Here is a 57671-nt window from a genome sequence, read left to right as displayed (position 1 = left end):
GTGATAGCTTCGAAGGCCCGGTGCAAGCTCATCGCGGTCGCGGTCGCGGTCGCGGTCGCGGCTGCCAATGCGATGAGGCGTGTCGGCAAGCGCTTGCAGCGCCGCGAGGATCAGCGCTTGGTAACGCTGGCGTGCTTGATCGCCGAACTGCGTCTGGGAGAGCCTGAGGATGTCGACAATGTCGGCGCGCGCCGCGTTGGAAATTCGATACTGCGGCATGCTCAGCGTTTCTCACGCGCGGGGAGGGTGGCCTCCAGGCTCAAGTCCTCGAGGTAGTGATCCAGTTCCCCTTCGTTCACCTGAGTGAAGCGACCGTGCTCAAGGTCCATGATGCCGATCGAAGTCGCCTGACGCAGGGCCTCGATTTTGGCGGTGTCTTCGGCGACGCGCTGTTCCAATAGACGCAAACCTTCTCGCATCACTTCGCTGGCATTCTGATAACGGCCGGACTGCACCAGGTCATGGATAACCTGTTCCTGGTGAGGGGTGAGCACAACGTTTCGCGTCGCCATGATGAGCTCCAGCTTTCGATAAGAAGTTTTTTCCGCTCATTGGCATATTATGCCATTCTTCTTGCGAACACATGGCTTGAGGTTTGGAACTGACGAGCTGCGACGTATGAAGTCACGCGTTGCTTCATGCGCACGACCTCAAAAAAGGGTGGCGTAGGGGGCAAGGGCGATACCTGTCATTGGCAGTAGGCTGATCCTACTCACTCCACAATTCTTCGTAGTTGTTCCTGGCCAGGCCGGTACTTTCGATCGCCTGTTCAACCAGGACAGCAGTACTCTTTGTACGTTGTTGTCGCTATCGCCAAGCAGGCCGACAATATGCTTCAACAGCCCCATGTTCTTCTTGCAGAAGCTGCTGAACACTCGGTGGCCGAATGATCAAATAAACAGCCTGCCCGACGACACCTAAAGACTGTCCGGATCCTCAAGAAGCATTTTGACAGGGTTCTAGAACGACAGCGCTTCCCTTATTTGGGCGCTGCACCAAGGGCGGCACTTGCTTCAAATGCCACCGGTCATGCATCGAACGTGAAAATCTCTTGAAAGGTATGGTTCCAGACGCCATTCCTCTAGAATGGAGGCTGGCAGAAGTAGCTTTCGCCCTGTCACAAACAGGTTCACGTAGCTAAGATTCTGATTAAGTGCAGATTCTGCACGCTCTGAGAACGTGGAGCGCGATATGAAAGCCAAACGAGTGTTGAGTGACGATCTGGTGAGTCGACTGGAGGATAAGATCCCGGTCATGGCTGAAGGCGCCATCAATACCGCCTATATCAACGCCCTGGCTGCCGGGCGCAGTGTGATGGAAGTCATGAACGGCATGCTTGTTGAAACGACTGCTGACGGTAAGCACAAAGTCATTCGGGTGGCCAAGCCCAAGCACAAAGTGACTCTGGGTGGCGTCATCAAGGTGCGCCGTTGCTCATGACTGTCCCTCGGTTGAGGGTCTTTGCTGGACCCAACGGCTCCGGCAAGAGCACGATGAAAAGTGCCATCCCTTCCCATCTGATCGGTATCTACATTAACCCGGATGAAATCGAGAAGGCTGCCAAAGACAGCGGTCGTCTGGAGTTCAGTGATTTTCAACTGGAAGTTGAGGGTGATGAGGTTCTCGGTTTCATTAGGGAGCATCGGCTGGTCAGGTCTGCCCGTCTCGATGAGGAGGCGACCAACATAGGCTTTAGCAGCAACGGCCTGAATTTCCAGACGGTCGCGATGAACTCCTATTTTGCCTCCGTGCTCTCTGACTTCATCCGGAACAAGCTCCTCGAAGACCAGTTGTCTTTCACCTTCGAAACGGTGATGTCTAGCGACGACAAAATCGCTTTTATGCTCAAGGCAAGAGAGTCTGGATACCGAACCTACCTGTACTTTGTGGCAACTGAAGACCCTGACATCAATATCAACAGGGTCAGGAACCGTGTCGCGGCAGGTGGGCACCCAGTTCCCACAGAAAAAATTGTACAGCGCTACGGCCGTTGCCTCAGCCTGCTGCCTGTGGCTATTGCTGCTTCGGACCGGGCCTACATCTTCGATAACTCCGGTGCCGATCTGGTGCTGCTGGCCGAAGTTACGGATGGGACGGACCTTGAGTTCAAGGTTGATGAGGTCCCTGACTGGTTCATGGATGCCTATGTTGAAAAGGTCTCCAACGGCTAGCTGCCGGATTGGCCAAAGCTGGGAGCGCCACACCTCCCTTATATGGGCTCTATTCCTCGTGCGCTATCGATCCGTTCAGCTACCCGGTAAGCCGTTTCCAACTCCGAACAGCCATTCTCCTGCATCAGTGTCCAGCGTTCGGCTTTTTCCTCGGGCTCTGTCATGGCCAAGGCGAGGTAAAGACTGGGTGGCACGGCTCGAAACAGCGTCTCGAGCTTTTTCGACAGCACCACCCCCTCGGTGTATTTCCCCGGCTCTTTGCTGGCGGAGAGCAACAGGGCTTTCTGCGCAGGTGAAAGCTTCTTGAACCGTGCGATTTCTTCGATTTCCGCGGGCGGCATATTCAAACAAATCCACCATTCGATCATGTTGAGCATGGTCTGCGCAGCCGTGGGAAAATCAGCAAGGTTCTGCGTCGCCAGCCAGAACCAAGCGCCGAGCTTGCGCCACATCTTCGTCCCCTTGACCACGAACAGCGCCAGCAACGGGTTCTTGGTGATGATATGACCCTCGTCGGTGACCATGATGATCGGTCAGCCCAGGTACTGGTCGCGCTCGGCGAGGTTGTTCACGGGTTCATCAAGCTGATGTGGCTGATGGACATCTGTTCTGCGCCGCATCGAGAATGCACTCGCGGATCAAGCTGCGATCGGCTCGACTCAGGCGCGCCTCTTCTTCGGCCTCGCCGCCGGTGATCATCAGGCGGGCAGTGATTTCCAGTTCGCCGAGAACATCGCGCTGGTCTTCGTGACTGGTTACCACCTCATCGTCCAGCTCATCGATCGACAGACTCGCCACCTGATCCGGCTGCTCGACCAGGCGCGAAGCATCGGTGAACGGGGCGAGACTGACCGAGGCGCCAGGTTTCAAAGCCTTCGCCCTTGACCAACCCAGCGTCCATGCAACGATGCAGCACCTCTGAACAGCCAGCGAAAGAGATCGCTGCCCCGAGAGCCAGAGATACGCCAGGTTCAAATGGGCCTCTTGCCGCAGGCCAGATAGGGGAGCTACCTTTTCAACAGAATCGGCCAGCAGCGGACGTTGAAGTGCTAGCTCTGATGAGGCTGCAACTCAGCACTCACCACCAGCACTCACTTGTCCACAGCGGGTGCCTTGCCCTTTTGCACAACCGGCATTGCGAGGCCTGCTTAGAAAATCATCCCGCCTGCCACATCCAGCGTGCTGCCCGTCACCCAGGCGGAATCGTTGGAAACCGCAAACGCCACGGCACCGGCAATGTCTGCAGGTTTGCCGACACGCCCCACCGGCGTTTTGGCGATGAAAAACTCATCCATTCCTTGTGCGGATTCTGCATTACCTTCGGTGTGAACGAAGCCCGGCGCGATGCCTATCACGCGAATGCCACGGGGGCCCAGTTCCATTGCCAGTGAGCGGGTCAGGGTGTTGACCGCGCCTTTGGTGGCGTAATACACATGGACTTGGGGGTAAGGGCTGTGGGCCATTCCTGAACTGATATTGACTATGGCTGAACCGGCTTCCATCACCCGGGCAGCTGCTTGCGTAGTTAACAAAGGCATCGCTGAGTTTTCGTCTGAAAACAACCCCATTATATGGGGGCATCGGTGGGGGCATCCTTTTTAAGGAACCGAAATTTGCCCCCAATTATGCCCTCATAAGTCGTAGAATCCATTGGATTTAGACAGGCGGCAGTGGGCTAAAAATCTCAATAAGGAGTTGTTATAAAAGGACTTTATGGAATTCAGTGGAATTCCATTACAGACTATCCGGATCCCCAAAAAACATCTGAATCCGCGACCTCAACCAACGCTCCCCAGGATCATTATCCTGTGACCCGCGCCAAGCCAGGTGCAGCTCGAACGACGGCGTGTCCAGCGGCAGCGGCTCGGCGCGCACGCCGCCGGCGGCAGTCAGCGAATCGGCGGTGTAGTCGGGCACGGTGGCGACGATGTCGGTGCCGGCGAGCAGGGTGCTGAGGCCGTTGAACTGGGGCACGGCGAGCACCACGTGCCGTGTGCGGCCGTGCTTCTTCAACTCTTCGTCAATGAAGCCGCTCAGGTCGCCGGCGAACGACACCAGCGCATGGGGGCGGGCGCAGAACTCGTCGAGGGTCAGGTTGCCCGGCTTGGTGTCGGCGCGCAGCAGCATAGGGCGGTTGCGTCGCAGCACCTTGCGCTTGGCGTTGGCTGGCAGGTCATCGGTGTAGCTGACGCCGATGGAGATTTCCCCGGAGGCGAGCAGGGCGGGCATGAGGATGTAGTTGGCGCGACGGATCACCAGCACGATGCCGGGTGCTTCGGCGCGGATGCGCTTGAGCAGCATGGGCAGCAGGGCGAATTCGACGTCGTCGGACAAGCCGATGCGAAATACCGCGTTGCTGGTGGCGGGGTCGAAGTCGGCGGCGCGGCTGACGGCGGTGGAGATGGAGTCCAGTGCCGGCGACAGCAGGGCGAAGATCTCCATGGCCCGCGCCGACGGTTCCATGCTGCGCCCGGTGCGCACGAACAGCGGGTCGTCGAACAGGCCGCGCAGGCGTGAAAGGGCGGCACTGATGGCCGGCTGGCCGAGAAAGAGCTTCTCGGCCGCGCGGGTGACGCTGCGTTCATGCATCAAGGTTTCGAACACGATCAACAGGTTCAGGTCGACGCGACGCAGGTCGTTACGGTTCATCTATGGGCCCGCTGGAACATGAAGAAGAGGTGCAGGCGTGAATCTTAAGGGCAAAGGCTGCTACCCTGCACCGGAAAATTTCGGTTTGCGTCATCCGCGTGCCTGCCCCGCAGAGCGGCCGCAGGGTCGAATCAATGGCAAGCATGTCGACTATTAACAGGCGCTGATAGCTTAAGCGCGAATGCCCAGATAAAGTTCATGGCATTAGAGGTTTACAAGGCGAGGTTTGCGATGTCCCGCACGATCCGTTTTCATAAATTTGGTCCGGCGCAGGTCTTGACGTGCGAAGAGCATGCAGTGGCATCGCCCGCTCCGGGCGAAGTTCAGGTACGTGTCGAGGCGATCGGTATCAGCTGGTACGACGTGCTCTGGCGGCAGAACCTGGCGCCCTCGCAAGCGCGCCTGCCGGCGGGCCTCGGTCAGGAAATGGCCGGCGTGGTCACGGCGCTGGGTGAAGGGGTCGAGGGTTTCGCGGTGGGCGACAAGGTCGCCAGCTTTCCCGCAGAAAGCCCCAACGAGTACCCGGTCTACGGCGAAATGGTTCTGCTGCCGGCCACGGCCCTTACCCGTTACCCCGACATTCTCTCGCCGCTGGAGGCAGCGGTGCACTACACGCCGTTGCTGATCGCCTACTTCGCCTACGCCGAACTGGCCCGTGCCAAGCCAGGGCAGACTGCATTGGTAACCGACGCCAGCCACTGCGCGGGACCTTCGTTCGTGCAGTTGGGCAAGGCCTTGGGCTTGAAGGTGGTCGCCGCCACGCGCAATCCGGCCGAGCGCGATTACCTGCTGTCGCTGGGCGCCGAGAAAGTCGTGGTGACCGAGGAGCAGGACCTGCTCATGCAGATCGACAAGTTCACCGGCAATCGCGGCGTGGACATGGTTCTGGATGGTTTGGGCGGGCCGCAGATGTCGGTACTCGGCGACGTCCTGGCACCGCGTGGCAGTTTGATCCTGTATGGCCTGCAGGGCGGCAACCAGACGCCGTTTCCCGCGTGTGCCGCGTTCCAGAAGAACATCCAGTTCCATGTGCATTGCCTGGGCAACTTTCTCGGCAAGCCGGAACTGGGGATCGTCCAGGATGCCGAGGCCTTGCAGCGCGCGCTGCGTGATATCAACCAGATGACGGCTGACCGCGTGCTGGTGCCACAGATCGCCAAGGTGTATCCATTCGACCAGTTCGTCGAGGCGCACAAGGCCATGGATGAATGCCCCTGCGGCGGTCGCATCGCGCTGCAGCTGTAACCGGCCGACACGGCAGACCAGGCGTTCCTGCGCGGGACGCCTGGTTTTCAAAGCATCTGCATCGCTGATTCGCGCAGATTTGTAAGACCTTTCCACTCTTTTCTCAGACCTGTCCGATTGCGCCCGGCGTCGGCATGGGCGCCTCATGGTGCTCGTGCGGATTCGCCGTACGCCCGCCAATCTGCATTGTCCGTTGCCTGCTTTCTGTATCTTTTAATCGGAAAACGGCCCTTCATAATGCGCGCTCCATGCCCGTCTCCGGGGCTTTGCAAGCACGTTTCGAAGTGTGGCAGTCGTCCGGCGGGTTCTCGGCCAGTACTCGGAAAGCAGCCATGAGCGCAATGCACCAGCAAGCCATGAATCGCGTCTACCAGCAGGTGCTGTCGCGTTTGCTCGGTTCCTTTTCGCCAGCGCGGCGGGTGGCGGTACAGCCACTGATCCAGCGCTTGATGACCGCCGCCGGCGGCGCCCAGCGGCTGGGCGGCTATCGAGTCGTCTACAGGCTCTGCGGCAGCACGGCCGGCCATGCCGGTCTGGCGTTGCTGCGGGCAGCGCAACTGACCTTGGCTGCCCGTCATCAACCGACGTTTTTCATCCGTGCGGCGGTGAGCAGCCAGGCCCTGCTCGACGATGTCCGCAACGGCAATGTGCAGCGGGCCTGCAATGCGCTGTTTCTGCACGACGATCCGCGCATCGAACTGTTGACGTTCGCCGACGATGCCTTGCGGCCGTACGAGTATCGCCTTGCAGGCGTCGACGCCCAGCGCTCGAGTTGTCGCAGCGAATTGTTGAATGCTGCCCACGAATTCGCCCCCTCTGGATCCGCCGAGCTGCAGCATCGGGGCTATCGAACGATCGCGCGGGTTTATCAGCGACTGCTGGGCTACTCGGCCCCGGCCGATGCCATCGTGCTCGACCAACCGGTGTTGCAGCGGCGACGTTTCGTTGCCTGGGCAATGCGTGAGCGACGCCGGGCGGGCGCATCGCCCGCGACTCGCGACCATTGGCAGGGCAGTGGCTGTCTGCAAGGGCTGGGTGCTGCTGTCGTGGGTATGCCACGCGGCCAGCGCGTCGATCCTCTCGACAGGGCGCGATTGCTGGGTATGCATGATCTGCTCGGCGATCCGTCGGCGTCCGATGACGCCATGTGGCAGTTTCTGGGCTGCCAACCCGTGCGCCCGCTATTCGATCCACACGAAATCCGCCATCCGCAACTGGCCTGGCTGGCTTACCTGCACGGCCTGCGCAGCCAGTGCTTGCACGGGGGTAGCTTCGAGCAGGGGTTGGAGGCCTTCCGCAACACCGTGGGCCGAACGGCGGCGAACCAGGTCCGGCCTGCTACGCACCTGCCCAGAGCACTTGTGCAAGACGCCGCCGAGCAGATGCAGGCCCGCTTGACCACGTGGTACGGGATGACTCCAGCGGAGCTGAACTGTGCGGTGTACGCCCCGTTCAGCGATCGTGGGGCACGCCTGGAGGCATTCCTGACAGCGTGCCATCCGGGCATGCAGGTGGCTCTGCCCCACCTGCACCGCGCGCTGCGTGGTTCCAGGGTTGCAGCGCAGGTCTCGCAGTGGCTGGAATCGGTCAGCGGGCTGTCTTTGCCAATTCTGCAAGGGCTCTACCAGCGACCCAGGTTGCCATGAACGGCGCTGCCAGTGACAAGGCCGGCGCATTCGCTTACCAAGGTGTGTACCGCTACCTATTGCGTCTGATCGACGGGATCGAGCCAGGGCTGCGCGTCAAGCTCCCATCCCTCCGTGCGCTGGGGCGAACCCTGGATGTTTCGGTTTCGACCGTGCAGGCCGCCTACGGGCTGCTCGAAGCCGAAGGGCGAATCGAGCCGATCGCCAAGTCCGGTTACTACGCACGGGGCTCCACAGCCTTCGGGCCGGCGCTGGTCAGCCCCGATCTGCTCCAGCAGGTACTCGCCAGCGCCTGCCAGTCCAGTGTGGACGTATTCAGTGGCGCCGCACCACCGCCGCGTACCGATGCCCTGAAGACCCTGCTCAGGTTGGAAGTCGAACTGGCCAGGCGCTACCCGGCAGGGCTGGGGAGCATCGCCCAGCCGTGCGGTGAACTGGAGCTGCGCCATGCGCTGGCGGCGCGCTACACCCGCTGCCTGGACCACCACTGGTGCGCCGACGATGTCTACATCGGCGGTGACCTGCTCAGTGTGCTGCACATGACCTGGACCGCCATGCAGCTGCAAGGCGCGGTGGTGGTGGTATTGGTGCCGTGCGGCTGGCGCATTCTGCGCACCTTGCAGCAGGCCGGGGCGCGGGTGGTCGAGCTGGCGCTCGATGAGCGCGGCCGGGTGCCGATGCAGCGCCTGCGCGAAGTGCTTGCCAGGCGCCAGGTGCGTCTGATGGTGCTGGGCGCGTCTTTCCATGGCCCACACGGCACCTGCATCGGTGACGCCGACAAGCGCACGATTGCCAGCCTGCTGGAGCGGCACGGGGTGTGGGTGGCCGAGGACGACACCGAGGGCGACCTGTGCTTCGAAGCGGTGCTGCGTTTTCGCGAACTGGTAGCGCCGCAACGCTTGCTGATCTTCGGCTCGCTGCAACCCCTCTTTGGTGCCGAGGCGGCTTTCGCCTACCTGCTGTCGCGGCATTGGCCCAGCAGCCTGCAGCAGTACTGCCTGCAACGCGTGACTGCGGCGCCACCCTTGCGCCACAAGGCGCTCGCTCGGTTCATCGGCAGTGGCGCCTACGACGCTCACTTGAACCTGCAACGTGAAGCCCTGCAGCAACAGGTGACAGCCTTCACCACGCTCCTGCACACGCGGCTGAACGAACGATTGCAACTGACACGCAGCGCCGGTGGCGCCTGCGTGTGGGCGCGGGCGCGCTACCCGGTGGACATGCGCGGCGTCCACGAGGACCTGCGCAGGCAGCGTCTGCTGATCGCCCCGGGTGACATCTTCAGCCTGCAGGGCCATTGCCATCAACACCTGCGCCTCAATGGTTGCGGGCACTCGGCGATGCAGTGGGAGCGCTGCGCCGCAGCGCTGGCAGTGGCCCTGAAAGTGCACGAGGTGTAGTCCACCATCGGTCCATTTCCGATTGCCTTGGCTTTTTTCTGTATGTATAAACAGTGGCTTTCATGACACTGGTTTGGCGAAAACGTGGCATTTGCAGCGCTCGAAGACCCTTTCTATTACTTGGCCAATTTCCGTCGCGTACTGGCGTGGCTGGAGCAACGCTACCTGGACGTGCTGGATACCGAGGAGCTGAGCTTCATCCAGCGTTTCGACGCGCTGCCGCAGCCGTCCCAGGCGCTGTTGGTGCGCATGATCATGCGCAAGGGCGAGATGTTCCGCGCCAGTCGCCTCGAGTACGCCGAGATCGGTTGTCCAGACGAAGCAGCGCGACCGCTGCTGGCCAGCGGTTATCTCACCGATCAAGCCCCGCTGACGCTGCAGCAGGTGGGCGAGGTGCTGCTCAAGCCGGAAATCGTCAGCTGTTTCGCGACCCACCTCGCCAAGCCATCGTTGCCCAAGCCGCAACTGCTGCTGGCCCTTGCCGAACACGACTGGCCCGTGCAGCCGTTTCGGGGCTGGTGTCCAACGTTGGCCGACACGCTCTACTGCCTGACGGTGCAAGCGCTCTGTGACCGTCTGCGGTTGCTGTTCTTCGGCAATCTGCATCAAGGCTGGACCGAGTTCGTGCTGGCCGACCTGGGGGTGTATCGCTACGAGGCAGTACAGCTGGCGCCCGAGTCACGGGGGCTGACCCATCGCGACGACGTGGCGGCCGGGCTGGCGCTGCATGCATGCAGCGAAGCGATCGAAGCCGGGCTGCCGTGCGAAGACATTCACCGTCAACTGCTGGCGGTGACCACGGACAAATCCTGGTTGCAGAGCCGTCGGCAGAAGCTGCTGTTCCGCCTGGGCTATGCCTGCGAGCGTCAGCAGGATCTGCAGCAGGCCCTGGTGGTGTACCGCAGCTGCGCGTTTGCCCAGGCTCGTGCGCGGATCATTCGCGTGCTCGAATTGCGCGGTGAATACAGCCAGGCGCTGGAATTGGCCGAGCAGGCCAGCCTGGCCCCGCTCAATCCGGCCGAGGCGCAGCAACTGCCGCGCATGCTGCCGCGCCTGCGTCGGCATCTGGGTTTGCCTGCTCAACCCAAGCGCCAGGCCGCAAAAGTCGCGCGCCTGGACCTGACTCTGGTGCTCTGCGAACAGCGCCTGAGCGTCGAGCGGCGGGTGGCCGCGTCGCTGCATAGCGAAGATGCGCCGGTGCATTATGTCGAGAACACCTTGTTCAACGCCTTGTTCGGCCTGCTGTGCTGGAAGGCGATTTTCGCACCGTTGCCCGGCGCCTTTTTTCACCCGTTCCAGAACGGTCCGGCCGACTTGCATCAGCCCGACTTCCGCCAGCGTCGCAGTGCGCTGTTCGACGCATGCCTGGGCGAGCTCGACGATGGGCGCTACAAGCACACCATCCGCCAGACCTGGCGGGACAAGCAGGGCGTGCAATCGCCTTTCGTGCACTGGGGCATGCTCGACGAAACCCTGCTCGAACTCGCATTGGGCTGTATTCCCGCGCAGCACCTCAAACACTGTTTCGACCGGGTGCTGGAAGACGTCAAGGCCAACCGCACCGGTATGCCCGACCTCATCCAGTTCTGGCCCGCCGAAGGTCGCTACCTGATGATCGAGGTCAAGGGGCCCGGCGACCGCTTGCAGGATAACCAACTGCGCTGGCTGGAGTTCTGTGCCCGCCATGCACTGCCGGTGCAGGTCTGCTACGTGGAGTGGGCAGGACAGCCCGCGTGAGCTACACCGTGGCCGTACGGGCCTTGTGCGAGTTCACGGCCAAGGTGGGTGACCTCGACCTGCGCTTCACACCTTCGCCGTCGGCTCAGGAGGGCATGCTCGGCCATCGCCGGGTGACTCAGGGCCGCGAGGCCGGCTACCAGAGCGAAGTCACCCTCAGCGGCCAATACCATGAGTTGCAGGTACGCGGCCGCGCCGACGGCTATGACCCGGCGCTGAACCGCCTGGAAGAGATCAAGACCCACCGCGGCGACCTCGATCTGCAGCCCGACAATCATCGCCAATTGCACTGGGCCCAGGCCAAGGTTTATGCCTGGCTGATGTGTAAGCAACTGCAGCTGACGCGCATGGACGTTGCCTTGGTGTATTTCGATGTCGATTACGACAAGCAGACGGTGTTCAGCCAGCAGTGCCAGGCGCAGGATCTGGAAGCACATTTCGAACGGCTGTGTTCGCGCTTCCTGCAATGGGCGCGTCAGGAACTGGCCCGTAGCGCCGAGCGCGACGCGGCGCTGCGTGCACTGACCTTCCCCCATGCGGCATTTCGCGTCGGTCAGCGCGAATTGGCGGAAACCGTCTACAAGGCGGTCAGCACCGGGCGCTGCCTGATGGCCCAGGCCACCACCGGTATCGGCAAGACCCTGGCGACGCTGTTTCCGTTGCTCAAGGCGATGGTCCCGCAGCAACTGGACAAGATTTTCTTTCTCAGCGCCAAAAGCCCCGGTCGTGCCTTGGCGCTGGAGGCCGTGGCGCAATTGCATCGCCAGCCGGGGCTGCCCCTGCGTACATTGGAAATGGTCGCGCGGGACAAGGCCTGTGAGCACCCGGACAAGGCCTGTCACGGTGAATCCTGCCCATTGGCCAAGGGCTTCTACGACCGCCTGCCGGCAGCTCGCGAAGACGCCGTGCGCTTGCAGATCCTGGATCAGGCACAGGTGCGCCAGACCGCCCTGGCGCACCGGATCTGCCCCTACTACCTGAGCCAGGAACTGGCCCGTTGGGCAGACGTGGTCATCGGCGACTACAACTATTATTTCGACCTCAATGCCCTGCTGTTCGGTCTGGCTCAAGAGCGGCAGTGGCGTGTGGCAGTGCTGGTCGACGAGTCGCACAATCTGGTCGAGCGGGCGCGCGGCATGTACAGCGCCACCCTCGACCAGCGCACGCTGCAGGCGGTACGCGCGGCGCCGCCAAGCAAGCTCAAGAGTCCGCTGCAACGTGTGAATCGGGAGTGGAACGCGCTGCACGCCGAGCAATCGGGGCCATACCAGGCGCACGCGCGCCTGCCGGACAAGTTGATCCTCGCGCTGCTGCGCTGCATCAGTCTGATTGGCGACGAGATGAATGCGCAGCCCCAGGGCATCGACCCGCAACTGCTGGACTTCTATTTCCAGGCGTTGCAGTTCACCCGTGTCGCCGAGCTGTTCGATGAGCACTATGTATTCGACGTGACTCGCCGCGACGGTTCGGTCAAGCGCGTGCAGTCGCAGCTGTGCCTGCGCAATATCGTCCCCGCGCCCTTGCTGGGGCCGCGCATCGCCGCAGCGCGCAGTGCCATTCTGTTTTCCGCCACGCTCAGCCCGCGACGCTACTATGCCGACCTGCTCGGGCTACCCAAGGACCATGCGTGGATCGACGTGCAGTCGCCGTTCAGTGCCGAGCAGTTGGAGGTGCGCATCGTCGATGACATCTCCACGCGCTTCAACCATCGGCAGGCGTCGCTGGGGCCCATTGTGGAACTGATTGCCAAGCAGTACCTGGCGCAGCCGGGTAACTACCTTGCGTTCTTCAGCAGTTTCGATTACCTGCAGCAGGTCGAAGCACTGTTGGCCGAGCGCTACCCGAACATCGAGCAGTGGGCACAGGCACGCAAGATGGATGAAGGCGCACGGCGTGACTTTCTTGCCCGCTTCACCTCGGCCAGTCAGGGCGTCGGTTTTGCGGTGCTTGGCGGTGCGTTTGGCGAGGGCATCGATTTGCCCGGCAAGCGCTTGATCGGCGCCTTTATCGCTACCCTTGGATTGGCCCAGTTCAACCCGGTCAACGAGCAGATCAAGGGGCGCATGAATACCCTGTTCGGTTCGGGGTACGACTACACCTACCTGTATCCCGGTTTGTGCAAGGTAGTGCAGGCGGCAGGACGGGTGATCCGTGGTCAGGACGACAGGGGGGTGGTAGTGCTTATCGACGACCGCTTTGCCGAGGCGCGGGTCAAGAGCCTGTTTCCGCGATGGTGGGCGGTTTAGTTTTCGGCTATGTGGGAGCGGGCTCTGCCGCGAAGAGGCCGCCAAGGACACATAAAAAAACCCGCCGAAGCGGGTTTTTTCATGCAGCCGATCTTCAGCCTTTCACAACCACCGAACCCAACTGGAACCCGGCATGCTGCACCAGCTCCAGCAGCGGTTGTGGGTACACGCCCAGGAGGAAGGCGAGGGCGGCGATGGCCAGCAGCATCACGCCACCAGTGCGCTGTTCCCACTTGAGCGGGGCATCGGTGCGACGCAGGTTCTTTTCCATCAGGAACAAGGTCACCATCACGCGCAGGTAGTAGAAGACGCCGATGGCGCTACCGATCACCAGCGCACCGGTCAGCCACCACAGTTGCGATTCGACGCCCGTGGCGATGATGTAGAACTTGCCGATGAAACCGGCGGTCAGCGGAATGCCCGCCAGCGACAGCATCATCACGGTTAGCACCGCCGTCAGGTACGGACGGCGCCAGAACAGGCCACGGTACTCGTACAGTGCATCGGCGTCGCGGCCGTTGTACGGCGAGGACATCAGGGTGATCACGCCGAACGCACCCAGGCTGGTGATCACGTAGGTCACCAGGTAGACGCCGATGGCTTCCAGGGCCAGGCCCTTGCTCGCTACCAGCGCGATCAGCAGGTAACCGAAGTGGGCGATGGACGAATAACCCAGCAGGCGCTTGAGGTTGCTCTGGGTCACCGCCAGCAAGTTGCCGATCAGGATCGACGCCACCGCAATCACCGCCAGCACATCGCTGAGTACACCGCTGCTGGCTGCCGGCGACAGCTGGAACAAGCGCACCACCACGGCGAACACCGCGACCTTGCTGGCAGTGGCCAGGAACGCAGCGACAGGCGCCGGGGCGCCTTCGTACACGTCGGGTGTCCACAAGTGGAAGGGCACCAGCGACAGCTTGAACGCCAGGCCCACCAGCATCATCGCCAGGCCCAGTTGCGCCAGCGCACTCGGCACGCCGGTGGCGGCCAGGGCCAGGCCGATGCCCGAGAAGCTCAGGCTGCCGGCATCGGCGTACAACAGCGCCATGCCGAACAGCAGGAACGCGGAGCCTGCGGCGGACAGCACCATGTACTTGATGCCGCCTTCCAGCGAGCGCTTGTTGAAGAAGGCGTAGGCGATCAGTCCGTACGTGGGTACCGAGAGCAGTTCCAGGCCGATGAACAGGCCGGCCAGGTGCTGCGCGCAGACCAGTACCAGGCCACCCAGCGCGGCCATCAGGATCAGCAGGTAAAGCTCTTCACGGTTGCCGGGATAGCCGGTGGCGCCATCACCCAGGTAGGCGTGCGCCAGGGTCACGCAGGCCAGCGTGGCAACCAGGATCAGCGCCATGTACAGCGCGGCGAAGTTGTCCACCTGCAGCAACGGCGTCACGGTCATGGGCGTGAGCTTGAGCACCGGCAGGATCGACAGCAGCGCCAGGTTCAAGCCCGCACACGAGAGCAGGAAGGTTTGCGAATGGTTGCGCCGCCAGGCGATCGCCAGCATCACCGCAACGACGGTGACGGTGGTGATCAGCAGCGGCGCAAGCGCAATAAAGTGTTGAATCGTCAGGTCCATAGCGCTCTTACCGGGCCGAAGCGAGTTGAGTGAAGGCGGTGCCGAACCACTGCTGCACACCGGTCATGGTGGCGGCGGAGGTGTCGAGGAAAGGCTGCGGGTAGACGCCAAGCAGAATCAGCAGGCCCGCAAGGCCCAGCACCATGATCAGTTCGCGGTTGTCCATGCCGGCCAGTACCGCGTCCGACTTGGAGGGGCCGAAGTAGGCTCGGTGGATCATGATCAGCGAGTACACCGAACCGAACACCAGCCCGGAGGTGGCGATGGCGGTGATCCACGGGGCGACGGTGAAGCTGCCCAGCAGGATCAGGAACTCACCGACGAAGTTGCCCGTGCCCGGCAGGCCCAGCGAGGCAGCGGCAAAGAACAGGCTGATGGCCGGCAGGTAGGCAATGCGCGACCATAGCCCGCCCATTTCACGCATGTCGCGGGTGTGCAGGCGCTCGTACAACTGGCCGCTGAGGATGAACAGCGCCGCTGCCGACAAGCCGTGGGCGAGCATCTGGATCACCGCGCCCTGCAGGGCCTGCTGGGTGCCGGAGTAGATACCGATCAGCACGAAGCCCATGTGCGAGACGCTGGAGAAGGCGATCAGGCGCTTGATGTCGCTTTGGGCGAACGCCAGGAAGGCGCCGTAGAAAATACCCACCAGACCGAGGGTCATGGCGATCGGTGCGAACTCTGCCGAGGCATTGGGGAACAGCGGCAGGGCGAAACGCAGGATACCGTAGGCGGCGGTTTTCAGCAGGATACCGGCTAGGTCCACGGAACCTGCGGTAGGCGCCTGGGCGTGAGCATCGGGCAGCCAGGAGTGGAACGGCACCACCGGCAGCTTCACCGCGAAGGCGATGAAGAAGCCGAGCATCAGCAGGTATTCGACATGTTCCGGCAACTGCGCCTTGAGCAGGTCGCTGTAGTTGAACGTCATCACGCCGGTGTTGCTGTAGTTGAACAGCACCAGGCCCAGGATCGCCACCAGCATGATCAGGCCGCTGGCCTGAGTGAAGATGAAGAACTTGGTGGCGGCGTAGATCCGGGTCTTCTTGCCATCCGAGGAACTGTGACCCCAGAGCGCGATGAGGAAATACATCGGCACCAGCATCATTTCCCAGAAGAAGAAGAACAGGAACAGGTCCAGCGCCAGGAACACACCGACCACACCGCCCAGAATCCACATCAGGTTGAGGTGGAAGAAGCCGACGTGGCGCTGGATCTCTTTCCACGAGCACAGTACCGAGAGAATACCCAGCAGGCCGGTGAGCAGGATCATCAGCAGCGACAGGCCGTCCAGCGCCAGGTGCACGCTGATGCCGAAGCGCTGGATCCAGTTGAGCTTGAACTCGTAGGCCCAGACAGGTTCCGCGCCGGGTGCAGGCGCCAGGGTGTAGTCGCCATTGGCCCACAGCCAGAGGCCGAGCGCGAGTTCCAGGGACATGGTCAGCAATGCGATCCAGCGGGGCAGGGTAGCGCTGCTGCGCTCCGCTACCCAGCACAGAAGGCCGCCGATGAAGGGGATCAGGATCAGCCAGGGCAAAATCATGACGGGCTCGTTTCCTTTCGCAAAGTCACAGGATTCATATCAGACCGCCGCCAGCACGACGGCGCCTAGCACCAGCACGGCGCCAGCGGCCATCGAAGCGGCATACCAGCGCAACTGACCGGTCTCGGTACGGCTCATGGCGTTGTTGCCGCCCTTGGCCGTACGCGGGATCAAGCCAATCACCTGGTCAACCGGGTCCTTGCGCAACAGGTGGCTGATCAGCAGGTAGGGTTTGACGAACAGCTTGTCGTAGATCCAGTCGAAGCCCCAGGCGGCGAACCACCAGGCCGACAGCACCCGGCCGATGCCGCTGTTGGCCACGGCCGTGGCAACGCGGCGCTTGCCGAGGAACAGCATGGCTGCCAGCAGGATACCGGCCAGGGCAATGGCGCCCGAGGCGATCTCCAGGCTGTGCTTGGCCTCGCCGCCGGCATGACCGACGCTCTGCGGCAGCACGCCCGCCAATGGCGGATGGATCCAGGCACCGATGAAGGTCGACAGCACGATCAGCACGCCCAACGGCAGCCAGTGGGCAACGCCGTGGCCGGCGTGCGCTTCGGTCTTGGCTTCGCCATGGAAGGTGATGAAGATCAGGCGGAAGGTGTACAGCGAGGTCATGAACGCACCGACCAGGCCGGCGTACAGCAAGCCGTTGTTGCCGCTGGCGAAGGCTTCCCAAAGGATCTCGTCCTTGGAATAGAAGCCGGCCGTCAGCAATGGCAGGGCCGCGAGGGCAGAGCCGCCGACGATGAAGCTGGCGTAGGCTAACGGCAGCTTCTTCCACAGACCACCCATCTTGAAGATGTTCTGCTCGTGATGGCAGGCGACGATCACCGCACCCGAGGCAAGGAACAGCAGCGCCTTGAAGAAGGCATGGGTCATCAGGTGGAAGATCGCGCCGTCCCAGGCACCGACGCCCAGGGCCAGGAACATATAGCCGATCTGGCTCATGGTCGAGTAGGCCAGGATACGCTTGATGTCGGTCTGCACCAGCGCAGCGAAGCCGGCCAGGACCAGCGTGACCCCACCGACCACACCGACCAGATGCAGGATGTCCGGGGCCAGGGCGAACAGCCCATGGGTCCGGGCGATCAGGTAGACACCGGCGGTCACCATGGTGGCGGCGTGGATCAGTGCCGACACCGGGGTAGGGCCGGCCATGGCGTCTGCCAGCCAGGTCTGCAGGGGCAGCTGCGCGGACTTGCCCACGGCGCCGCCAAGCAGCATCAGCGTGGCCAGCACGATCCAGAAGTCACCGACCTTGAAATGTTCCGGCGCCCGCACCAGCAGTTCCTGGATGTTCAGGGTACCCAGTTGCTGGAACAGGATGAACAGGCCGATGGCCATGAACACGTCGCCGATGCGGGTGACGATGAACGCCTTGAGCGCTGCGTTGCCGTTGTTGCGGTTGCCATAGTAGAAACCGATCAACAGGTACGAGCACAGGCCCACGCCTTCCCAACCGAAGTAGATGAACAGCAGGTTGTCGCCCAGGATCAGGAACAGCATGCTGGCAATGAACAGGTTGGTGTAGGCGAAGAAGCGCGAGTAGCCTTCTTCACCGCGCATGTACCAGGAGGCGAACAGGTGGATCAGGAAACCCACGCCTACCACCACGCCGAGCATGGTGATCGACAGGCCGTCCAGGTACAGGGTGAAGTTGGGTTCGAACCCATCCACCGCCATCCAGCGCCACAGCAGTTGGGTGTACACGCCACCCTCGGGCGGCGCGACGTTGAACTGCCAGATAACGTAGGCGGCAACCACCGCCGACAGGCCGATGGAGCCGACGCCGATCAGCGCCGAGAGGTTTTCCGAGAAGCGCCCGCGCGAGAACGACAGCAGCAGGAAGCCGATCAGCGGGAATACGAAGGTCAGAAAGATCAGGTTCATCCGCGCATCTCACTGGCAGCGTCGATGTCGAGCGTGTGGAAGCGGCGATACAGCTGCATCAGGATCGCCAGGCCAATGGAGGCCTCGGCCGCGGCCAGGGTGATCACCAGGATGAACATGATCTGTCCATCGGGCTGGCCCCAGCGTGCGCCCGCCACGATGAACGCCAGGGCAGAGGCGTTCATCATGATTTCCAGACTCATCAACACGAAAAGAATGTTACGGCGGACCATCAGGCCGACCAGACCAAGGGTGAACAGGATGCCGGCGACAGCCAGGCCATGCTCGAGAGGGATAGCGGGCATCTGTTTACTCCTTTTCCGTACGGCCGAGGTGGAACGCCGTCACGGCTGCAGCCAGCAGCAGCATCGACGCCAGTTCAACCACCAGCAGGTAGGGACCGAACAGACTGATGCCGACCGCCTTGGCATCGACTGTGGTCTGGCCGATACCGGCAGCGCTGGGGTTGGCGAACAGCACGTACAGCAATTCGAGCAGCAACAAGGCGCCGAGGAATACCGGGCCAGCCCAGATACCCGGCTTGAGCCACACGCGTTCCTGCTGCACCGAGGCCGGGCCCAGGTTGAGCATCATCACCACGAAGACGAACAGCACCATGATGGCGCCGGCGTAGGCGATCACTTCGAGTACACCGGCGAACGGCGCACCCAGGGCGAAGAAGGTCATCGCCACGGCGATCAACGAGATGATCAGATAGAGCAGGGCGTGTACGGGGTTGGTATTGGTGATCACCCTGAGGGTGGACACCACCGCGATACCCGACGCGAAATAGAAAGCGAATTCCATCTTTCTTCCTTAAGGGAGCAAGCTCTTCACGTTGATCGGCTGGGCTTCGTTCTGCGCGGCGCCCTTGGGCTTGCCGGCTACGGCCATGCCGGCTACGCGGTAGAAGTTGTAGTCAGGGTTCTTGCCGGGGCCGGAGATCAGCAGATCTTCCTTTTCGTAGACCAGATCCTGACGCTTGAACTCGGCCATCTCGAAGTCCGGCGTGAGCTGGATCGCGGTCGTCGGGCAGGCTTCCTCGCACAGGCCACAGAAAATGCAGCGCGAGAAGTTGATCCGGAAGAAGTCGGGGTACCAGCGACCGTCCTCGGTTTCTGCCTTCTGCAACGAGATGCAACCCACCGGGCAGGCCACGGCGCACAGGTTGCAGGCCACGCAGCGTTCCTCGCCGTCGGGGTCGCGGGTCAATACGATGCGGCCGCGATAGCGCGGCGGCAGGTACACCGCCTCCTCGGGGTATTGCAGGGTGTCGCGCTTACGGAAACCGTGGCCGAACACCATGATCAGGCTTCGCAGCTGCGTGCCCGTTCCTTTTACGATGTCACCGATATATTTGAACATGGGTCAATTCCTCACTGAACCGTGCCGGCGGGCGTGTTCAACAACACGATCGCGGCGGTCACCAGCATGTTGATCAGGGTCAGTGGCAGGCAGAACTTCCAGCTGAAATCCATTACCTGGTCGTAGCGAGGGCGCGGGATGGATGCGCGCAGCAGTACGAACAGCATGATGAAGAACGCGGTTTTCAGTGCGAACCAGACGAACGACAGTTGCGGCAGAATTCCGAACGGACCGTGCCAGCCGCCGAAGAACAGCGTCACCAGCAAGGCCGAGATCAGGATGATGCCGATGTATTCACCGACGAAGAACATGCCCCATTTCATGCCGGCGTATTCGATGTGGTAGCCGTCGGCCAGTTCCTGTTCCGCTTCCGGCTGGTCGAACGGATGACGGTGAGTCACCGCCACGCCGGCGACGAAGAAGGTACAGAAGCCGAAGAACTGCGGAATGATGAACCACAGGTTCTGCGCCTGGTACTCGACGATGTCGCGCATGTTGAAGGAACCGGCCTGGATCACGATGCCCATCAGCGACAGGCCCATGAACACTTCGTACGACACGGTCTGCGCGGAGGCCCGCAAGCTGCCCAGCAGGGCGTACTTGTTGTTGCTGGCCCAGCCGGCGAACAGCACGGCATACACCGACAGGCCGGCCATGGCGAAGAAGAACAGCAGCCCGATGTTCAGGTCCGCCACGCCCCAGGTGGGGGTGATCGGAATGATCGCGAAGGCGATCAGCAAGGCACTCATGGCCACCACCGGCGCCAGGGTGAAGATCACCTTGTCGACGAAGGGCGGGTTCCAGTCTTCCTTGAAGAACATCTTCAGCATGTCGGCGGCAATCTGGAACATACCGAACGGACCGACTCGGTTCGGGCCGTAGCGATCCTGCCACCAGCCCAGCAGGCGACGCTCGACGAAGCTGAGCAACGCGCCGCAGACGACCACCGCCAGCATGATGACCAAGGCCTTGACCACACCGATGATGATGTCGATCACTTCAGGGGTGAACCAGGTCATTGTGCTGCCTCCTGCAGGCCTTCGACGGATGCGCCGGCAAACGCCGGCGGGATGCCCGCCAGGCCAGCGGGCAGACCCACCAGGCCTGCGCCCAGTTCTTCACTGATGCGCAGCGGCAGGCGCAAGGCCCGGCCGGCGACGGTGAGGCTCAGCAGCGCGCCATCGTTGACGCCCAGACGATCCGCCTCGGATTTGGCCAACGCGACGTAGGGAGCCGGAATCCGCTCCTGCACCGGTGCGGAGCGGGAAGAGTTTTCTTCGCTGCCGAACAGGTGATAGAACGGCACTGCCTGCCAGGTGCCGCGAGCGGGCGAGAAGGCCGCCGGTACGCTGGCGAACCAGCCCAGGCCGTCGCCCTGGCTTTCGATCAGGCGTGTGCCTGGGTCACCGGCACGCAGATGGCCGCCCACTTCGTCCTGGAACTTGTTCCAGGCTTGTGGCGAGTTCCAGCCTGGCGACCAGGCGAATGGCACCTGCTGACGCGGCTCGGCCGAGCCCGAGTAGCCTTCCATGGAGAACGAGAAGGCGGTATCGGTATCCTGCGATGTCCGTGGCTCGTGCACGCTGATGTTGGCGCGCATGGCCGTGCGGCCGCTGTAGCGCAACGGCTCACGGGCCAGCTTCAGGCCCTTGATGCGGAACGAGGCCGAAGGCGCGGCATCGACGATGCGCGCCAGTGATGCAGCGCTGTTGGCCACCGCAGCGGTTACGTGGTCGAGCTGGGTCCAGTCCACCGGCTGGTTCAGCAGCGTGCTGCGCAGCGCGTGCAGCCAGCGCCAGCCTTCGTGGATCAGAATGCTGGCATCCAGGTAGACCGGATCGAACACCTGGAAGAACCGCTGGGCGCGGCCTTCCTGGCTGACCAGGGTGCCATCGCCTTCGGCGAAGCTGGCCGCCGGCAAGACCAGATGGGCGCGCTCGACGGTGCGGGTGTGCTGATGATCGGCAACGATGACCACCTTGGCAGCGTTCAGCGCGGCGTCCACCTTGGCGGCATCGACACGGGTGTACAAATCGTTTTCCAGGATCACCAATGCGTCGGCATGACCGTCGATCACGGCTTGCAGCGCGTCGTCCACCGACTCGCCGCCGAGCATTGCCAGGCCCATGCTGTTGGCTTCCGGCACGATCAGGCTCAGCGAGCCGGCCTTGTCGCGACCCTTCAAGGCCTTGGCGATGTTGCCTGCCGCCTCGATTAGGGCGTTGCAGCCCAGCGAAGTGCCGCTGATGACCAGCGGACGCTTGGCGGCCACCAGCGCATCGGCAATGCGCTGGGCCAGCTCGAGGGCTTCGGTGTCCAGGCCGCTGACGGCGGGTGCGCTGGGATCGATCGCATGGGCAACGGCGAAGCCGATGCGCGCCAGGTCTTCGGGCGCGGCGTGCACGCATTCTTCGGCGACGTCGTCCAGCTTGGTGTCGGTCAGGCTGGCGATGAACAATGGATGCAGCTCATGTTGACCGATGTTCTTAACGGCAGCGTCGAGCCACGGTTGAACGCGCATGGCCTCGGCCATAGCCTCTGCCTTGCCCTTCACCGATTGACGCAGTGCCAGCGCCATGCGCGCGGCGGTCTGGGTCAAGTCTTCGCCCAACACGAACACCGCGTCGTGGTCTTCGACCTCGCGCAGGCTCGGGATCGGCAACGGGCTGTTCTGCAGCACCTGCAAGGCCAGGCGGATGCGCGACAGCTCGCCGGCTTCGATACCGCTGTAGAAGTGCTTGGCACCGACCAGTTCCAGCAGGGCGTAGTTGCTTTCCAGGCTGGCCCGCGGCGAGCCGATGCCGACGATGTTGCGGCCGCGCAACAGCTCGGCAGCCTTGTCCAGCGCCTCGTCGAGGCTCAGCTTGCGGTTGCCTTCGGCCAGCAGCGGTTGCCGTGGGCGGTCGGTGCGGTTGACGTAGCCGTAGCCGAAGCGGCCACGGTCGCACAGGAAATAGTGGTTCACCGAACCGTTGTAGCGGTTCTCGATGCGGCGCAACTCACCGTAGCGCTCGCCCGGGCTGATGTTGCAACCGCTCGAGCAGCCATGGCAGATGCTCGGGGCAAACTGCATGTCCCACTTGCGGTTATAGCGCTCGGAGTGCGTCTTGTCGGTGAACACACCGGTCGGGCAGACCTCGGTGAGGTTGCCGGAAAACTCGCTTTCCAGGGTGCCGTCCTCGACCCGTCCGAAGTAGACGTTGTCGTGGGCGCCGAACACGCCCAGGTCGGTGCCGCCGGCGTAGTCCTTGTAGAAACGCACGCAGCGATAGCAGGCGATGCAGCGGTTCATCTCATGCGCGATGAACGGGCCCAGTTCCTGATTCTGGTGGGTGCGCTTGCTGAAACGATAGCGACGCTCGTTGTGACCGGTCATCACGGTCATGTCTTGCAGATGGCAGTGACCGCCTTCCTCGCAGACCGGGCAGTCGTGCGGGTGGTTGGTCATCAGCCATTCGACGACACTGGCGCGGAACGCCTTGGATTCGTCGTCTTCGATGGAGATCCAGGTGTTGTCGGTGGCGGGTGTCATGCACGACATGACGATGCGACCACGGGTGTCGTTCTCGTCGGTGTATTGCTTGACTGCGCACTGGCGGCAGGCGCCGACGCTGCCCAGCGCCGGGTGCCAGCAGAAATACGGGATGTCGAGGCCCAGCGACAGACAGGCCTGCAACAGGTTGTCTGCGCCATCGACCTCGAGCGCTTTGCCGTCTACGTGGATAGTGGCCATGGTTCAAGTTCTTCGTTGGCCCGTTGTCAGCGGGCGTGGCTAATGGAAATCTTGTCGTTCGCCCGGCGCAGCCGGAAAGGGCGCGTCAACGGGCGATACCGGCGGCACGGGCCGCCGGACGTGCTGTTGGTCAGGCGCCGGCCATGGTGGGTGTGGCCACCTGGGTCAGGCTGCCCGGCGTGACGGGCTTGATGCCCGCCTCGAACTCGGCACGGAAATATTTGATCGCGCTGCCCAAGGGCTCCACGGCGCCGGGCGCGTGCGCACAGAACGTCTTGCCGGGGCCGAGAAAACCGACCAGGCCCAGCAGGGTTTCGATATCCCCCGGCTGGCCGTTGCCGGTCTCGATGGCGCGCAGCAGCTTGACGCTCCACGGCAGGCCGTCGCGGCAAGGGGTACAGAAGCCACAGGACTCGCGCGAAAAGAACTCTTCCATGTTGCGCAGCAGGGACACCATGTTGACGCTGTCGTCCACGGCCATGGCCAGGCCGGTGCCCATGCGGGTACCGACCTTGCCGATGCCGCCGGCGTACATCTGCGCGTCGAGGTGCTCGGGCAGCAGGAAACCGGTGCCGGCGCCGCCTGGCTGCCAGCACTTGAGCGTGAAACCGTCGCGCATGCCGCCGGCATAGTCTTCGAACAACTCGCGGGCGGTGATGCCGAACGGCAGTTCCCACAGACCGGGGTTCTTGACCTTGCCGGAGAAGCCCATCAGCTTGGTGCCGTGGTCTTCACTGCCCGGCATGGCCAGGGCCTTGTACCAGTCGATGCCGTTGCCGACGATGGCCGGCACGTTGCACAGGGTTTCGACGTTGTTCACGCAAGTCGGCTTGCCCCACACGCCCACGGCGGCGGGGAAGGGCGGCTTGGACCGCGGGTTGGCGCGGCGGCCTTCCAGCGAATTGATCAGCGCGGTTTCTTCACCGCAGATGTAGCGGCCGGCACCGGTGTGCACGAACAGTTCGAAGTCGAAGCCCGAGCCCAGGATGTTCTTGCCCAGCAGGCCGGCGGCTTTCGCTTCCTGTACGGCACGATTCAGGTGCTTGGCAGCGGTGGTGTATTCGCCGCGCAGGAAGATGTAGCCACGGTAGGCCTTCAGCGCGCGCGCGGAAATCAGCATGCCTTCGATCAGCAGATGAGGCTGCTGCTCCATCAGCATGCGGTCCTTCCAGGTGTTGGGCTCCATTTCATCCGCGTTGCACAGCAGGTAGCGGATGTCCATGGATTCGTCTTTGGGCATCAGGCCCCATTTGACGCCGGTGGGGAAGCCCGCACCGCCGCGGCCCTTGAGGCCGGAATCCTTCACCGTCTGCACGATGTCGTCCTGCGACATGTCGGCAAATGCCTTGCGCGCGGCGCTGTAGCCGTCCTTGGCCTGGTACTCGTCGAGCCAGATCGGCTCGCCGTCGTCACGCAGGCGCCAGGTCAGCGGATGGGTTTCAGCGGCGCGGGCAATGGTATTGGCCGGGCCGAACGAGGTGAGCTTCATACGTAGCCCTCCAGCAGTTGGGCCACGCCAGCGGGCTGGACATCGCCAAAGGTATCGTCGTCGATCATCAGCGCCGGGGCCTTGTCGCAGTTGCCCAGGCAGCACACCGGCAGCAGGGTGAAGCGGCCGTCGGCGGTGGTCTGGCCCAAGCCGATGCCCAGCTTGCTCTGGATTTCGCTGACCACCGATTCATGCCCGCCGATGTAGCAGACCATCGAGTCGCAGACGCGAATGATGTGGCGGCCCACCGGCTGGCGGAAAATCTGGCTATAAAAGGTGGCCACGCCTTCGACGTCGCTGGCCGGAATGCCGAGCAGTTCGCCGATCGCGTACAGCGCGCCATCAGGCACCCAGCCGCGTTCCTTCTGGACGATCTTGAGGGCTTCGATAGACGCCGCGCGCGGGTCCTCGTAGTGGTGCAGCTCGTGCTCGATGGCCGAGCGCTCGGTTTCGCTCAGGGCGAAACGGTCTGTCTGGATGAGCGTGCTGTTCATGCTTAACGGTCCACGTCGGCCATAACGAAATCGATGCTACCCAGGTACGCGATCAAGTCCGCGACCATGCTGCCCTTGATCACCGAAGGGATCTGCTGCAGGTGCGGGTAGCTCGGGGTGCGTATGCGGGTACGGTAGCTCATGGTGCCGCCGTCGCTCGTCAGGTAATAGCTGTTGATGCCCTTGGTCGCTTCGATCATCTGGAAGGATTCGTTGGCCGGCATCACCGGGCCCCACGAAACCTGCAGGAAGTGCGTGATCAAGGTTTCGATGTGCTGCAGCGTGCGCTCCTTGGGCGGCGGCGTGGTCAGCGGGTGATCCGCCTTGTACGGGCCTTCGGGCATGTTGCGCATGCATTGGTCGATGATGCGGATGCTCTGGCGCATCTCTTCGACGCGGACCATGCAGCGGTCATAGGCATCGCCGTTGTGCGCGAGCGGCACTTCGAACTCGAAGTTCTCGTAGCCCGAATACGGACGCGCCTTGCGCAGGTCGAAATCGCAACCGGTGGAGCGCAGCCCGGCACCGGTGACGCCCCACTCCAGGGCTTCCTTGGTGTTGTAGGCGGCGACGCCAATGGTACGGCCCTTGAGGATGCTGTTCTGCAGCGCAGCCTTGGTGTATTCGTCGAGGCGCTTGGGCAGCCATTCGACGAAGTCCTTGACCAGCTTCTCCCAGCCGCGCGGCAGGTCGTGAGCCACGCCACCGATGCGGTACCAGGCCGGGTGCAGGCGGAAACCGGTGATGGCTTCGATCACCGTGTAGGCCTTCTGGCGGTCGGTGAAGGTGAAGAACACCGGGGTCATGGCGCCGACGTCCTGGATGTAGGTACCCAGGAACAGCAGGTGGCTGGTGATGCGGAAGAACTCGGCCATCATGATGCGGATGGTGTCGACCTTCTGCGGCACCTTGATGCCGGCCAGCTTCTCGACGGCCAGCACGTAGGGCAGGTTGTTCATCACCCCGCCCAGGTAGTCGATGCGGTCGGTGTAGGGGATGAAGCTGTGCCACGACTGGCGCTCGGCCATCTTCTCGGCACCACGGTGGTGGTAGCCGATGTCGGGCACGCAGTCGACGATTTCTTCGCCGTCCAGCTGCAGGATGATGCGGAATGCACCGTGCGCGGAAGGGTGGTTGGGGCCCAGGTTGAGGAACATGTAGTCCTCGTTGGTCCCGGAGCGTTTCATGCCCCAGTCCTCGGGCTTGAAGCGCGCGGCTTCCTCTTCCAGCTGCTGCTTGGCCAGGGTCAGGCTGTAGGGGTCGAACTCGGTCGCGCGCGCCGGGTAGTCCTTGCGCAGCGGGTGACCTTCCCAGGTCGGCGGCATCATGATGCGCGACAGGTGAGGGTGACCGGCGAAGTCGATGCCGAACATGTCCCAGACTTCACGCTCGTACCAGTTGGCGTTGGGCCAGATACCGGTGATGGTCGGCAGGTTCAGGTCGCCTTCGTTCAAGGCCACCTTGAGCATGACGTCGCTGTTACGCTCGACCGACAGCAGGTGGTAGAACACCGTGAAGTCGCCCGCGCCGGGGATGGCGCGGCGATGGGTGCGCAGGCGCTCGTCCACGCCGTGCAGGTCGTAGAGCATGCTGTACGGCTTGGACACGTTGCGCAGGAACGTGAGGATCTCGACCAGCTTGGCACGGGCCACCCACAGCACCGGCATGCCGGTACGGGTTTCCTGGGCGAGGAACGCCTCGGGGCCAAAGCGCTGGTTCAGTTCGACGACCACATCTTGGTCGTCAGCCTTGTAGGGCGGGATATACAGAGCGGTGTCCGCTGTTGTCATGGTCTCGGTCGCTATCGGTCAACTACGGTGTGAAGCCAGGGGTTCTCGGCCTGCATCGGCAGGCGTGACAAACGCTGGATCAGACTTCGTCGGGGCTGCGCAGGTGGGTTACCGCAATACGCTGTTCGCGGCGCTGTTCCTTCTGCGACGGCATCTCGGCGCGGTAGACGCCTTGATCACCGACGACCCAGGACAACGGGCGACGCTCCTGGCCAATCGACTCCTGCAACAGCATCAGGCCTTGCAGGAATGCTTCAGGGCGCGGCGGGCAGCCAGGCACGTAGACGTCCACGGGGAGGAACTTGTCGACCCCCTGGACCACCGAGTAGATGTCGTACATGCCACCGGAGTTGGCGCACGAACCCATGGAGATGACCCACTTGGGCTCGAGCATCTGCTCGTAGAGGCGCTGGATGATCGGCGCCATCTTGATGAAGCAGGTGCCGGCGATGACCATGAAGTCGGCCTGACGCGGCGAGGCCCGAATGACTTCGGCGCCGAAGCGGGCGATGTCATGGGGTGCCGTGAAGGCCGTGGTCATTTCCACGTAGCAGCACGAAAGACCGAAGTTGTACGGCCACAGGGAGTTCTTGCGACCCCAGTTGACCGCGCCGCTGAGGACGTCTTCGAGTTTGCCCATGAAGATGTTCTTGTGAACCTGATCTTCTAGGGGGTCGGAAACAGTTTCCCTGGTGCCGATGGGATACTGCTCGTTGGGAGCATCGGGGTCGATCCGGGTGAGATTGTATTGCATTGCCAAAGCCTCATTGTTTCAGCTTCGCCTGCCGCTTGCGACGAGCTTCCGGTGCCCAGTCAAGGGCGCCCACTCGGAACAGGTAGACAAGACCTGCCAACAGAATTGCTATGAAAACGAGAGCTTCGACGAATCCGGTCCAGCCGCTTTCGCGGACGGACACAGACCAGGCAAAGAGAAAAAGGGCTTCGATATCGAAGATCACGAACAGCATCGCGACCAGATAGAATTTGGCGGAAAGGCGCAGGCGGGCGCTGCCGACCGGCAGCATGCCGGATTCGAAAGGTTCGTTCTTGCTGCGTCCGAAGGCTTTGCTGCCCAGCAGGCTGGAGAGCCCGAGCATGAACGCACACAGACCGGCAACACCGAGAAGGAAGATGGCAAAGCCCCAGTTGTGGGCGATGAGTCCTGTCGAATCGGGCATGCTGGTTTCCTTGGCAGGGGCCGGGGCCTCTGGGTTGAATGAAGTGTCGCAGTGACGATATGTCGCAGCAGAATCAATCGCGATGATTTTATGGGTAAAAGCCGGGCAAGTAAATTTCGGATCGCAAATTAATTCGTATCATCACGCACATAGGCTTATTCAATGTAGCTCACTGAGAGGATTTAGGTGGGTGAAACACGAAAATATCAAGCAGGCCAAGCTTTTACCGTGAGTACGCGAATATCTTAATGATAACTAATATCATTTAGCGTCTTGGATTGACCATGCAAGTTGGCTCAATTAACTGTGCGCAGTGTTTTACCCGCTTATTCGGTTGCTGGCATTGCGCTGGATCAATCGGACGCATAAAAAAGCCGCCGGCAACTGCATGCGGCGGCTTTGGATTCAACACCCATCCCTGTGGAAGCGACGATGACCCTGTGGGAGCGGGTTCTACCCGCGAAGGTGACGCTGCGGTCTGGCGGGTACACCGCACCGAATTCTTCGCGGGCAGAGCCCGCTCCCACATTTACCTTGCCGCACAGGCACCTCGTCCCACAGACGCTGCGCCCTCGCGAGAGCAGCTTGCCTGTGGGATCAGTGGAACTGCTCTTCCTCGGTCGAGCCGGTCAGGGCGGTGACCGACGAGGCGCCGCCCTGGATCACGGTGGTCATGTCGTCGAAGTACCCGGTACCCACCTCCTGTTGGTGAGCGACGAAGGTGTAGCCCTTTTCGGCATCGGCGAATTCCTGCTCCTGCAGCTTCACATAGGCCGTCATGTCGTTGCGCGCGTAGTCGTGCGCCAGGCTGAACATGCCATGCCACATGTTGTGGATCCCGGCGAGGGTGATGAACTGATGCTTGTAGCCCATCGCCGACAGCTCGCGCTGGAATTTGGCGATGGTCGCGTCGTCCAGGTTCTTCTTCCAGTTGAAGGAAGGGGAGCAGTTGTAGGAAAGCAGCTGGTCCGGGTACTCGCGCTTTATGGCTTCGGCGAAGCGGCGCGCCTCATCAAGGTCCGGCTTGGCGGTTTCGCACCAGATGAGATCGGCATAGGGCGCGTAGGCCAGGCCGCGGGCGATTGCCTGATCGAGACCGGCACGTACCTTGTAGAAGCCTTCGGGTGTGCGGGTGCCGGTCACGAACGGCTGGTCGTAAGGGTCGCAGTCCGACGTCAGCAGGTCCGCTGCGTTCGCATCGGTGCGCGCCAGGATGATCGTCGGCACACCAGCGACATCGGCGGCCAGGCGCGCAGCGGTGAGTTTCTGAACGGCTTCCTGGGTCGGCACCAATACCTTGCCGCCCATGTGCCCGCATTTCTTCACCGAGGCCAACTGGTCCTCGAAGTGAACGCCGGCGGCGCCCGCTTCGATCATGTTCTTCATCAGTTCATAGGCATTGAGCACGCCGCCGAAGCCGGCTTCGGCATCGGCCACGATTGGCGCGAAGTAGTCGATATAGCCTTGGTCGCCCGGATTCTTGCCAGCCTTCCATTGGATCTGGTCGGCACGTCGGAACGAGTTGTTGATGCGCTTGACTACGGTCGGCACCGAGTCCACCGGGTACAGCGACTGGTCGGGGTACATCGATTCGGCCGAGTTGTTGTCTGCTGCAACCTGCCAGCCGGACAGGTAGATGGCCTGGATGCCGGCCTTGACCTGCTGCACGGCTTGGCCGCCGGTAAGTGCGCCCATGCAGTTGACGAAATCCTTGTCGGGGCGGAATGAAGGCTTGGCGCCCTGGGTCACCAGGTCCCACAGTTTTTCTGCGCCCAGGCGGGCCAGCGTGTGTTCGGGTTGGACCGAGCCGCGCAGGCGCACCACATCGGCGGGCGAGTAGTTGCGCGTCACACCTTTCCAGCGCGGATTTTCGGACCAGTCTTTTGCAAGGGCCGCTTCTTGTTGTTCGCGTGTCAGTGCCATGGAGATAAACCTCGTGCATAGGTTCGATGATGGGGTTGCTGCGCCAGGCGCTGCTTGTGCCGAACTGCCGGTCGGCCCTGACCGTGCGCCGCGCTTGCCTGGTTGGCAGAGACGCAGACCGGTGAGGGCGAGGCCATCATGCCCCATGGATTTTCTGCACGTCAAACGTTTTGTAGTGAAAATTATAAAGCACTACATATTTGCCGATTCCGCGACTGTAGAGTCAGTTTTCGAGGCGGCGGTCGCCGATTCGCGACAGGGGCAGCGCTGTCGCGACTCAGGCTCAGTCAAGGGTGTCGACCTTGACTCGAACGGTAGTGTCGTTACGCCCTTGGGTGCTGTATTGCCGGGCGATGCCCTGTTGGTTGATGCTCGAATGCTCGTTCATGCCGGCAACCGTGATCCACTCGCCGAGCCGGCCGCTGAGGGTCGATTGCGTACTTTGCACGTTAACCACGTCGGCCCTTTCCTGGCTCAGTCGGTCGTTGTTTGTAGCGATGTTGAGGTGCACTACATCGCCGGTCAGGCTGGCTGTCACGTAGAAACCCTGGGTGACATCGCGGTACTCGGTCTGCGCTTGCAGGCGACCGTAGGCGTCGGTGCCTGCAGTGGTCAGGGGTACGCTTTGGCCGATCTGGATGAGTGCCGGGCTGCCTTCGCTGGCCTGAACCTGCTGCACTCCGCCGCTGCGGTTGTCGGTGCCGTACTGGATGATGCGCGTAGTGCCACCTCCGTTGATGCGATAGCCGCGCTGGTTGGCGGTGTTGCTGTCGCTGGTGTCGACGCTGATCAGCAGGCGTCGCGCCGGCTTGTCCAATTGCTCGAGCAGTGCCGTGAGCTCGTCGAGCTTGTCGGGCTCGGCGTTGACCACCAGTTGGTTGCCGTAGGCTGCGACGCTGCCGTCTCGTCCCACCAGTTGTTGGGCGATGGGCAGGATATCGGCACTGGTGCGATAGTGAAGGGGCATGACCTGGGTAGCCGCCTGGGCACTGGGCATCAGGCACAACAGCAGGCTGGCGAGCAGAAGGTGCAGCGGCATGTCCGTGATCTCCGCATTGGATGTGCGGACAAGTATGGCATGCGCGCTGAATGTACAGGATGCAGCGTATCAGCCGAACCACGTCGCCGCTTTCGCGGCCGCTGACCGCCCAAAGGCGGATGCGAGCCTCCGTAGGAGCGGTCAGCGGCCGCGAAAGGGTCCCCGCAGTCCAGTAGGCGTATCACGATGCGCCGTTCGCGGCCGACGACCACGCTCACACGTGTCAGCTTGGACTGCGAACCATGTCCACATGGGGCAGGCCGGCTTCGAGAAACTCACCGCTGACGACGCGAAAGCCATGGTGTTCGTAGAACGTCGTGGCATGCACCTGAGCGCTGAGTTTCTGCTCGTGCAGGCCCAGTGCATTGGCATGGGCGATGACCGCTTGCAGCAACTTGTCGCCCACCCTCAGGCCGCGCCAGTCCTTGAGCACGGACACCCGGCCGATTTCACCGTCGGCGAGCAGGCGGGCAGTGCCCACCGCATAGTCGCCTTCGACGGCCAGGAAATGCACCGCGCTCAGATCGTCCTCGTCCCATTCCAGCTCGGCCGGAATCGCCTGCTCGGCGATGAACACCGCCTCGCGAATGCGCCGGATGTCGCGATTGTCCTTGTGCCAGTCAGCCACGCGCACGCCAATGCTATTCATCGATGGCGAACCCCAGGCTCCCTTGCTTCACCAGTTCGCAGAGCAGCGCGCGACCCTGTTCGTCGTGCATCCAGGGGCCCAGGTTGTCGATGTGCAAGGCGTCGGCCGCGCAGATCAGCTTCAACAGATCGCGCAGTTCGCCGGGCAACAAGCGGCTTTGGCCACTGGCGAACAACAACAGGTCTGCGTCGACTTCCGACCAGGCCAGGCGGGCGCTCGGGTTACGCACCAGCAGCGCACCCTGTTCCAGTTCGGCAAGCAGATCGGCCTCGGCCATGTCTTCGCCGGCGACCAGCTCCGGATAGCGCGGCTCGGTCATGAACTGGCCAAACCAGGTCAGCAACAGGCGCTCGTCGCTCATGTGCTCGGCCAGCAGGCGCTTGAGCCGATCCAGGGCGTCGTGCTGGATCTGGTGCGGGTCGGCCGCAGGCACGGCATCGGCGTCGCTGTAGCGCTCTTCGTCCGGCAGGAACTGGCTGAGGAAGTCGGTGAAGTGAGTCAGCACTTCGGCAGCGCTCGGTGCACGGAAACCGACCGAATAGGTCATGCAATCGTCCACGGCAACGCCGCAATGGGCCAGGCGCGGCGGCAGATAGAGCATGTCGCCGGGCTCCAGGGTCCACTCTTCGCTCTGCTGGAAGTCGGCCAGGATGCGCAGATCCGGATGATCGAGCAGCGGGCTCTGCGAATCGCACATCTGCCCGACCTTCCAGTTGCGCTTGCCCAGGCCCTGCAGCAGAAACACGTCGTAGTTGTCGAAGTGCGGACCCACACCGCCGCCCGGCGCGGCAAAGCTGATCATGACGTCATCGATGCGCCAGCTCGGCAGAAAGCGGAAGTGCTCCAGCAGCTCGGCAACTTCCGGGACGAACTGGTCCACGGCCTGGACCAGCAGGGTCCACTCGGTTTCCGGCAGCTTGCTGAATTCATCTTCGGCGAAGGGGCCGCGGCGCATTTCCCATGGCTGGGCGCCGTGCTCGATGACGATCCGCGACTCGACTTCTTCCTCGAGCGCCAGGCCGGCGAGTTCATCGGCGCTCAGCGGATTTTCGAAATCGGTGAAGGCCTGGCGTACCAGCAGGGGTTTCTTCTGCCAGTAGTCGCGCAGGAATTCAGCGGCAGTCAGGCCGCCCAGTATTTGAAGTGGGGTATTAGCTTTCATGTGTAACCTGCTGAATTATATTGCTTTTATAACTGGAATAAAAACGCCCGGCGAGGCCGGGCGTCAAAGCGTCGGTAGCGAATGTCAGACGCGCTTGGCCTGCGCTGCTGCATTGCCTATGTAATTCGCCGGGGTCAGTTGTTTGAGTTCGGCCTTGGCTTCTTCAGGCATGTCCAGCCCGTCGATGAAGGTCTGCAGAGCTTGTGGGCCGATGCCCTTGCCGCGGGTCAGTTCCTTGAGCTTCTCGTACGGATTCTCGATGTCGTAGCGGCGCATGACCGTCTGAATGGGCTCGGCCAGCACTTCCCAGCAAGCGTCCAGATCTTCAGCTATTTTCTGAGTATTGATCTCTAACTTGCTGATTCCCTTGAGACTTGCTTCGTAGGCGATCACGCTGTGGGCGAAACCGACACCGAGGTTGCGCAGCACGGTGGAGTCGGTCAAATCGCGCTGCCAGCGCGAGATCGGCAGCTTGCTGGCCAGGTGCTGGAACAGCGCGTTGGCGATACCCAGGTTGCCTTCGGAGTTCTCGAAGTCGATCGGATTGACCTTGTGCGGCATCGTCGAGGAACCGATTTCGCCAGCGATGGTGCGCTGCTTGAAATAGCCCAGGGAGATGTAGCCCCAGATATCACGATCGAAATCGATGAGGATGGTGTTGAAGCGGGCGATCGCGTCGAACAGCTCGGCAATGTAGTCATGCGGCTCGATCTGCGTGGTGTAGGGATTGAAGCCCAGGCCCAGTTCGTCTTCGATGAAGGCGCGGGCATTGGCTTCCCAGTCGATCTGCGGGTAGGCCGACAGGTGCGCGTTGTAGTTGCCTACCGCGCCGTTGATCTTGCCCAGCAGGGGCACGGCTGCCACCTGCGCGATCTGCCGCTCCAGGCGGTACACCACGTTCGCCAGCTCCTTGCCCAGGGTCGTCGGCGAAGCCGGCTGGCCATGGGTGCGCGACAGCATCGGCACGTCGGCGAAGCGATGGGCCAGCTCGCGGATCGACCCGGCGATCTGGCGCATCAGCGGCAGCATCACATCGTCGCGGCCTTCGCGCAGCATCAGCGCGTGGGACAGGTTGTTGATGTCCTCGCTGGTGCAGGCGAAATGGATGAACTCGCTGACCTTGGCCAGTTCCGGCAGCTTGGCAGCCTGCTCCTTGAGCAGGTACTCGATGGCCTTGACGTCGTGGTTGGTGGTGCGCTCGATTTCCTTGACGCGCTCGGCGTGCTCCAGGGCGAAATCACTGGCAAGCACATCCAGTACGGCGTTGGCCTCTGCCGAGAAAGCCGGTACTTCGGCGATTTGCGGGTGCGCGGCCAGGCGCTGCAACCAGCGCACTTCGACCAGAGCGCGGAAGCGAATCAGGCCGTACTCGCTGAAAATGGTGCGAAGGGCCTGGGTTTTGCCGGCGTAGCGGCCGTCTACAGGGGAAACCGCAGTGAGCGAAGAAAGCTGCATGGGTATTCTCGGACAGTCGGGCTTTGAAAAGGGCGCGAATTATACATGAAAAAAGCCGGTTGGGCGGCCCGGGCCAACCCTCCGGTCGTTCATCCGCGCATCAGGGGGTACAGCTCTCGCAACAGCTTGCGGCGGCTGATCACCAGCTGCCAGCGATGCCCGCCCAATTGTCGCCACAGGCGTGCGGCACGGATGCCGGCCAGCAGCAGGGCACGAATCTTGGAAGCGTTGTTGGGCTGCTGCAGGTGGCGCGTATCGCCATGCACCTGGATGCGTTGGCGCAGCGTGCTCAGGGTGTCCTGGTACAGCGCACCAGTGGCGGCGATGACGTTTTCATGACCCTGGCCGAAGTGCTCGACCTGGTTCTGGATCTGCGGAATGCGTTTGCCGATGATCTCCAGCATCTCGCCGCGCTTGGCCAGCTGCCGCTCCAGGCCCAGCATCGACAGCGCGTAGCGCAGCGGCTCGCGCTGCAGGCTGCCGGGGTCTCGCTCCAGCGCGCTGGACAGCGCGCCATAACCTTCGCGCAGATGGCTGTCGTCGCCACCGAACACTTCAAGCGTGTTCTGCGGATCGACCACCAGCAGGCTGCCCAGCAGGCAGGCGACGTCAGCCTCGGCGGCGGAACCGGTCTTGGCGATACGGTCGACCAGCACCGCCGCCTGGAACACCGCGCCCAGGGCTACCAATTGTTCCTGCAGGTTGTTCATGGCTGGCTCCAGGGCTCGGCGACTTCGATGACGCCGCCACCCAGGCAGATTTCGCCGTCGTAGAACACCACCGACTGACCTGGGGTGACAGCCCGTTGCGGCTCGTCGAATACCGCGCGATAGCCCTCGGCGGTGCGTTCCAGGGTGCATGCCTGGTCGCTTTGACGATAGCGAACCTTGGCCGTCAGGCGCCGCGGCTCGGCCAGGTCCACCGGGTTCACCCAGTAGATTTCCGAAGCGAGCAGGGCGCCGGAAAACAGCAGCGGATGCTCGTTGCCCTGGCCCACGATCAATTCGTTGGCGACCAGGTCCTTGGCCAGCACGTACCACGGGTCGTCACCGGCGTCCTTGAGGCCGCCGATACCCAGCCCCTGGCGCTGGCCGATGGTGTGGTACATCAAGCCGTGGTGACGGCCGATGACCTCGCCGCTGGTGGTCTTGATCTCGCCTGGCTGCGCTGGCAGGTACTGCTTGAGAAAGTCGCTGAAGCGGCGTTCGCCGATGAAGCAGATGCCGGTGGAATCCTTTTTCTTAGCGGTCGCCAGGCCGTGCATTTCCGCGATGGCGCGCACTTCGGGCTTTTCCAGTTCGCCCACGGGAAACAGCGTGCGGGCGATCTGCTCACCGCCGACGGCGTGCAGGAAGTAGCTCTGGTCCTTGTTCGGGTCCAGGCCCTTGAGCAGTTGCGTCTGCCCGTCGCTGTCGCGGCGACGCACGTAGTGGCCGGTGGCAATCAGGTCGGCGCCCAGCATCAGTGCGTAGTCCAGGAACGCCTTGAACTTGATCTCGCGGTTGCACAGGATGTCCGGGTTTGGCGTACGGCCGGCCTTGTACTCCTCGAGGAAGTGCTCGAAGACGTTGTCCCAGTATTCAGCCGCGAAGTTGGCGGTGTGCAGCTTGATGCCCAGCTTGTCGCAAACGGCCTGGGCATCCGCCAGGTCCTCACGCGCCGTGCAGTATTCGGTTCCGTCGTCTTCCTCCCAGTTCTTCATGAACAGGCCTTCCACGTGGTAGCCCTGCTCCATCAGCAGTAGGGCGGAAACGGAAGAGTCGACGCCGCCGGACATGCCGACGATGACGCGCTGTTTTGCGCAGTGGCGGGGAGCTGGCTCACGCATGGGATTCGATGGGGTCTCTGAAAAGGACGCGATTCTAACAGGGTAAGCTGCAAAACGCTCAGGTGCGAATCAGCCCCAGGCTGTGCAGCGGTCCGTTCAGGTAGTCGTCCAGGCATTGCATGACCAGCTCGCTGCGCAGTCGATGGCCCTGTGCGGCCAGCTCGTCGCGGGTCAGCCAGGTGGTGCCGCTGATGTCCGGATCCAGTTCGAGCTCGGGGTTGAGGTGCAGGGGGCGTGCACTGAAGCAGATGCGCTGGTAGGTCACGCCGTTGCTGGGCGCCGTGTACAGGTAGATGCCGACCACGCCGGTCAGCTCGACGTCCCAGGCAGTTTCTTCGAGGGTCTCGCGCAGGGCGGCTTGCATGAGGTTTTCGTCAGGCTCGAGATGGCCGGCAGGCTGGTTGAGCACCAAACGTCCGCCTTTCATTTCCTCGACGAACAGAAAACGCCCGCTGTCCTCGATGATAGTGGCGACAGTGATATGCGGTTGCCAGGTCATGATGGAATCTCCCATTGATGGACCCCTCGTAGGAGCGGTCCGTGGCCGCGAACCCGGCACCGCGGTGCATCGGTCGATTCGCGTTGCTCCTTTCGCGGCCGATGACCGCTCCTACGGGCGCATGCGATCTTCCGTAGGAGCGGTCCGTGGCCGCGAACCAGGCGCCGCGGTGCATCAGACAGTTCGCGTTGCTCCTTTCGGGGCCGATGACCGCTCCTACGGGCGCATGCGATCTTCCGTAGGAGCGGTCCGTGGCCGCGAACCAGAGGCGCCGCGGTGCATCAGACAATTCGCGTTGCTCCTTTCGGGGCCGATGACCGCTCCTACGGGAGATCGCCTGCGCTGAAAAAGTCAGCCCCGGCACAGGGCCAGGGCTGGGGGTGTTACCGGTTCAAACCTTACACCAGCGAAGCGATCGCGGCGTTCAGGGTTTCGCTGGGGCGCATGGCCTTGCGGGTCAGTTCGGCATCGGCATGGTAGTAGCCGCCGATGTCCACTGGCTTGCCCTGCACGGCGTTGAGCTCGGCGACGATCTTCGCCTCGTTCTCGGCCAGGGTCTTGGCCAGCGGCGCGAACTGTGCCTGCAAGGCAGCGTCCTCGTTCTGCTCGGCCAGGGCCTGGGCCCAGTACAGTGCCAGGTAGAAGTGGCTGCCACGGTTGTCGATGTTGCCGACCTTGCGCGATGGCGACTTGTTGTTGTCGAGGAATTGGCCGGTGGCCTTGTCCAGGGTTGCCGCCAGTACCAGCGCCTTGGGGTTGTCGTAGGTGCTGCCCAGGTGCTCCAGCGAAGCGGCCAGGGCCAGGAACTCACCCAGGGAATCCCAGCGCAGGAAGTTTTCTTCGACCAGTTGCTGCACGTGCTTGGGCGCCGAACCGCCAGCGCCGGTTTCGAACAGGCCGCCGCCATTCATCAGCGGCACGATCGAAAGCATCTTGGCGCTAGTGCCCAGCTCCATGATCGGGAACAGGTCGGTCAGGTAGTCGCGCAGCACGTTGCCGGTCACTGAAATGGTGTCTTGCCCGGCACGAATGCGCTTGAGCGAGAAGGCCATGGCATCGACCGGCGACATGATCTGGATGTCCAGGCCATTGGTGTCGTGGTCTTTCAGGTATTTCTGCACCTTGTCGATCATCACCGCGTCGTGGGCGCGTGCCGGGTCGAGCCAGAACACGGCAGGGGTGCTGCTGGCACGGGCGCGGTTGACGGCGAGCTTGACCCAGTCCTGGATCGGCGCGTCCTTGGTCTGGCACATGCGGAACACGTCACCAGTCTCGACCTTCTGCTCCATGAGCACGCGGCCATTGCTGTCGCTGACGCGGACCACGCCGTCGGCGGCAATCTGGAAGGTCTTGTCGTGGGAACCGTATTCCTCGGCTTTCTGCGCCATCAGGCCCACGTTGGGCACGCTGCCCATGGTGGTCGGATCGAATGCACCGTGCTTCTTGCAGTCTTCGATGGCGGCCTGGTAGATGCTGGCGTAGCAGCGATCCGGGATCAGGGCCTTGGTATCCTGCAGCACACCTTCGGTGTTCCACATCTTGCCCGAGTCGCGGATCATGGCCGGCATCGAGGCATCGACGATGACGTCGCTGGGCACGTGCAGGTTGGTGATGCCCTTGTCGGAGTTGACCATGGCCAGGGCAGGGCGCGTGGCATAGACGGCCTGGACGTCGGCTTCGATCTGCGCCTGCTGCTCCGCGGGCAGCGACTTGATGCGCGAGTACAGGTCACCGATGCCGTTGTTCAGGTTGAAACCTACCTGCTCCAGCACGTCGGCGTGCTTGTCCAGCGCCTCCTGATAGAACTCGGCGACGATCTGGCCGAACATGATCGGATCGGAGACCTTCATCATGGTGGCTTTGAGGTGAACGGAGAACAGCACGCCCTGTTTCTTGGCGTCCTCGATCTCGGCGGCCACGAAGGCGCGCAGGGCTTTTTTGCTCAGCGCGGCGCAGTCGATGATCTCGCCAGCCAGGACCTTGGTCTTTTCCTTCAATACGGTGGTGCTGCCGTCGCTGCCGACCAGCTCGATCTTGACGCTGCCGTCGGCTTCGATCAGGGCACTTTTCTCGCTGCCGTAGAAATCGCCGCTGCTCATGTGCGCAACGTGGGACTTCGAGTCGGCGGCCCAGGCGCCCATCTTGTGCGGGTGCTTGCGCGCATAGTTCTTGACCGACAGTGGTGCACGGCGGTCGGAGTTGCCTTCACGCAGTACCGGGTTCACGGCGCTGCCCTTGACCTTGTCGTAGCGGGCGCGGGTGTCCTTGTCGGCATCCGACTCGGCGCTGTCTGGGTAGTCGGGCAGGTCGAAGCCTTGGTCTTGCAGCTCTTTGATCGCCGCCTTCAATTGCGGTACCGAAGCGCTGATGTTCGGCAGCTTGATGATGTTGGCTTCAGGCGTGGTGGCCAGGGTGCCCAGCTCGGCGAGATCGTCCGGCACGGGTTTGCCGGCCTGCAGACGCTCGGGAAAGCTTGAAAGGATGCGCGCCGCCAGGGAGATGTCGCGGGTCTCGACGGCGATGTCCGAAGAAGCGGTGAAGGCTTCGATGATCGGCAGCAGCGAATAGGTGGCCAGGGCTGGCGCTTCGTCGGTGAAGGTGTAGATGATCTTTGAGCGGGTGGGCATAATCGAATTAACTCTCTTCTTTGCTGAGCGTGCACAGAATCTCGAGATGCGCAGGATAGGCGCTTTCGCTCGTTGTCATCAATGAGGCGAAAAATCGAGCATTGGTCGCGGTGATGTGGGATGCATCAGTAGAGCGTCAAGCGGTCGACCGGCAACAACGGCCCTCACGCGACTCGCATGGGCAGTGCACGCGGGCGGACCGGTCCGACCAAGGTGACCCTGCGGTCACTGCGGCAGTATACCACTGGTCGCGGCGATGAATACTGTGTAGGGGGCACAAAGCTGGGCGGGTCGGCAGCTGCCGGAAACGAAACAGGCCATCCGTGTGGATGGCCTGTCCGGGTGCACATTCGCAGCAATGACGGCGAGCAAGCGCTCACGTTGCCCGGCATGCGCCCGAGGAACGCTTGCTCGCGATCACTGTTCCTGCGCCGCGATCATGCGTTCGCGGACTCCCTTGCCTCTTCTTTGGTCGTCGCAGCGCTTGCTTGCGTGACTTCGGCCTCTACCGTCTTGATGGCCACGGCGTGCAGCCCCTTAGGTCCCTGTGAAATCTCGAAGGAAACGGCCTGGCCAGCCTTCAGCGTCTTGTAACCCTCCATGGCGATGGCGGAGAAATGGGCGAAAAGATCCTCGGTCTGACCGTCTTCGATAATGAAGCCGTAGCCCTTGGCATTGTTGAACCACTTGACTTTACCACTGCGCATACCCATATCCCTCTGCAAAGGACTCCAGCTCTGGAGTATCATCCACTTCGTGCGCAACACAACCGATTGAAAAAATTTGGTTGACTGCGCGGACCTTTCTTCCCCAATGTGGGTTCTACTGTTTGTAACACCGTTTTGCCGATAGTCAAGGTCATGCGGCGACCGAGTCAAAATTCGGTCACAAGGTCAACCCACCACTTCTATTCGCTCAACGATGAATCTTCTTTCCATGCATGCATTCAGTCAGATTCGACTAACCTTCAATCAAGACCGCCCGCAGTCGCACGAGGACGATTCGGCAGGCATTGCCGTCCAGGAATCCAAGCCTGCATTGCAGGCCCCACCGATGTATAAGGTGGTTCTGTTCAACGACGACTACACCCCGATGGATTTCGTCGTCGAGATCCTCGAGGTTTTCTTCAATCTGAATCGTGAGCTGGCGACCAAGGTCATGCTGGCCGTCCATACAGAAGGACGGGCAGTATGCGGATTGTTTACCCGAGACATCGCCGAAACCAAGGCCATGCAGGTCAACCAGTACGCCAGGGAAAGCCAGCATCCGCTACTCTGTGAAATCGAGAAGGACGGTTAACGCCGACCACTTGGGTATGAGGTGAAGCTATGTTAAACCGCGAGCTCGAAGTCACGCTCAATCTTGCCTTCAAGGAAGCGCGCTCCAAGCGTCATGAGTTCATGACCGTGGAACACCTTCTTCTGGCGCTATTGGACAACGAGGCAGCCGCCACCGTATTGCGCGCGTGCGGCGCCAATCTCGAAAAACTCAAACACGACCTGCAGGAGTTCATCGACTCCACCACGCCGTTGATCCCCGTGCATGACGAGGATCGTGAAACCCAGCCGACGCTGGGCTTCCAGCGTGTGCTGCAGCGTGCCGTGTTCCACGTACAAAGTTCGGGCAAGCGAGAAGTCACCGGCGCAAACGTGCTGGTGGCGATCTTCAGCGAGCAGGAAAGCCAGGCCGTGTTCCTGCTCAAGCAGCAGAGCGTGGCGCGCATCGATGTGGTCAACTACATCGCGCACGGCATTTCCAAGGTCCCTGGTCACGGTGACAGCTCCGAAGGCGAGCAGGAAATGCAGGACGAAGAAGGCGGTGATACCTCTTCGTCGAGTAACCCGCTGGATGCCTACGCCAGCAACCTCAACGAGCTGGCTCGCCAGGGCCGCATCGATCCGCTGGTCGGTCGCGAGAGCGAAGTCGAGCGCGTCGCGCAGATTCTCGCCCGTCGCCGCAAGAACAACCCGTTGCTGGTAGGCGAAGCAGGCGTGGGCAAGACGGCGATTGCCGAAGGCCTGGCCAAGCGCATCGTCGATAGCCAGGTGCCTGATCTGCTTGCGAACAGCGTCGTGTATTCCCTCGACCTGGGCGCGCTGCTGGCCGGTACCAAGTACCGCGGCGATTTCGAGAAGCGCTTCAAGGCATTGCTCGGCGAGCTGAAGAAGCGTCCACAGGCGATCCTGTTCATCGACGAGATCCACACCATCATCGGTGCAGGTGCTGCGTCGGGCGGGGTGATGGATGCGTCCAACCTGCTCAAGCCGCTGCTGTCCTCCGGTGATATCCGCTGCATCGGTTCGACCACCTTCCAGGAATTCCGTGGCATCTTCGAGAAAGACCGCGCCCTGGCACGTCGTTTCCAGAAGGTCGACGTGTCCGAGCCTTCGGTGGAAGACACCATCGGCATCCTGCGTGGCCTCAAGGGGCGGTTCGAGCAGCACCACAACATCGAATACAGTGACGAGGCCCTGCGTGCGGCCGCCGAGCTGGCGTCGCGCTACATCAATGACCGACACATGCCCGACAAGGCCATCGACGTCATCGACGAGGCAGGTGCCTACCAGCGCCTGCAGCCTGAAGCCAATCGAGTCAAGCGTATCGAAGTGCCTCAGGTCGAAGACATCGTGGCCAAGATCGCGCGGATTCCGCCGAAGCACGTAACCAGTTCCGACAAGGAGCTGCTGCGTAACCTGGAGCGTGACCTCAAGCTCACTGTGTTTGGCCAAGACGCTGCCATCGACTCGCTGGCCACGGCCATCAAGCTGTCGCGCGCCGGGTTGAAAGCGCCGGACAAGCCCGTGGGTTCGTTCCTGTTCGCCGGCCCTACCGGTGTCGGCAAGACCGAGGCTGCGCGCCAGCTGGCCAAGGCCCTCGGCGTGGAGCTGGTGCGTTTCGACATGTCCGAGTACATGGAGCGTCACACCGTATCGCGTCTGATCGGTGCGCCACCGGGTTATGTCGGGTTCGACCAGGGCGGTCTGTTGACCGAAGCCATCACCAAGCAGCCGCATTGCGTGCTGCTGCTCGATGAAATCGAAAAGGCTCACCCCGAGGTCTTCAACCTGCTGCTGCAGGTCATGGATCACGGCACCCTGACCGACAACAACGGACGCAAGGCGGATTTCCGCAACGTGATTCTCATCATGACCACCAACGCTGGTGCCGAAACCGCTGCGCGGGCCTCGATCGGGTTTACCCATCAGGACCACTCATCCGACGCCATGGAAGTGATCAAGAAAAGCTTCACGCCGGAATTCCGCAACCGCCTGGACACCATCATCCAGTTCGGTCGCCTCAGCCACGAAGTCATCAAGAGCGTGGTCGACAAGTTCCTCACCGAATTGCAGGCGCAGCTGGAAGACAAGCGTGTGCAGCTTGAAGTCACCGATGCCGCGCGCGGCTGGCTGGCGGCAAGTGGCTACGATGTGCAGATGGGCGCGCGTCCCATGGCGCGCTTGATTCAGGACAAGATCAAGCGGCCGTTGGCGGAAGAGATCCTGTTCGGCGAGTTGGCCGAGCATGGCGGGGTGGTGCACATCGACATCAAGGACGGCGAGCTGACCTTCGATTTCGAAACCACGGCTGAGATGGCATAACGGCTCGACGCGGCTTGCGCCGCTGCTACAAGGGTTTGTACGGTCCCTGTAGCAGCGGCGCAAGCCGCGTAGCTTTTGCTGTCCAAATTCCACGCACACAAAAACGCCCGGCAATGCCGGGCGTTTTCATGTGTCTCGGTTCAGCGAGCGCGGTAGGTGATGCGCCCTTTGCTCAAATCATAGGGCGTCAGTTCAACACGCACCTTGTCACCGGTGAGAATACGAATGTAGTTCTTGCGCATCTTGCCGGAGATATGCGCGGTTACGACGTGCCCGTTTTCCAACTCCACGCGAAACATGGTGTTGGGCAGGGTGTCGACGACAGTGCCTTCCATTTCGAAGCTGTCTTCTTTCGACATGCAGTAAAACCCTCGGTATCCAGTTGATGGCCCGGTGCAACTGCGCCAGGCAAAAGCGGCGTGCATTGTGCCCGAAAAAGGGGGCTCAAGCCAAGGGGTTCAGTTAAGTGTTACCCATCTCTGGTTGATAAGCAGCTCGATGGGTCGATATTGGGTCTTGTAATTCATCTTCTGGCAGTTCTTGATCCAGTAGCCCAGATAGACCGCATCCAGGTTCAATCGCCGTGCTTCCTCGATCTGCCACAGGATCGCCAGACGGCCCAGGCTGCGCCGCTCTTCGGTCGGCTCGTAGAAGGTATACACGGCGGACAGCCCGTTGGGCAGCAGGTCGGTCACGGCCACCGCCAGCAGCCGGCCTTCCAGGCGAAATTCGTAGAAACGCGAAAACGGCAGGTCTCGGACCAGAAATGTCGAAAACTGATCACGGCTGGGCGGAAACATGTCGCCATCGGCGTGGCGCTGCTCGATGTAGCGCTGATAGAGGTCGAAATACTCTTCGCTGAAGCGGGGGGTGGCACTCGTCACCTGGACGTCGTGATTGCGCTTGACGATGCGTTTCTGCTGGCGCGAGGGGGTGAAGCCTGCCGTGGGAATGCGTGCCGGCACGCACGCGTTGCAGCGCTGGCAGTGCGGCCGGTAGAGGTGGTCACCGCTGCGGCGGAAACCCATTTCCGAGAGGTCGGCGTAGACGTGGACGTCCATCGGCTGGCTCGGATCGAGAAACAAGGTCGTGGCTTGCTCGTCGGGCAGGTAGCTGCACGAATGGGGTTGAGTGGCATAGAACTTCAGGCGCGCCAACTCAGTCATGATGAACCCTCGGAATGAAACCATTGCATCAAGTGTAAGCCAGTGCCGGAGAACTCGCCTAGCGCTGCCATGTCGCGCTATTGGGTTGGTCGAGGTATTGGCTCAGATAACCGGCGAACTGATCTCGGGCGATGCTTCGTGCGCCCAAGCTGTGCAAGTGCTCGGTGGGCATCTGGCAGTCGATCAGCACGAAACCGGCCTGCTGCAGATGCTCGACCAAAGTCACGAAGCCGACCTTGGAGGCGTTGTCGGTGCGGCTGAACATGGATTCGCCGAAGAACAGTTGGCCCATGGCCAGGCCATAGAGCCCACCTACAAGCGTCTCGCCGTCCCACACCTCGACCGAGTGCGCGTGCCCTTGCTCGTGCAGGGTGAGGTACGCGCGTTGCATGTCGCTGGTTATCCAGGTGCCGTCGGTGTAATCGCGCGGCCCTGCGCAGGCAGCGATGACAGCGGAAAAGTCCTGGTCGAAGGTTACCGTGAAGCGTTGCTGGCGCAGTACCTTGCGCAGGCTGCGTGACACGTGCAGTTCGGCGGGCATCAGCACGGTACGCGGATCCGGCGACCACCAGAGAATCGGCTGACCGTCCTCGAACCAGGGGAAGCAGCCGTGCCGGTAGGCCTGCACCAGCCGCTCGGGGCTGAGGTCACCACCGGCTGCCAGCAGCCCATTGGGCTCGCGCATCGCCTTGCTCAGGGGAGGAAAGACCAGTTCGTTTCGTTTGAGCCACGTCAGCATGGTTGTTCGCTACGGCAGGGGAGGGTGGTACCGGGGGCAGTGAGTTCATCCTGCCACGATCCGGTCGGCACGCCAATGCACGGCAGCAAGGCCGGGCAGTCAGGGCGACCGAGCTTTCATGTAACTTTTTCGGGCAATTGCAGTCCCATGTCACTGTTCTTCAAGATTGGCTCGTAAGGCCTTGTCGGCAAACACAAAGCACCGCTGAATCACATTTCGTGCGTCGCCTGATCCGAAGCTGAATGGCGCACGGCAAGCGACGCTTATATTGCAGATGCGCGAATTGCCGACAAAGCCGTACAATGCGATCTTTGCAGGGCCTGTTGTCCACCGATAGTGGCCATTTGCTGTATTTTTGTCATCCATCAGTTGCGCGCTTCGACAGGCGCAGGAAATCAAGCGTTTTGAAGAAATCCACTGCCTCATCCGCTCCCGCATCGGTGCCCGTCTGGCGCCAGCAAATGCATTATCGCCTCAAGGAAGGCGCACTGATCGCCATGGGCGCGCTGTGCCTTTATCTGTGGATGGCGTTGTTGACCTACGATCAGACCGATCCCGGCTGGAGCCACACCAGCAGCAACATGGACCAGGTGCAGAACGCGGCCGGCCGTGCCGGTGCGTTCGCCGCCGATATTCTGTTCATGGTGCTGGGCTATTTCGCCTATATCTTTCCCCTGCTGCTGGCGGTCAAGACCTGGCAGATCTTCCGTCAGCGCCACGAGCCCTGGCAGTGGAGCGGCTGGTTGTTCTCCTGGCGCCTCATCGGGCTGGTGTTCCTGATTCTCTCCGGCGCGGCCCTGGCTCATATCCATTTCCATTCCGCCGGCAGCCTGCCGGCGTCCGCCGGCGGCGCGCTGGGCCAAAGCCTGGGCAACCTGGCGCTCAACGCCTTGAACATCCAGGGCAGCACCCTGTTGTTCATCGCACTGTTTCTGTTCGGCCTGACCGTGTTCACCGACCTGTCCTGGTTCAAGGTAATGGACATGACCGGCAAGATCACCCTCGATCTGCTCGAGCTGATGCAGGGCTCGGCCAGCCGCTGGTGGGCGGCACGTGCCGAACGCAAGCAACTGGTTGCCCAACTGCGGGAAGTGGACGAACCGGCCTACGCTGCGCCCAGGGTCAGCGAGCCGCGCGATGTCGCCAAGCCCAGGCCGGTGCGGCCTGCGCCGGTGGAACCGACCCTGCAGAGCCGTCCGGTAGCACCCATCGCGCCGGCTGCAATGGCGGCGCCGGTCGCGGCCATTCAGCCCCTGCGGCCTGCGGTCCCGATCAAGCCGTTGAGTGAGGAAAGCACCCAGGGTGCGCCGAACGGCAAGCCGCCTGAGCAAAGCGCGCGGGTGCAGAAGGAGAAGCAGGCGGCGTTGTTCGTCGACAGCGCCGTGCAGGGCACCTTGCCGCCGATTTCCATTCTCGATCCCGCCGAAGAGAAGAAGGTCAACTATTCGCCAGAGTCGCTGGCGGCGGTAGGCCAGTTGCTGGAGGTGAAACTCAAGGAATTCGGCGTGGAAGTGACCGTTGACTCCATTCACCCCGGCCCGGTGATCACCCGTTACGAGATCCAGCCGGCGGCCGGCGTCAAGGTCAGCCGCATCTCCAACCTGGCCAAAGACCTGGCGCGTTCGCTGGCGGTGCTCAGTGTCCGTGTGGTCGAAGTCATTCCCGGCAAGACCACCGTCGGTATCGAGATTCCGAACGAAGACCGGCAGATCGTGCGTTTCTCCGAAGTGCTGTCCTCGCCCCAGTACGACGAGGCCAAGTCGCCTGTGACCATGGCGCTAGGCCACGATATCGGCGGCAAACCGGTGATCACCGACCTGGCCAAGATGCCTCACCTGCTGGTTGCCGGTACCACCGGTTCCGGCAAGTCGGTGGGGGTCAACGCGATGATTCTGTCGATCCTGTTCAAGTCGGGCCCGGAAGACGCCAAGCTGATCATGATCGACCCGAAGATGCTCGAACTGTCCATCTACGAGGGCATCCCGCACCTGCTTTGCCCCGTGGTCACCGATATGAAGGACGCGGCCAACGCGCTGCGTTGGAGCGTTGCCGAGATGGAGCGACGCTACAAGCTGATGGCGGCCATGGGCGTGCGCAACCTGGCGGGCTTCAACCGCAAGATCAAGGACGCCGAAGAGGCCGGGACGCCCCTCAGCGACCCGCTCTACAAGCGCGAAAGCATTCACGACGAGGCGCCGCTGCTCAAGACCCTGCCGACCATCGTGGTGGTCGTGGACGAATTCGCCGACATGATGATGATCGTCGGCAAGAAGGTCGAAGAGCTCATCGCGCGTATCGCGCAGAAGGCCCGTGCCGCCGGTATCCACCTGATCCTCGCTACCCAGCGACCTTCGGTGGACGTCATCACCGGCCTGATCAAGGCCAACATCCCCACGCGCATGGCGTTCCAGGTATCGAGCAAGATCGACTCGCGTACCATCATCGACCAGGGCGGTGCCGAACAACTGCTGGGTCACGGTGACATGCTCTACATGCCGCCGGGCACCAGCCTGCCGATTCGCGTGCACGGCGCCTTCGTTTCCGACGAAGAGGTGCATCGCGTGGTCGAGGCGTGGAAGCAGCGTGGTGTGCCCGACTACAACGAAGACATTCTGGCCGGCGTCGAGGAAGCCGGCAGTGGCTTCGAGGGCAGCAGTGGTGGCGGCGATGGCGACGACAGCGAAAGCGACGCGCTCTACGACGAGGCAGTGAACTTCGTGCTGGAAAGCCGTCGTGCGTCCATCTCGGCGGTACAGCGCAAGCTCAAGATCGGCTACAACCGCGCGGCGCGCATGATCGAGTCCATGGAAATGGCCGGTGTGGTCACGCCGATGAACACCAATGGCTCGCGCGAAGTGATCGCGCCGGGCCCGATGCGCGACTGATGCAACGCTCGCGCCTTACCTTAGAACGAGGATTCCCATGCGCCTGATTCGCATGCTGTTGGTTTCTGCCCTGGCCCTGGCCAGCCTGTCGGTACACGCCGACCAGAAGGACGTGGCGCGCTTGACGCAATTGCTGGAGAAATCCCAGACGCTGACCGCGCGTTTTTCCCAGCTGACCCTGGACGGCAGCGGTACCCAGTTGCAGGAGACCGCCGGGCAGATGGCCCTGCAGCGGCCTGGCCTGTTCAACTGGCACACCGACGCGCCGCAGGAGCAGCTGATGGTCTCCGACGGCAAGAAGGTTTCGCTGTGGGACCCGGACCTGGAGCAGGTCACCATCAAGACCCTCGACCAGCGCCTGACCCAGACCCCGGCGCTGCTGTTGTCCGGTGACGTGTCGAAGATCAGCCAGAGCTTCGACATCAGTGCCAAGGAAGCCGGCGACGTGATCGATTTCGTGCTCAAGCCCAAGACCCGCGACACCTTGTTCGATTCGTTGCGCCTGTCGTTCCGCAAGGGTGTGATCAACGACATGCAACTGATCGACAGCGTGGGCCAGCGCACCAATATCCTGTTCATGAACGTCAGGGCCAACGAGCCGATCGCCGCGAACAAATTCAAGTTCGACATCCCCAAAGGGGCGGACGTGATCCAGGAATAATTCGAGGTCGATTGCCGCCCCATGGACCTGTTTCGCAGTGATCCCATTGCCCAGCCGCTGGCCGCGCGTCTGCGCGCCAGCAACCTGGACGAATACGTCGGCCAGGAGCATCTGCTCGCCCGCGGCAAGCCGCTGCGCGAGGCACTGGAGCAGGGCGCCCTGCACTCGATGATCTTCTGGGGGCCACCGGGCGTGGGCAAGACCACCCTGGCACGGCTGCTGGCGAAGGTGTCCGATGCTCACTTCGAAACAGTGTCGGCGGTACTCGCCGGGGTCAAGGAGATTCGCCAGGCGGTCGAGGTGGCCAAGCAGCAGGCGGGCCAGTATGGCCGTCGCACGATTCTGTTCGTCGATGAAGTGCACCGTTTCAACAAGTCCCAGCAGGATGCGTTTTTGCCCTACGTGGAAGACGGTACGCTGATCTTCATCGGCGCCACCACCGAAAACCCTTCGTTCGAGCTCAACAACGCCTTGCTCTCGCGAGCCCGCGTGTATGTGCTCAAGAGCCTCGACGAGGCGGCGCTGCGGCGTCTGGTCGACCGTGCGCTGAACGAGGAACGCGGCCTGGGCAAGCGCCGACTGCGCCTGGGCGACGAGGCCTTTGCCATGCTCATGGCCGCTGCCGACGGTGACGGACGCAGGATCCTCAACCTGCTGGAGAATGCCTCCGACCTTGCCGAGGACGGCGAGGAAATAGGCGTCGAGCTGTTGCAGAGCCTGCTCGGCGATACCCGCCGACGCTTCGACAAGGGCGGCGAGGCGTTCTACGACCAGATATCGGCCTTGCACAAATCGGTGCGCGGCTCCGATCCGGATGCGTCGCTGTACTGGTTCGCACGCATGCTCGACGGCGGTTGCGACCCGCTCTATCTGGCGCGGCGGGTGGTGCGCATGGCCAGCGAAGACATCGGCAATGCCGATCCGCGGGCGCTGCCGCTGTGCCTGTCGGCGTGGGATGTGCAGGAGCGCCTGGGCAGCCCCGAAGGCGAGCTGGCGGTGGCCCAGGCCATCGTTTACCTGGCGTGTGCACCCAAGAGCAATGCCGTGTACATGGGCTTCAAGGCGGCGATGCGCGAGGCGGCCGAACATGGCTCGCTGGAAGTACCGCTGCATTTGCGCAACGCCCCGACCAAACTGATGAAGCAGCTGGGCTACGGCGACGAGTACCGCTATGCCCACGATGAACCCGACGCCTATGCGGCCGGCGAAGACTACTTCCCCGAGCAACTGAGTCCACGCCACTACTATCGCCCCGTGCCGCGCGGCCTGGAATTGAAGATAGGCGAAAAGCTCAAGCACCTCGCCAGTCTGGACGACAGCAGTCCGCGGCGACGGAGAAAGGCGTGATCCCGACCATTGTCGCGGTATCCCTGGGTGGGGTGGTCGGCACACTGCTGCGCCTGTTCACCGCGACCTACATCAATGCGAACTGGCCACGTCTGTTCTATACCGGTACGCTGGCCGTCAATATCATCGGTTGCCTGATCATCGGCTACCTGTATGGCCTGTTCATGATTCGCCCGGACATTCCGGTCGAGATCCGTTCGGGATTGATGGTGGGGTTCGTGGGTGGCCTGACCACCTTCTCGTCATTTTCGCTGGACACCGTGCGCCTGCTCGAAAGCGGCCAGGGACTGGTTGCCATGGGCTACTGCGCTGTGAGCGTATTCGGCGGCCTGCTGGCCACCTGGGCCGGCCTGGCACTGACTAAAATCTGACCAATACTGATAAACGAGAGACCGACATGCTCGATTCCAAACTGTTACGTAGCCAGCTTCAGGACGTAGCGGATCGCCTTGCCAGCCGTGGCTATGTCCTGGATGTGGCGCGCCTCGAGGCGCTGGAAGCCCAGCGCAAGACCGTGCAGACCCGCACCGAACAACTGCAGGCCGAGCGCAATGCGCTGTCCAAGTCCATTGGCCAGGTGATGAAAAGCGGCGGCGATGTCGACGCGCTGAAAGCGCAGGTCGAGTCCATCGCCGAGGAGCTGGGGCGCGGCAAGGCGGAGCTGGAACAGCTGCAGGGCGAGCTCGACGGTATTGCCCTGGGCATTCCCAACCTGCCCCACGAATCGGTGCCGATCGGCGAGGACGAAGACGGCAACGTCGAGGTCCGCCGCTGGGGAACGCCGACCACCTTCGATTTTCCGGTGCAGGACCACGTTGCCCTCGGTGGCAAGTCGGGTGGCCTGGATTTCGAGACGGCTGCCAAGCTGTCCGGTGCACGTTTTGCCATCATGCGTGGGCCGATTGCGCGCCTGCATCGCGCACTGGCGCAGTTCATGATCAACCTGCACGTCAGCGAACACGGCTACGAAGAAGCCTACACCCCGTACCTGGTGCAGGCCCCGGCCTTGCAGGGCACCGGTCAGTTGCCCAAGTTCGAGGAAGACCTGTTCAAGATCAGCCGTGAAGGTGAAGCCGATCTGTACCTGATCCCCACAGCCGAAGTGTCGCTGACCAACATCGTGGCCGGCGAAATCCTCGATGCCAAGCTGCTGCCACTCAAGTTCGTCGCCCACACGCCGTGCTTCCGCAGCGAAGCCGGCGCGTCGGGCCGCGATACCCGCGGCATGATCCGTCAGCACCAGTTCGACAAGGTCGAGATGGTCCAGGTGGTCGAACCGTCGAAATCCATGGAAGCCCTCGAAAGCCTGACTGCCAACGCCGAGCGCATCCTGCAGGCGCTCGAGTTGCCGTACCGGGTACTGGCCCTGTGCACCGGCGACATGGGCTTCAGTGCGGTGAAAACCTACGACCTGGAAGTCTGGGTGCCGAGCCAGGACAAGTACCGCGAGATATCCTCGTGCTCCAACACCGGGGATTTCCAGGCGCGGCGCATGCAGGCACGCTTCCGCAACCCTGAAACAGGCAAACCCGAGCTGGTTCATACCTTGAACGGTTCGGGCCTGGCAGTCGGTCGCACCTTGGTGGCCGTGCTGGAGAACTACCAGCAGGCCGACGGCAGCATCCGCGTGCCCGAAGTACTCAAGCCCTATATGGGCGGCCTCGAGGTCATCGGCTAAATGGAGTTTCTGCCGCTGTTCCACAAATTGCGCGACAGCCAGGTGCTGGTGGTAGGCGGGGGCGAGATCGCCCTGCGCAAATCGCGCCTGCTGGCCGAGGCTGGCGCGGTGTTGCGCGTGGTCGCTCCGAGCATCGACCCGCAGCTTGCCGATCTGGTGCGCGGCAGCGGCGGGCAGATGCTCGACAGGGGTTACCTGAGCAGCGATCTGGACGGCTGCGTGCTGGTGATCGCCGCCACCGATGACGAACCGCTCAACGCCCAGGTGTCGGCCGATGCCCGCGCGCGCTGTGTGCCGGTCAATGTGGTCGATGCGCCAGCACTGTGTACGGTGATCTTTCCGGCCATCGTCGACCGCTCACCCTTGGTGGTGGCAGTGTCCAGTGGCGGCGACGCACCGGTCCTGGCGCGGCTGATCCGCGCCAAGCTGGAAACCTGGATTCCATCCACCTATGGCGAGCTGGCCGGCCTGGCAGCGCGCTTTCGGCAGAAGGTCAAGGCGCTGTACCCGGATGTTACCCAGCGCCGTGCGTTCTGGGAGGAAGTGTTCCAGGGCCCGATCGCCGATCGCCAGTTGGCCGGGCAGGGCGCCGAGGCCGAGCGCATGCTCCAGGCGAAGGTCGACGGTGCACCGCCCCATGCCCCCGGTGAGGTCTATCTGGTGGGCGCTGGGCCCGGTGACCCGGACTTGCTGACCTTCCGCGCCCTGCGCTTGATGCAGCAGGCCGATGTGGTGCTCTACGACCGCCTCGTCGCGCCGGCGATCCTCGACCTGTGTCGTCGGGACGCCGAACGTGTGTATGTCGGCAAGCGTCGCGCCGAGCATGCCTTGCCGCAAGACCAGATCAACCAGCAACTGGTGGCCTTGGCCAAGCAGGGCAAGCGCGTGCTGCGTCTCAAGGGCGGCGATCCGTTCATATTCGGCCGGGGCGGCGAAGAAATCGAGGAATTGGCGGCCCACGGCATCCCATTCCAGGTGGTACCGGGCATCACCGCAGCCAGCGGCTGTGCGGCGTATGCCGGCATTCCCCTGACCCACCGCGACTATGCGCAATCTGTGCGTTTCGTCACCGGGCACTTGAAGAACAACACCAGTGATCTGCCGTGGCACGATCTGGTGTCCCCAGGGCAAACGCTGGTGTTCTACATGGGCCTGATCGGCCTGCCGATCATCTGCGAACAGCTGATTCGCCACGGTCGCGGCGCGGATACACCGGCGGCGTTGATCCAGCAGGGCACCACGGTAAACCAGCGGGTGTTCACCGGCACCCTGGCGGACCTGCCGCGGATGGTCGCCGAGCATGAGGTGCATGCACCTACGCTGGTCATCGTTGGCGAAGTGGTGGTGCTGCGAGAGAAGCTCGCCTGGTTCGACGGCGCGCAGTATCGCTGACGAGCACAGACCGGCGCCGACTGTCGCTGACAGGCGACAGCCATTACTTGGGAATGGGCTGGATGTCCTGAATCACCGCGTTGCTGCGTCGGACCAGTACGAAGTTGTCGCCGATCTGCACCCACTGGCTGTCCGGGTCGGGTTGCTTGAGCCCCGAGGATTTCCACCCGATGAAAGCTGAATCGGGTTGGGCATAGGCTGCCGGAACACGGTCGCCCTTGCCCAGGGAAACCAGCTCGGTGGCGTCGCCGGGCGGGCGGAATACCTCGATGGCAAGCGTGACAGGCGATGCGGCCGACAACAGCGCGCCGGTGATGCACAGCGAAGCGAACAGCATGCGGGTCATGGGGGAACTTCCTTTAATCAACCTATTGGCCAAGCTGCAACGATCAACGCGGAACCAGAGGCCACGCAATGTGGTGCACAGGTTCCGAAGAGACGGCTAGGCTTGACGTCTGCCAGTCTGAGATCTCGATTTTTCAACCGAATCGACCGTAGTATGCCAATTGTACAGCATGCCAAGCGTATTTGAAAAAGCTTCGACGGCAAGTAAGAAACTGCGCAAAGGCAACGTACGCAAGCTCCCATCTGTTCCAAAAATGTAACTTTGCATTGCATTGGCGAAGCATGGGAAATTTCCTCTATTTTTCTCCGCCTTGCGACGATTAAAGTTGTTGAAAAATAAATGCGTCATTTTGCGTGCGTGTCATGTATGGAATACAGGATGCCAGTGAGTACTGAATTTCGTCGGTTTTAAATATTGGTGGGCGGTTGAAATGGCTATAAAAAACAAAATTCTACAATGCTCTGGGCTGGCGTGGATGTTTGTGATGCCGCAGGATGTTATTGCTCTATCTGTCAATGGCCCTGATCCGTTGAATTTTAATATTCCCTTTAGTCCGACTATCGGGAATGGGTTGAATGTCGGTACGTATGGGTACGGACGAGTGAATATTACAAACGGCGCAAAAGTGACAAGTCATTCAGTGGGAGCTGGATCTGGTCAGCTGGGTGTTGACGCCGGTTCTGAGGGAGTGGTGGTTGTTTCCGGATCAGGTTCTCGCTGGAATAGTACAGGAGACACCAAAGTGGGGGTCAATGGTAAAGGCCTCCTGGTTGTAGATAGCGCGGCGCGTGTTTCTGTAGGTGAGTCGCTCGAGGTCGGAGTAGAAGGGAATTCGATCGGTAGCGTAGTGGTAAGTAATGGCAGCTCTCTATCTGTCGAGAACACGCTAGATGTCGGTGGGGAAGACTTTTCGCAGGGTAGCGTAAGCGTTACTGGAGGGAGCGTTATAAATGTTGTGGGGGCAGGTGTAGGCTCTATAACGCTCGGTAGAGCAAGCAACTCGGCTGGGGAGTTACTTGTTTCGGGGGGCGGCTCGTCCGTGAATGCGGCTGAAGTTACGGTTGTGGGTAAAGGTGGCAGTGGCATGCTCACGCTTCAGAATAAAGGTGAGCTAAACACCAATAAGCTGGTTTTGGCAGATGCCGCTGGTTCAAGCGGAGTGCTTTACATAGGTTCTTCAAACACTGACGCTCCGGCCGAAGCGGGTTCGCTGAACTCAACCGAGGGCGTTTGGCTCGGTGCCGGCGATGGCAGTATTGTTTTTAACCACACTGCATCGGATTATGAGTTTGCATCGGCTATTAAAGGAGGCGGTTCAGCGTTGATTGCAAATGGCCGAACGATATTGACCGGTGAGAGCACATACAGTGGGTTGACTAAATTAGTGGGTGGAGTGCTTGAGGCAGGAGGTATGAGTGTCTTCAGTAAGAACTCTGATTACACTGTATTTGAAGGCGGGGCCTTATCGCTCAATGGATACGGTCAAACGTTGGGAGGGTTGACCAATAGTGGTGTTGTTTCGTTGCAAGGGCCGCGTGCTGGTGCGGTACTCACAATTGATGGGGATTATACAGGAGGCAATGGATTGTTGATTTTCAACTCAGTGCTAAATGGCGATGAATCCGTGACGGATCGCTTGGTAGTCTTGGGGGATACTTCTGGTCTTACAAAAGTTAGCGTCAATAATTTGGGCGGATCAGGTGCCTCGACACTGAACGGGATAGAATTTATCACCGTCCAGGGCAAATCTTTAGCTCAGTTCGAGCAGGCCGGCCGAATCGTAGCCGGGGCTTATGATTATCGTCTCGTAAGGGGGGAAGGCGCCAATAGTGGGAATTGGTATTTGGACAGTGGAACTTCTGAGGTGCCAGAAATACCTCAGTCGCAAACTATTCGGCCTGAGGCGGGGTCTTACTCTGCAAATCTCGCGATGGCAAATGCTTTGTTTGAAATCAGGTTGGAGGATCGGCCCGGCTCGCGAGATTACACTGATCCACTGAGTGGCGAGCAAAAGACAACGCGTTTGTGGATGAAAACTATCAGGGGGTATGCCCATGGCGTAGATGTCAGCGGTCAGCTGAGTACTCACTCCGACCGTCAGGCTGTGATGATAGGTAGTGATATTGCATCAGGCGCGACAGGGAAAGGAGGAGGGTGGCGAGTAGGCGCATTGGCAGGTTATGGCAGCGGCACCAACGACACTGCATATAAACTTAATTCATACGACTCAAAAGGGCGAGTTTCAGGCTACTCAATAGGCGTTTATAGTACTTGGTACGAAGATGTCGTAGATGAAATGGGTGCTTATATCGACGGTGTATTTCAGTACAGTTGGTTCGATAATTCGGTAAAAGGTGAGGGTCTAAGTGGCGAGCAGTACAAGTCTCGTGGTCCCGTTGCTTCGGTAGAAGTTGGCCGTGTGATGGAAGTTTCCAAGTTTCGCGGTTTTTCATTTTATATTCAGCCCAAGGTGAAATTGGCTTGGTCCAGCATAAAAGCTGAAGATCACATTGAGCGGAATGGAACCGTGGTGAGATTTGGTAATGAGAGCGGTATTTCCACTCATTTGGCAGTGAGAGCATTTCTGAAAAATATAGATCGCGGCTCATCAGCAGGGACTGAGATCAAGCCCTACGTAGAGGCGGGATGGATTCACAGTGACAAGGTATATAGTGTCGATATGGATCGTGTGAAAATCTCCCAGGATGGGTATCGGGATGTCGGAGAAATAAAGCTGGGTGTGGAGGGTGAGGTAACTTCTCGACTTGGCCTGAGCGGGGCAGTTGGCCATCGATTCGGTGGCCGAAATTACAGTGACAGTGTTGCCGAGGTGAGTTTGACCTACGGGTTTTAGGTCGGTCGAACTACACCGAGGCTGAGCTTGCCAGTTTCCATCCATTCACCACACGCTGGCCAGTGCGTGTTGCCTGCTGCCGGGTCAGTCTCGCGCCAGAGCCAGGGCTACACCTTGCCCACCGCCAATGCACAGGGTGGCCAGCCCCTTGCTGGCATCGCGACGCAGCATCTCGTGCAGCAAGGTGACCAGTACCCGGCAGCCGGACGCCCCTATCGGGTGACCCAGGGCAATGGCGCCGCCGTTGACGTTGACCTTGTCGGCGTCCCAGCCCAGCACTTGGCCAACCGACAGCGCCTGCGCCGCGAAGGCTTCGTTGGCTTCGATCAGGTCCAGTTGCTCGAGGCTCCAGCCGGCCTTCTCCAGGCAGCGGCGAGTGGCCGACACCGGAGCGATGCCCATCACCGCCGGATCCACGCCGGCATTGGCATAGGCGGCAATGCGCGCCAGCACCGGCAGGCCCAGTGCCTGGGCCTTGGTCGCACTCATCAGTAGCACGGCCGCAGCGCCATCGTTGAGCGACGAGGCATTGCCAGCGGTGACGCTGCCGTCGGCTTTGAAGGCAGGCTTGAGCTTGCCCAGGCTTTGCGCCGTGGTGTCGGCACGGGGCTGCTCGTCTACAGCGAACTGCACGGGCTCGCCTTTGCGCTGGGGCACGGCAATGGGGGTGATTTCATCGACGAAACGACCCGCTTCGATGGCCGCCACGGCCTTTTGCTGGGACTGCGCAGCGAACGCATCCTGGGCTTCGCGGCTGATGCCGTACTGTTCGGCCAGGTTTTCTGCGGTAATGCCCATGTGATAGTCGTTGAAGACATCCCACAGGCCGTCCTTGATCATGCTGTCGACCAGCGCGGCATTGCCCATGCGCAGACCGGTGCGTGCGGCCGGCAGCAGGTAGGGCGCCAGGCTCATGTTTTCCATGCCGCCGGCGATGATCACCTCGGCGTCGCCGCAGCGGATGGCCTGGGCGGCCAGGTGCACGGCCTTGAGCCCTGAACCGCAGACCTTGTTCAACGTCATGGCCGGCACGGCGCTGGGCAGGCCGGCGAACATCGCCGCCTGGCGCGCGGGGTTTTGCCCGGCGCCCGCGGTAAGCACCTGCCCAAGAATGACCTCGTCGACCTGTGCAGGATCCAGATCGGTCTGTGCGATCAGTCGGCGAATCACCGCAGCGCCCAGCTCGACGGCGGGTACGCTCGCCAGCGAGCCCTGGAAACTGCCGACGGCGGTGCGTGTGGCGGCAACGATAACGACGTCTTGCATGAAGGAGTCCTCGGTAGGGCGGCCGGTGGCCTTGTTCTTGTAGGAAGCGGATGGCACCGCTCAACGTACCGGACACACAGCGACGGCACAGAGTGATTGTCGGCCCTGTGCACTGATTTGATAAGTTGCATTTTCAAACGGGTTTATAAGAAAAGCAGAACAATGCCACAGACCAGCGCCCGCACTCAGCCGCCAGTCATGTTCATGAAGCGCACTACCTGCACGTCATCGTCGAGGCGGAAGTTGTGGCTCCACGGCTTGAGCTGCATGGCCTGGATGATCGCCTGTTCGAGCACTTCCGGCTGGCCGGGATGATCACGCAGGACTTGCTTGAGGTCCGCCGAATGCTCGTTGCCCAGGCACAGCAGAAGGCGCCCTTCGACGGTCAGGCGCACGCGGTT

General features: G+C 61.8%; 49 protein-coding genes and 1 pseudogene (2 of these 50 only partly in view). 16 read left to right on the top strand and 34 right to left on the bottom strand.

The window, feature by feature from the left end:
- Nucleotides 1–219 carry the 5' portion of a type II toxin-antitoxin system RelE/ParE family toxin gene (locus tag IFT80_RS08755; protein WP_122477718.1) on the bottom strand. 156 nt of this gene lie to the left of the window's left edge, so 219 of the gene's 375 nt are visible here — the first part of the coding sequence; its start codon is at nucleotides 217–219; the stop codon falls past the left edge of the window.
- 2 nt (nucleotides 220–221) lie between these two features.
- The gene (locus tag IFT80_RS08750; protein ID WP_122477720.1) at nucleotides 222–512 is read right to left on the bottom strand and encodes a type II toxin-antitoxin system ParD family antitoxin; all 291 of its coding nucleotides are present in this window, start codon (nucleotides 510–512) and stop codon (nucleotides 222–224) included.
- Nucleotides 513–1191: 679 nt separating this feature from the next.
- Between IFT80_RS08750 and IFT80_RS08745 the strand changes: the two genes are divergently transcribed.
- The gene (locus IFT80_RS08745; RefSeq protein WP_020300912.1) at nucleotides 1192–1440 is read left to right on the top strand and encodes a hypothetical protein; all 249 of its coding nucleotides are present in this window, start codon (nucleotides 1192–1194) and stop codon (nucleotides 1438–1440) included.
- On the top strand, nucleotides 1437–2171 hold the full coding sequence (locus IFT80_RS08740; RefSeq protein WP_020300911.1) for a zeta toxin family protein: 735 nt from the start codon (nucleotides 1437–1439) through the stop codon (nucleotides 2169–2171). The genes IFT80_RS08745 and IFT80_RS08740 overlap by 4 nt, the downstream gene beginning before the upstream one ends.
- A gap of 38 nt (nucleotides 2172–2209) precedes the next feature.
- On the opposite strand, the pseudogene IFT80_RS08735 reads toward IFT80_RS08740, so the two are convergent.
- The 3 genes and pseudogenes from IFT80_RS08735 to IFT80_RS08725 all read right to left on the bottom strand — a co-directional run.
- A pseudogene (locus tag IFT80_RS08735) lies at nucleotides 2210–3041 on the bottom strand (hypothetical protein); the annotation flags it as partial.
- A gap of 278 nt (nucleotides 3042–3319) precedes the next feature.
- Complete coding sequence (locus IFT80_RS08730; protein WP_244652371.1) at nucleotides 3320–3709, bottom strand: SDR family NAD(P)-dependent oxidoreductase; 390 nt, start codon at nucleotides 3707–3709, stop codon at nucleotides 3320–3322.
- Between the two features lie 196 nt (nucleotides 3710–3905).
- The gene (locus tag IFT80_RS08725) at nucleotides 3906–4820 is read right to left on the bottom strand and encodes a LysR family transcriptional regulator (protein WP_122477722.1); all 915 of its coding nucleotides are present in this window, start codon (nucleotides 4818–4820) and stop codon (nucleotides 3906–3908) included.
- A 231-nt stretch (nucleotides 4821–5051) separates the two neighbouring features.
- Between IFT80_RS08725 and IFT80_RS08720 the strand changes: the two genes are divergently transcribed.
- From IFT80_RS08720 to IFT80_RS08700, 5 genes are all read left to right on the top strand, one after another.
- Nucleotides 5052–6065, top strand: coding sequence for a zinc-dependent alcohol dehydrogenase family protein (locus tag IFT80_RS08720; protein ID WP_122477723.1), 1014 nt, complete (start codon nucleotides 5052–5054; stop codon nucleotides 6063–6065).
- Between the two features lie 332 nt (nucleotides 6066–6397).
- On the top strand, nucleotides 6398–7711 hold the full coding sequence (locus IFT80_RS08715) for a hypothetical protein (protein ID WP_192137308.1): 1314 nt from the start codon (nucleotides 6398–6400) through the stop codon (nucleotides 7709–7711).
- The gene (locus IFT80_RS08710; RefSeq protein ID WP_192137306.1) at nucleotides 7708–9111 is read left to right on the top strand and encodes an aminotransferase-like domain-containing protein; all 1404 of its coding nucleotides are present in this window, start codon (nucleotides 7708–7710) and stop codon (nucleotides 9109–9111) included. The genes IFT80_RS08715 and IFT80_RS08710 overlap by 4 nt, the downstream gene beginning before the upstream one ends.
- 84 nt (nucleotides 9112–9195) lie before the next feature.
- Nucleotides 9196–10848 (top strand): VRR-NUC domain-containing protein, encoded by a 1653-nt coding sequence (locus IFT80_RS08705; RefSeq protein ID WP_192137304.1) that lies wholly within the window; start codon nucleotides 9196–9198, stop codon nucleotides 10846–10848.
- The gene (locus IFT80_RS08700; RefSeq protein WP_192137302.1) at nucleotides 10845–13094 is read left to right on the top strand and encodes an ATP-dependent DNA helicase; all 2250 of its coding nucleotides are present in this window, start codon (nucleotides 10845–10847) and stop codon (nucleotides 13092–13094) included. The genes IFT80_RS08705 and IFT80_RS08700 overlap by 4 nt, the downstream gene beginning before the upstream one ends.
- A gap of 94 nt (nucleotides 13095–13188) precedes the next feature.
- Here IFT80_RS08700 and nuoN read toward each other — a convergent pair whose 3' ends face one another.
- The 23 genes from nuoN to cspD all read right to left on the bottom strand — a co-directional run bounded on the left by nuoN (nucleotide 13189) and on the right by cspD (nucleotide 40050).
- The gene (nuoN, locus tag IFT80_RS08695) at nucleotides 13189–14673 is read right to left on the bottom strand and encodes an NADH-quinone oxidoreductase subunit NuoN (protein WP_122477733.1); all 1485 of its coding nucleotides are present in this window, start codon (nucleotides 14671–14673) and stop codon (nucleotides 13189–13191) included.
- A 7-nt stretch (nucleotides 14674–14680) separates the two neighbouring features.
- Nucleotides 14681–16213 (bottom strand): NADH-quinone oxidoreductase subunit M, encoded by a 1533-nt coding sequence (nuoM, locus tag IFT80_RS08690; RefSeq protein ID WP_185793200.1) that lies wholly within the window; start codon nucleotides 16211–16213, stop codon nucleotides 14681–14683.
- A 39-nt stretch (nucleotides 16214–16252) separates the two neighbouring features.
- Nucleotides 16253–18106 carry an NADH-quinone oxidoreductase subunit L gene (nuoL, locus tag IFT80_RS08685; RefSeq protein WP_192103450.1) on the bottom strand — a complete coding sequence of 618 codons (1854 nt, stop codon included), beginning with the start codon at nucleotides 18104–18106 and terminating at the stop codon, nucleotides 16253–16255.
- Complete coding sequence (gene nuoK / locus IFT80_RS08680) at nucleotides 18103–18411, bottom strand: NADH-quinone oxidoreductase subunit NuoK (RefSeq protein WP_043190115.1); 309 nt, start codon at nucleotides 18409–18411, stop codon at nucleotides 18103–18105. The genes nuoL and nuoK overlap by 4 nt, the downstream gene beginning before the upstream one ends.
- Nucleotides 18412–18415: 4 nt before the next feature.
- Complete coding sequence (gene nuoJ, locus IFT80_RS08675; protein ID WP_049860090.1) at nucleotides 18416–18913, bottom strand: NADH-quinone oxidoreductase subunit J; 498 nt, start codon at nucleotides 18911–18913, stop codon at nucleotides 18416–18418.
- A gap of 9 nt (nucleotides 18914–18922) precedes the next feature.
- A complete protein-coding gene (gene nuoI, locus IFT80_RS08670) occupies nucleotides 18923–19471 on the bottom strand; it encodes an NADH-quinone oxidoreductase subunit NuoI (RefSeq protein WP_122477739.1) in 549 nt (182 codons plus the stop codon).
- Nucleotides 19472–19482: 11 nt separating this feature from the next.
- Nucleotides 19483–20490: an NADH-quinone oxidoreductase subunit NuoH gene (nuoH, locus tag IFT80_RS08665; RefSeq protein ID WP_122477741.1), complete on the bottom strand. Its 1008-nt coding sequence runs from the start codon at nucleotides 20488–20490 to the stop codon at nucleotides 19483–19485.
- Nucleotides 20487–23204: an NADH-quinone oxidoreductase subunit NuoG gene (gene nuoG, locus IFT80_RS08660; protein ID WP_192137300.1), complete on the bottom strand. Its 2718-nt coding sequence runs from the start codon at nucleotides 23202–23204 to the stop codon at nucleotides 20487–20489. Before nuoG ends, nuoH begins: the two co-directional genes overlap by 4 nt.
- Nucleotides 23205–23334: 130 nt before the next feature.
- A complete protein-coding gene (gene nuoF / locus IFT80_RS08655; protein ID WP_122477744.1) occupies nucleotides 23335–24693 on the bottom strand; it encodes an NADH-quinone oxidoreductase subunit NuoF in 1359 nt (452 codons plus the stop codon).
- Complete coding sequence (gene nuoE, locus IFT80_RS08650) at nucleotides 24690–25187, bottom strand: NADH-quinone oxidoreductase subunit NuoE (protein ID WP_122477746.1); 498 nt, start codon at nucleotides 25185–25187, stop codon at nucleotides 24690–24692. Before nuoE ends, nuoF begins: the two co-directional genes overlap by 4 nt.
- Nucleotides 25188–25189: 2 nt before the next feature.
- Entirely contained in the window at nucleotides 25190–26977 is a 1788-nt protein-coding gene (gene nuoC / locus IFT80_RS08645) for an NADH-quinone oxidoreductase subunit C/D (protein ID WP_122477748.1), read from the bottom strand.
- Between the two features lie 79 nt (nucleotides 26978–27056).
- Entirely contained in the window at nucleotides 27057–27731 is a 675-nt protein-coding gene (locus IFT80_RS08640; RefSeq protein ID WP_122477749.1) for a NuoB/complex I 20 kDa subunit family protein, read from the bottom strand.
- Between the two features lie 10 nt (nucleotides 27732–27741).
- Complete coding sequence (locus tag IFT80_RS08635) at nucleotides 27742–28155, bottom strand: NADH-quinone oxidoreductase subunit A (RefSeq protein ID WP_043190089.1); 414 nt, start codon at nucleotides 28153–28155, stop codon at nucleotides 27742–27744.
- A 597-nt stretch (nucleotides 28156–28752) separates the two neighbouring features.
- Nucleotides 28753–30078 carry an isocitrate lyase gene (aceA, locus tag IFT80_RS08630; protein ID WP_122477751.1) on the bottom strand — a complete coding sequence of 442 codons (1326 nt, stop codon included), beginning with the start codon at nucleotides 30076–30078 and terminating at the stop codon, nucleotides 28753–28755.
- A gap of 283 nt (nucleotides 30079–30361) precedes the next feature.
- Nucleotides 30362–31117 (bottom strand): secretin N-terminal domain-containing protein, encoded by a 756-nt coding sequence (locus IFT80_RS08625; protein WP_192137298.1) that lies wholly within the window; start codon nucleotides 31115–31117, stop codon nucleotides 30362–30364.
- Nucleotides 31118–31340: 223 nt separating this feature from the next.
- The gene (locus tag IFT80_RS08620; RefSeq protein ID WP_192055321.1) at nucleotides 31341–31766 is read right to left on the bottom strand and encodes a GNAT family N-acetyltransferase; all 426 of its coding nucleotides are present in this window, start codon (nucleotides 31764–31766) and stop codon (nucleotides 31341–31343) included.
- The gene (locus tag IFT80_RS08615) at nucleotides 31759–32928 is read right to left on the bottom strand and encodes a ribosomal protein uL16 3-hydroxylase (protein ID WP_122477757.1); all 1170 of its coding nucleotides are present in this window, start codon (nucleotides 32926–32928) and stop codon (nucleotides 31759–31761) included. Before IFT80_RS08615 ends, IFT80_RS08620 begins: the two co-directional genes overlap by 8 nt.
- Nucleotides 32929–33012: 84 nt before the next feature.
- The gene (purB, locus tag IFT80_RS08610; protein ID WP_122477758.1) at nucleotides 33013–34383 is read right to left on the bottom strand and encodes an adenylosuccinate lyase; all 1371 of its coding nucleotides are present in this window, start codon (nucleotides 34381–34383) and stop codon (nucleotides 33013–33015) included.
- Between the two features lie 89 nt (nucleotides 34384–34472).
- Entirely contained in the window at nucleotides 34473–35093 is a 621-nt protein-coding gene (gene hflD / locus IFT80_RS08605) for a high frequency lysogenization protein HflD (RefSeq protein WP_122477760.1), read from the bottom strand.
- Nucleotides 35090–36211 (bottom strand): tRNA 2-thiouridine(34) synthase MnmA, encoded by a 1122-nt coding sequence (gene mnmA / locus IFT80_RS08600; RefSeq protein ID WP_192137296.1) that lies wholly within the window; start codon nucleotides 36209–36211, stop codon nucleotides 35090–35092. Before mnmA ends, hflD begins: the two co-directional genes overlap by 4 nt.
- A 58-nt stretch (nucleotides 36212–36269) precedes the next feature.
- Complete coding sequence (locus IFT80_RS08595) at nucleotides 36270–36710, bottom strand: NUDIX hydrolase (protein WP_192103547.1); 441 nt, start codon at nucleotides 36708–36710, stop codon at nucleotides 36270–36272.
- 398 nt (nucleotides 36711–37108) lie between these two features.
- Entirely contained in the window at nucleotides 37109–39337 is a 2229-nt protein-coding gene (locus IFT80_RS08590) for an NADP-dependent isocitrate dehydrogenase (RefSeq protein ID WP_192055317.1), read from the bottom strand.
- Nucleotides 39338–39774: 437 nt separating this feature from the next.
- Nucleotides 39775–40050 carry a cold shock domain-containing protein CspD gene (cspD, locus tag IFT80_RS21720; protein ID WP_122478252.1) on the bottom strand — a complete coding sequence of 92 codons (276 nt, stop codon included), beginning with the start codon at nucleotides 40048–40050 and terminating at the stop codon, nucleotides 39775–39777.
- A gap of 223 nt (nucleotides 40051–40273) precedes the next feature.
- Here cspD and clpS point away from each other — a divergent pair, with 223 nt between their 5' ends.
- Both clpS and clpA read left to right on the top strand, forming a co-directional pair.
- On the top strand, nucleotides 40274–40636 hold the full coding sequence (gene clpS / locus IFT80_RS08580) for an ATP-dependent Clp protease adapter ClpS (protein ID WP_043190060.1): 363 nt from the start codon (nucleotides 40274–40276) through the stop codon (nucleotides 40634–40636).
- Between the two features lie 29 nt (nucleotides 40637–40665).
- Nucleotides 40666–42936: an ATP-dependent Clp protease ATP-binding subunit ClpA gene (gene clpA / locus IFT80_RS08575; protein ID WP_122477768.1), complete on the top strand. Its 2271-nt coding sequence runs from the start codon at nucleotides 40666–40668 to the stop codon at nucleotides 42934–42936.
- A gap of 140 nt (nucleotides 42937–43076) precedes the next feature.
- Here clpA and infA read toward each other — a convergent pair whose 3' ends face one another.
- The 3 genes from infA to aat form a co-directional block, all read right to left on the bottom strand.
- Nucleotides 43077–43295, bottom strand: coding sequence for a translation initiation factor IF-1 (gene infA / locus IFT80_RS08570; RefSeq protein ID WP_002553999.1), 219 nt, complete (start codon nucleotides 43293–43295; stop codon nucleotides 43077–43079).
- Nucleotides 43296–43394: 99 nt separating this feature from the next.
- Entirely contained in the window at nucleotides 43395–44102 is a 708-nt protein-coding gene (locus tag IFT80_RS08565) for an arginyltransferase (RefSeq protein ID WP_122477770.1), read from the bottom strand.
- Nucleotides 44103–44160: 58 nt separating this feature from the next.
- A complete protein-coding gene (aat, locus tag IFT80_RS08560) occupies nucleotides 44161–44841 on the bottom strand; it encodes a leucyl/phenylalanyl-tRNA--protein transferase (RefSeq protein ID WP_192059689.1) in 681 nt (226 codons plus the stop codon).
- Between the two features lie 404 nt (nucleotides 44842–45245).
- Here aat and IFT80_RS08555 point away from each other — a divergent pair, with 404 nt between their 5' ends.
- From IFT80_RS08555 to cysG, 6 genes are read left to right on the top strand one after another with little or no spacing between them, the layout of a single operon-like run.
- Nucleotides 45246–47726, top strand: a complete 2481-nt coding sequence (locus tag IFT80_RS08555; RefSeq protein ID WP_244647974.1) for a DNA translocase FtsK — start codon at nucleotides 45246–45248, stop codon at nucleotides 47724–47726.
- A 37-nt stretch (nucleotides 47727–47763) separates the two neighbouring features.
- Nucleotides 47764–48387, top strand: a complete 624-nt coding sequence (lolA, locus tag IFT80_RS08550; RefSeq protein ID WP_122477774.1) for an outer membrane lipoprotein chaperone LolA — start codon at nucleotides 47764–47766, stop codon at nucleotides 48385–48387.
- Between the two features lie 21 nt (nucleotides 48388–48408).
- Complete coding sequence (locus IFT80_RS08545) at nucleotides 48409–49734, top strand: replication-associated recombination protein A (RefSeq protein ID WP_122477775.1); 1326 nt, start codon at nucleotides 48409–48411, stop codon at nucleotides 49732–49734.
- Entirely contained in the window at nucleotides 49731–50105 is a 375-nt protein-coding gene (crcB, locus tag IFT80_RS08540) for a fluoride efflux transporter CrcB (protein WP_122477777.1), read from the top strand. Before IFT80_RS08545 ends, crcB begins: the two co-directional genes overlap by 4 nt.
- A 26-nt stretch (nucleotides 50106–50131) precedes the next feature.
- Nucleotides 50132–51412: a serine--tRNA ligase gene (serS, locus tag IFT80_RS08535; protein WP_185793212.1), complete on the top strand. Its 1281-nt coding sequence runs from the start codon at nucleotides 50132–50134 to the stop codon at nucleotides 51410–51412.
- Entirely contained in the window at nucleotides 51413–52804 is a 1392-nt protein-coding gene (cysG, locus tag IFT80_RS08530) for a siroheme synthase CysG (RefSeq protein WP_122477780.1), read from the top strand. It abuts the gene before it with no gap.
- Between the two features lie 43 nt (nucleotides 52805–52847).
- Here cysG and IFT80_RS08525 read toward each other — a convergent pair whose 3' ends face one another.
- Nucleotides 52848–53150 (bottom strand): RcnB family protein, encoded by a 303-nt coding sequence (locus IFT80_RS08525; protein WP_122477782.1) that lies wholly within the window; start codon nucleotides 53148–53150, stop codon nucleotides 52848–52850.
- 430 nt (nucleotides 53151–53580) lie between these two features.
- Between IFT80_RS08525 and IFT80_RS08520 the strand changes: the two genes are divergently transcribed.
- Nucleotides 53581–56004 carry an autotransporter outer membrane beta-barrel domain-containing protein gene (locus IFT80_RS08520; RefSeq protein WP_192059685.1) on the top strand — a complete coding sequence of 808 codons (2424 nt, stop codon included), beginning with the start codon at nucleotides 53581–53583 and terminating at the stop codon, nucleotides 56002–56004.
- 84 nt (nucleotides 56005–56088) lie between these two features.
- Here the strand turns inward: IFT80_RS08520 and IFT80_RS08515 are convergent, their stop codons facing one another.
- Complete coding sequence (locus IFT80_RS08515; protein WP_192059683.1) at nucleotides 56089–57270, bottom strand: acetyl-CoA C-acetyltransferase; 1182 nt, start codon at nucleotides 57268–57270, stop codon at nucleotides 56089–56091.
- A gap of 185 nt (nucleotides 57271–57455) precedes the next feature.
- Nucleotides 57456–57671 carry the 3' end of a GTP 3',8-cyclase MoaA gene (gene moaA / locus IFT80_RS08510; RefSeq protein ID WP_192059681.1) on the bottom strand. The gene runs 789 nt beyond the window's last position, so only the last 216 of its 1005 coding nucleotides appear in the window; its start codon lies off the right edge, out of view; its stop codon occupies nucleotides 57456–57458.

The sequence above is a fragment of the Pseudomonas sp. CFBP 8771 genome, assembly GCF_014841695.1.
Taxonomy (GTDB): Bacteria; Pseudomonadota; Gammaproteobacteria; order Pseudomonadales; family Pseudomonadaceae; genus Aquipseudomonas; species Aquipseudomonas baltica.
This window is presented reverse-complemented; position numbering and strand designations above follow the sequence as displayed.

Excerpts from the sequence above, each read along its gene's own strand:
- IFT80_RS08750 (WP_122477720.1), bottom strand. The coding sequence starts at position 512 with ATGGCGACGCGAAACGTTGTGCTCACCCCTCACCAGGAACAGGTTATC.
- IFT80_RS08745 (WP_020300912.1), top strand. The coding sequence starts at position 1,192 with ATGAAAGCCAAACGAGTGTTGAGTGACGATCTGGTGAGTCGACTGGAG.
- IFT80_RS08740 (WP_020300911.1), top strand. The coding sequence starts at position 1,437 with ATGACTGTCCCTCGGTTGAGGGTCTTTGCTGGACCCAACGGCTCCGGC.
- IFT80_RS08730 (WP_244652371.1), bottom strand. The coding sequence starts at position 3,709 with ATGCCTTTGTTAACTACGCAAGCAGCTGCCCGGGTGATGGAAGCCGGT.
- IFT80_RS08725 (WP_122477722.1), bottom strand. The coding sequence starts at position 4,820 with ATGAACCGTAACGACCTGCGTCGCGTCGACCTGAACCTGTTGATCGTG.
- IFT80_RS08720 (WP_122477723.1), top strand. The coding sequence starts at position 5,052 with ATGTCCCGCACGATCCGTTTTCATAAATTTGGTCCGGCGCAGGTCTTG.
- IFT80_RS08715 (WP_192137308.1), top strand. The coding sequence starts at position 6,398 with ATGAGCGCAATGCACCAGCAAGCCATGAATCGCGTCTACCAGCAGGTG.
- IFT80_RS08710 (WP_192137306.1), top strand. The coding sequence starts at position 7,708 with ATGAACGGCGCTGCCAGTGACAAGGCCGGCGCATTCGCTTACCAAGGT.
- nuoN (WP_122477733.1), bottom strand. The coding sequence starts at position 14,673 with ATGGACCTGACGATTCAACACTTTATTGCGCTTGCGCCGCTGCTGATC.
- nuoM (WP_185793200.1), bottom strand. The coding sequence starts at position 16,213 with ATGATTTTGCCCTGGCTGATCCTGATCCCCTTCATCGGCGGCCTTCTG.
- nuoL (WP_192103450.1), bottom strand. The coding sequence starts at position 18,106 with ATGAACCTGATCTTTCTGACCTTCGTATTCCCGCTGATCGGCTTCCTG.
- nuoK (WP_043190115.1), bottom strand. The coding sequence starts at position 18,411 with ATGCCCGCTATCCCTCTCGAGCATGGCCTGGCTGTCGCCGGCATCCTG.
- nuoJ (WP_049860090.1), bottom strand. The coding sequence starts at position 18,913 with ATGGAATTCGCTTTCTATTTCGCGTCGGGTATCGCGGTGGTGTCCACC.
- nuoI (WP_122477739.1), bottom strand. The coding sequence starts at position 19,471 with ATGTTCAAATATATCGGTGACATCGTAAAAGGAACGGGCACGCAGCTG.
- nuoH (WP_122477741.1), bottom strand. The coding sequence starts at position 20,490 with ATGACCTGGTTCACCCCTGAAGTGATCGACATCATCATCGGTGTGGTC.
- nuoG (WP_192137300.1), bottom strand. The coding sequence starts at position 23,204 with ATGGCCACTATCCACGTAGACGGCAAAGCGCTCGAGGTCGATGGCGCA.
- nuoF (WP_122477744.1), bottom strand. The coding sequence starts at position 24,693 with ATGAAGCTCACCTCGTTCGGCCCGGCCAATACCATTGCCCGCGCCGCT.
- nuoE (WP_122477746.1), bottom strand. The coding sequence starts at position 25,187 with ATGAACAGCACGCTCATCCAGACAGACCGTTTCGCCCTGAGCGAAACC.
- nuoC (WP_122477748.1), bottom strand. The coding sequence starts at position 26,977 with ATGACAACAGCGGACACCGCTCTGTATATCCCGCCCTACAAGGCTGAC.
- IFT80_RS08640 (WP_122477749.1), bottom strand. The coding sequence starts at position 27,731 with ATGCAATACAATCTCACCCGGATCGACCCCGATGCTCCCAACGAGCAG.
- IFT80_RS08635 (WP_043190089.1), bottom strand. The coding sequence starts at position 28,155 with ATGCCCGATTCGACAGGACTCATCGCCCACAACTGGGGCTTTGCCATC.
- aceA (WP_122477751.1), bottom strand. The coding sequence starts at position 30,078 with ATGGCACTGACACGCGAACAACAAGAAGCGGCCCTTGCAAAAGACTGG.
- IFT80_RS08625 (WP_192137298.1), bottom strand. The coding sequence starts at position 31,117 with ATGCCGCTGCACCTTCTGCTCGCCAGCCTGCTGTTGTGCCTGATGCCC.
- IFT80_RS08620 (WP_192055321.1), bottom strand. The coding sequence starts at position 31,766 with ATGAATAGCATTGGCGTGCGCGTGGCTGACTGGCACAAGGACAATCGC.
- IFT80_RS08615 (WP_122477757.1), bottom strand. The coding sequence starts at position 32,928 with ATGAAAGCTAATACCCCACTTCAAATACTGGGCGGCCTGACTGCCGCT.
- purB (WP_122477758.1), bottom strand. The coding sequence starts at position 34,383 with ATGCAGCTTTCTTCGCTCACTGCGGTTTCCCCTGTAGACGGCCGCTAC.
- hflD (WP_122477760.1), bottom strand. The coding sequence starts at position 35,093 with ATGAACAACCTGCAGGAACAATTGGTAGCCCTGGGCGCGGTGTTCCAG.
- mnmA (WP_192137296.1), bottom strand. The coding sequence starts at position 36,211 with ATGCGTGAGCCAGCTCCCCGCCACTGCGCAAAACAGCGCGTCATCGTC.
- IFT80_RS08595 (WP_192103547.1), bottom strand. The coding sequence starts at position 36,710 with ATGACCTGGCAACCGCATATCACTGTCGCCACTATCATCGAGGACAGC.
- IFT80_RS08590 (WP_192055317.1), bottom strand. The coding sequence starts at position 39,337 with ATGCCCACCCGCTCAAAGATCATCTACACCTTCACCGACGAAGCGCCA.
- cspD (WP_122478252.1), bottom strand. The coding sequence starts at position 40,050 with ATGGGTATGCGCAGTGGTAAAGTCAAGTGGTTCAACAATGCCAAGGGC.
- clpS (WP_043190060.1), top strand. The coding sequence starts at position 40,274 with ATGCATGCATTCAGTCAGATTCGACTAACCTTCAATCAAGACCGCCCG.
- clpA (WP_122477768.1), top strand. The coding sequence starts at position 40,666 with ATGTTAAACCGCGAGCTCGAAGTCACGCTCAATCTTGCCTTCAAGGAA.
- infA (WP_002553999.1), bottom strand. The coding sequence starts at position 43,295 with ATGTCGAAAGAAGACAGCTTCGAAATGGAAGGCACTGTCGTCGACACC.
- IFT80_RS08565 (WP_122477770.1), bottom strand. The coding sequence starts at position 44,102 with ATGACTGAGTTGGCGCGCCTGAAGTTCTATGCCACTCAACCCCATTCG.
- aat (WP_192059689.1), bottom strand. The coding sequence starts at position 44,841 with ATGCTGACGTGGCTCAAACGAAACGAACTGGTCTTTCCTCCCCTGAGC.
- lolA (WP_122477774.1), top strand. The coding sequence starts at position 47,764 with ATGCGCCTGATTCGCATGCTGTTGGTTTCTGCCCTGGCCCTGGCCAGC.
- IFT80_RS08545 (WP_122477775.1), top strand. The coding sequence starts at position 48,409 with ATGGACCTGTTTCGCAGTGATCCCATTGCCCAGCCGCTGGCCGCGCGT.
- serS (WP_185793212.1), top strand. The coding sequence starts at position 50,132 with ATGCTCGATTCCAAACTGTTACGTAGCCAGCTTCAGGACGTAGCGGAT.
- cysG (WP_122477780.1), top strand. The coding sequence starts at position 51,413 with ATGGAGTTTCTGCCGCTGTTCCACAAATTGCGCGACAGCCAGGTGCTG.
- IFT80_RS08525 (WP_122477782.1), bottom strand. The coding sequence starts at position 53,150 with ATGACCCGCATGCTGTTCGCTTCGCTGTGCATCACCGGCGCGCTGTTG.
- IFT80_RS08520 (WP_192059685.1), top strand. The coding sequence starts at position 53,581 with ATGGCTATAAAAAACAAAATTCTACAATGCTCTGGGCTGGCGTGGATG.
- IFT80_RS08515 (WP_192059683.1), bottom strand. The coding sequence starts at position 57,270 with ATGCAAGACGTCGTTATCGTTGCCGCCACACGCACCGCCGTCGGCAGT.